Source organism: Streptomyces populi (assembly GCF_002911015.1).
Classification (GTDB): Bacteria; Actinomycetota; Actinomycetes; order Streptomycetales; family Streptomycetaceae; genus Streptomyces; species Streptomyces populi.
In genome coordinates, this window is sequence record NZ_KZ626915.1 from 1 (window position 1) to 40,493 (window position 40,493).

Here is a 40,493-nt window from a genome sequence, read left to right on the forward strand (position 1 = left end):
ACCGCTCGATCCACACGACCTCCCGCTCGCCGTCGGTGTCCAGCCGTACGCAGGCGGCGCCGAAACGGCCCGCGATCTCACCCTCCCCCTCGGGGAGCTCGATGCCGAAGCCGTCCCAGGCGTCGCGGGCGGTCGTCCAGTCCCGCAGGATCGTGGCGGCGATGCCGAGGTTCCAGTAGGCGGGATCGCCCTCGCCGCGCGGGGAGCGGGCCGCCGCCTCCCGGCCGAGGTCGAGGGCCTTGTCCCAGTTGCGCAGGAACTTGTGGGCGAGCGCGGCGTCGTACCACCACACCGCGCTCGGCTCCTCGTCGGGGAACCGCGCGAGCACCTGCTCGTAGAGGTCGGCGGAGCGCTGCCACTCCTCGGCCTCCCACGCCTTCACCGCTTCCCCGATCAGTTTCCTGGCCTCGGACTTCTGCACGCTTCCCGTCCCGGTCGATCCGTCGAAACGGCTGGAGGATATCCGGGGAGCGGGCCCTCCCCGGCCCGCGGCCTATTCCTCCGGCGGGAACACCGGCTCGCCGCCGGCCAGCAGTGAGATCATGACGGCCTCGACCGGACAGCCCTCGGCCGCCTCGAGGATCTTCTCGTTGGCGTCGGTCTCCGGCTCGACGGGGTGGGACTGCATGGCGGAGTCGAGGCGGAAGGCGTCCGGGGCGAGGTGGACGCACTGGGCCGAGCCGATGCAGACGGAACGGTCGACCCCGACCCGCCAGCGGTCGCCCATCCTCAGGCCTCCCAGCCGGCCGGGAGGTGGATCATCTTGTGCTCCAGGTACTCGCCGTACCCCTCGGGTCCGAACTCCCGCCCCAGGCCCGAGTTCTTGTAGCCGCCGAAGGGGCCCAGCATGTCGAGGCTGAAGGTGTTCACCGAGTAGGTGCCGGTACGGACCTGCCGGGCGATGTCGATGCCATGGGCGACGTCCGCCGTCCAGACGCTGCCGCTCAGCCCGTAGTCGGAGTCGTTGGCGATCCTCACGGCCTCGGCCTCGTCGCCGTAGGGGAGCAGACAGATCACCGGTCCGAAGATCTCCTCCCGGGCGATCCGCATCGAGTTGTCGACGTCCCCGAACAGGGTCGGCTCGACGTACCAGCCGCGGTCCAGCCCCCGCGGACGCCCGCCGCCGGCCAGGACCTTGGCCCCCTCCTCCTGGCCGATGCGGATGTAGTCGAGGTTGCGCCGCTGCTGCCGCTCGGCGACCAGCGGGCCGACCTGGGTGGCCGGGTCGAGCGGGTCGCCGACGACCAGCGCGTCCGCCGCCGCGGCGAAGGCGTCCGCGAACTCGTCGTAGCGCGAGCGGGGCACGAGGATGCGGGTCTGGGCCACGCAGGCCTGGCCGTTGTTCATCCAGGCCGCCGAGACGATCCCGGGCACCGAGGTGGCGAGGTCCGCGTCGGGCAGCACCACGGCCGCCGACTTGCCGCCCAACTCCAGTGTCACCCGCGTGAGATGGCGGGAGGCGACCTCCATGACCCGTTTGCCGGCGGCGACCGAGCCGGTGAAGGAGACCTTGTCGACGCCGGGGTGTCCGACCAGGTACTCGCTGACCTCGCGGTCGGCCGGGAGGATCGACAGCACACCCTCGGGCAGCCCGGCCTCCTTCGCGATCTCGCCGAGCAGATAGGCGTCCAGGGGCGATTCGGGCGACGGCTTCAGCACGACGGAGCAGCCGGTCAGCAGCGCGGGCGCGAGCTTGGCCGCCGCCACGAACTGCGGGACGTTCCACGGCGCCACGGCCGCCACCACACCCACCGGCTCACGGCGGACGAGGAGTTTGCCGAGGACTCCGTCGCGGGTCTCCTCGTACGTGTAGCCGCGCGCGACGGTGATCGCCGCGTCCCACACCATCATCGCGCCGAGGGCCTGCGCGAGGACGCTCCAGGAATAGGGGGAGCCGTTCTCGGAGGAGATGACACGGGCGATCTCCTCGTGCTGCACGGCGATGGCGTCCTTGATCCGGGTCACGACCGCGATCCGCTCGTCGAGGCTCATGCGCGGCCAGGGCCCCTCGTCGAAGGCCCGGCGCGCCGCGGCGACGGCCCGGTCGACGTCCGCCGCCGAGGCGTGCGGCACCCGTCCGATGACCTCCTCGGTGTGCGGGGAGATCACCTCGATGACGTCCTCGCCGAGCGGGTCGGTCAACTCCCCGCCGATGAACAGCTGTCCGTGTTCCACGAGCCCGGTCATGGCCGACTGCCTCCCAAGGACGCTCTCTGGCACCTTGTCTGACGGTTCATCAGATACGAGAACTGATACCAGTTCCCGCGAGATGAGTCCACGGCGCGGACACCGCCGCCCGTCCGGACGAAACGGTCGACCCGGGCTCCCATTGGAACCCGTTCTAGTTATAGTGGCGGGAATCGGCGACGGGTGGAAGCGCATGACGCAGGTGACCGATCACGGCGGGGGCGTACGGTCGATCAGGGTCCCCATCCCGGACAATCCGCTCGGCCACACGCTGGTGTACCTGGCCGACACCGACGCCGGACCCGTGCTCGTCGACACGGGCTGGGACGACCCCGCGTCCTGGGACACCCTCGTCCGGGGAATCACCGCCTGCGGAACGGCCGTCGAGGAGATCCACGGCGTCGTCGTCACCCACCACCACCCCGACCACCACGGCCTGTCGGGCCGGGTCCGCGAGGCGTCCGGCGCCTGGATCGCGATGCACGCCGCCGACGCGGCGATCGTCCGGCGCACCCGGGAGACCCGCCCCGAGGGCTGGTTCGGGTACATGGCCGCCAAACTGGAGGCCTCCGGCGCCCCCGAGGAACACATCGCCCCGCTCCGCGGGACACACCGGTCGGTCCGCCGCACCGGCACCCTGCCCGGCTTCTCCCCCGCGCTGCCCGACCGTGAGATCGTCCCCGGCGAACTCCTGCCCCTGCCCGGCCGCAGGCTGCGCGCGATCTGGACCCCCGGCCACACGCCCGGGCACGTGTGCCTGCACCTGGAGGAGACCCACCCGGACCGGCTGCCCGGCAACGGACGCCTGTTCTCCGGCGACCACCTGCTGCCGAGGATCACCCCGCACATCGGTCTCTACGAGGACCCGGACACCCACGGGCGCCCCGTCCACGCGAACGGGATCGAGGGCCTCGGCGAGATCGCCGACCCGCTCGGCGACTACCTCGACTCCCTGGAGCGCGTCGGCCGGCTCGGCCCCGCCGAGGTGCTCCCGGCCCACCAGCACGCGTTCACCGACGCGCCCTCCCGCGTGGCGGAGCTGCTCGCGCACCACGAGGAGCGGCTCACCGGCCTGCTCGCGCTCCTCTCCGTCCCGCTCACGCCCTGGCAGCTCGCCGAACGCATGGAATGGAACCGCCCGTGGGCCGACATCCCCCACGGATCGCGCAACATCGCGGTCTCCGAGGCGGAGGCCCACATACGACGGCTGGTGAAACTGGGCCGGGCGGAGGCGGTGACGGACAGCGATCCGGTGACGTACGTGGCGGTGTGAGCCCGCCGCACGACACCGGCCCGGCCGGGCCCGGACCACACCCGCCGCCCAGCCCGCCGGCACCCACGACCGACCGGTCGCGCACCTCTCCCGCACCCACGCCCACGACCGCCGACCGCCGACCGCTCAGCCCAGCAGCGCCCGTATCAAGCCGTCCGCTTCTCCCAGGAGTTCGACCTCCCGGGTACTCATCGTCGGATTGGCCGCCCGGCGCGCCCCCGCCTCCACGAGCCCCGCCTCGGTCACCTGGTCCTCGTTCCCGTCGAGCAGCGCCTCCAGCGTCTCCTCGGCCACGTCCCCGATCGCCTCGCCGCCGACGGCGACCTGGGCGAGGATCACGGCGGACATGGCCCAGTCGAGACCGGGCGCCCCCTCCTCGGCGTTGGACCAGTCGATGACCTTCGGCCCGTCCGGGGTGAGCATCACGTTGTCGGGGTGCAGGTCCAGGTGCAGAACGCGGACGGCGGGGTCGGCGGAGAGCCGGGCGGGCACGGCGTGCAGTTTGCGCAGCAGCCGGGCCAGGACGAGGCCCGCCTCCTGGGCGGAGAGCAGGCCCTGGCCGAAGGCCTCCAGCATGGTCGGCCCGGACAGCCGCTCCATCACCAGGTCCCCGCGGGTCGCGGCCCGCACACCCGGCACCGGATAACCGTGCGAGCGCACGTGCTGCATCACCGCCGCCTCGGCCGTCGCGTCGCCCCAGCCCGCGCGGTCCCGCCGCAGCACCCACGCCTCGTCGATCTCGTAGACATCCGCCGAACGCCCCGAGCCGAGCAGTCTCCCCGTACGCATGACCCGAACCTAGCGGATGTCGCCCAGGTCACTTCGGGACCGTGCCCCAGGCGACACCCGGCGGAATCCGGGCGGCCGGTAGAGTGTGCGCGTCGTCATCACACCCTTACGAGGAGAAGCCGGTGCAAATCCGGCGCTGACCCGCAACCGTGAGCCACTTCGGTGGTGAGCCGGATCGCCTCGCACGGGACGTGACCGGCTCGTGCCCTCGGCAGCCCGCCGACGGCCGGCACCGTCGAGGGATACGGAGCCGGAGCCGCCCGGATGCCTGAGCGTGCCCGGTGCTGCCCGGCTCCCCGCAGGGAGAGTCATGTCTGTTCGCCGCACCGCAGCGGTACTGGCCGCCACCGCCGTCATCGGGGCGGTCGCCGCACCGGCCGCGTCCGCCGCCGGTTCGTCCCCCTCGCCGTCCCCCTCGGTGGCGCGCCCCTCGGGCCTGTTCGGCTCCACCGACCCGACCTACGACGGCGTCTGGCGCCAGTCGCTCGCGCTGCTCGCCCAGCACACCGTCGGCCAGAGCCCGGCCTCCTCGGCCATCGGCTGGCTGACCGGCCAGCAGTGCGCGAACGGCGCCTTCGCCGCGTACCGCGCCGACGCGAGTGCCGCGTGCGACGCGAAGACCCAGGTCGACACCAACAGCACCGCCGCCGCCGTCCAGGCGCTCGGCGCGCTCGGCGGACACGACGACGCCACCGGCAAGGCCGTGACCTGGCTGAAGTCCGTGCAGAACAAGGACGGCGGCTGGGGCTACATGCCCGGCGGACCCAGCGACACCAACTCGACGTCCGTCGTGATCGGCGCGCTGAAGGCCCTCGGCACGAAGCCCGCGAGCGTCACCAAGGACGGCAAGTCCCCCTACGACGCCCTGCTGAAGCTGTCGACGGCCTGCGACTCCGAGGGCGAGGGCGCCTTCGCCTACCAGCCCGACAAGAAGGGCAAGCTGGCGGCGAACGCGGACGCGACCGCGGCCGGCGTGACCGCCGGCATGGGCCAGGGCTTCGTGGCGGAGCCCGGCAAGACGTTCGACCTCACGGGCTGCCACGTCGGCTACGAGCCCGACCTGGCGGACGCGGCGGGCAACGGCGCCAACTACCTCGCCAAGACCATGGCCAAGACCTCGTACCTGAAGTCCGCGCTCCCCGGCGCCAAGGACCAGCCCGACTACGGCAACACGGCCGACGCGGTCGTGGCCCTGGCGGCCATCGGCGCGACGAAGGACGCGCAGAAGCCGCTCGCCTGGCTGGAGAAGAACTCCGCCGACTGGGCGGCCAAGTCGGGCCCGGCCGCGTACGCGCAGCTCATCTTCGCCGCGCACGCCACCGGCACCGACCCGCGTGACTTCGGCGGCAAGGACCTGGTCGCCCAGCTCGCCGCCACGGGCCCGGGACCGGTCGCGGCCGGCGCCACGGCGAGCCCGAGCGAGAAGAAGAACGACGAGAAGAAGGACGACGGCGACGGCCTCGGCGTCTGGTGGATCATCGGCGTCGGCCTGGTCGCGGGCATCGGCATCGGCTTCCTGATCAGCGGCCGCAACAAGAAGCAGCAGCTGTGACCGGCCGTCGGACGGCCGCGCCCGCCCTGGCCCTCGCGCTGGCCCTCCTGCTCCTCGCCCTCGGCGGCGCGGGGCAGGCCCGGGCCGTCGGCTACCGCTACTGGTCCTTCTGGGACCTGACCGGCGGGAAGTGGACGTACGCCACCCAGGGCCCGTCGACCGCGCGTCCGTCCGACGGCGACGTCCAGGGCTTCCGCTTCGCGGTGAGCGAGGACTCCCAGCACGCCGTACAGCCGCGCGGGGAGCGGGAGTTCGCCGCGATATGCGCCAAGACGCCCGCCCGGCACGGCAAGAAGCGGGTGGCCCTGGTCATCGACCCGGGCACGGCCGCCGACGCGCCCTCCGGCGAGACGCCCCCGTCCGCGCGCACCGCCTGCGCCCGGGTCGCCCCCGACGCGACCACCGCGGAGGCCCTGGCGGCGGTCGCGAGTCCGCTGCGCTACGACACCAACGCCCTGCTGTGCGCCATCACGGGCTATCCGAGGACGGGCTGCGGCGACCCGGTCGCGGCCGGCGGCCCGACCCCGACCGCGAAACCGCACGCCTCCGCACCGGCCGGACACGGCCCCTCCGTGGGCCTGCTGGCGGGAGGGGCGGCGGTGGCCGCGCTGGGCGCGGCGGCCGTCTGGCAGGCCCGTCGGCGCAAGGGCTAGACAGGTCATGACCGACGCCGACCACCCCACCACCTCCATGGACGACCGCCCCGCGACGAGGCGGGACTCCCCCCTGCCCGAACAACCCCGGACACCCGGCAAACCGGACCCCCGGCACCCGGCCCCGGCCACGTCCGGGGCGACATCACGCCCGGGCACCGCCCCGGCCGGGCGATCGACGGACGCCGGTCCGACGGAGCCGTCGCCGAGCGGCAGCCGCACGGGACCGGCACGCCGCAGCCGCACGGGACCGGCGCCCCGTACCGGCAGAACGAGCCGCACCCTCCGCACCACCGCCCCCGCCGCCACCCGCGCGAACGCCCTGCACCCCGGCGCCTGGTGGATCTGGGCCCTGGGGCTCGGCACGGCGGCCTCCCGCACCACCAACCCCCTCCTGCTCGCCCTGCTCATGGCGGTGGCCGGCTTCGTCGTGGCCACCCACCGCACCGACGCCCCCTGGGCCCGCTCCTACACCGCGTTCGTGAGACTGGCCGCGGCCGTCCTCGTGGTCCGCCTGGCCTTCGCCGTCCTCCTCGGCTCCCCGATCCCCGGCACGCACGTGATCGTCACGCTCCCCGAGATCCCCCTCCCGCACTGGGCGCAGGGGGTGCGCATCGGCGGCCGGGTCACCGCCGAGGGCCTGCTCTTCGCGCTCTACGACGGCCTGAAGCTGGCCGCGCTCCTCGTCTGCGTCGGCGCGGCCAACGCGCTGGCGAACCCGGCGCGGCTGCTCAAATCGCTGCCGGGAGCGCTGTACGAGGCGGGCGTCGCGGTGGTCGTCGCGCTCACCTTCGCCCCGCACCTGATCGCCGACGTCCAGCGGCTGCGCGCCGCGCGCCGGCTCCGCGGCCGCCCCGACCGGGGGCTGCGCGGCCTGCTGCACGTCGGACTCCCGGTCCTGGAGGGCGCACTGGAACGCTCGGTCGCGCTGGCCGCGGCGATGGACGCGCGCGGGTACGGGCGCACGGCCGAGGTCCCGGCCGCCGTCCGCCGGACCACCGGGGCCCTCACCCTCGGCGGCCTGCTCGGCGTCTGCGCCGGCACCTACGGACTGCTGACCGCGGCGGGCGACAGCTACGGCCTTCCGGTCCTGCTGGCCGGACTCGGCGCGGCGCTCGGCGGCCTGTGGCTGGGCGGCCGCCGCTCGCCGCGGACGCGGTACCGCCCGGACCGCTGGGGCGTCCGGGCCTGGCTGGTCGCCGGATCGGGCATCGCGGTCGCGGCCCTGATGATCCTGGCCGCCTCCCAGGACCCCGCCGGGCTGCGCCCCGGCGTCGTCCCCCTGGTCGCCCCCGACCTCCCCCTCCGGCCGGCGGCGGCGATCCTGCTCGGCCTGCTCCCCGCCTTCACGGCCCCGGCCCCCCGGCGAACCCCCGCCCCTGCCCCCGAGGAGTCATCGTGATCCGCTTCGAGGATGTCTCCGTGACGTACGCCGGAGCGGCCGGACCCTCCGTCCGGGGCGTGGACCTCGAGGTCCCGGAGGGCGAACTGGTGCTGCTGGTCGGCCCGTCCGGCGTCGGCAAGTCGACGGTGCTGGGCGCGGTGAGCGGACTGGTCCCGCACTTCACGGGTGGAACACTGCGCGGCCGGGTCACCGTCGCGGGGCGCGACACCCGCACCCACAAGCCGCGCGAACTCGCGGACGTGGTCGGTACGGTGGGCCAGGACCCGCTGTCCCACTTCGTGACGGACACGGTGGAGGACGAACTCGCCTACGGCATGGAGTCGCTGGGCCTGCCGCCCGCCGTGATGCGCCGACGCGTCGAGGAGACCCTCGACCTCCTCTCGCTGGCCGAGCTCCGCGACCGCCCGATCGCCACCCTCTCCGGCGGCCAGCAGCAGCGGGTCGCGATCGGGTCGGTGCTCACCCCGCACCCGCGGGTCCTGGTCCTCGACGAACCCACCTCGGCCCTGGACCCCGGAGCCGCCGAGGAGGTCCTCGCCGTCCTGCAGCGCCTGGTCCACGACCTCGGCACCACGGTCCTGATGGCCGAGCACCGCCTGGAACGCGTCGTCCAGTACGCCGACCGGCTCGCCCTCCTCCCCGCGCCGGGCGCTCCCCTGACCGTCGGCACCCCGGCCGAGATCATGGCCGTCTCCCCGGTGTACCCGCCGGTGGTGGACCTCGGCCGGCTGGCCGGCTGGTCCCCGCTCCCCCTGACCGTGCGCGACGCGAGACGCCGGGCGGGCACCCTGCGCGAACGCCTCACCGCGGCACCTCCGCAACCGGCCGCCCCAACCGCTCCCCTCCCTCCGGCACCCGTACGCCCCGCCCCCTCCCCTTCCCCCCTCACCCGCCTCCTGCGCGGACGCGGTCCGGCGACCGCCCCGCCGTCGGCGGAGGCGGCCGTCGTGGAGTCGCTGGCCGTCCGACGCGGACGCGTCGAAGCACTGCGCCGGGTCGGCCTGACCACGTGGCCGGGCGAGACCATCGCGCTGATGGGCCGCAACGGCGCCGGGAAGTCGACGCTGCTCGCGGCGCTGGTCGGGCTGGTCGAACCGACGGCCGGTTCCGTACGCGTCGGCGGGGCGGCACCCCACCGGACGGCACCGCGCGACCTCGTACGCCGGGTGGGACTCGTACCGCAGGAGCCGCGGGACCTGCTGTACGCGGACACGGTGGCCGCCGAGTGCGCGGCGGCCGACGAGGACGCCGGGGCCGCCGCCGGAACCTGCCGGGCGCTGGTCTCCGAGCTGCTGCCGGACATCGCGGACGACACGCACCCCCGTGACCTGTCGGAGGGGCAGCGGCTGGCGCTGGCGCTGGCCGTCGTCCTCACCGCCCGCCCCCCGCTGCTGCTCCTCGACGAGCCGACCCGCGGCCTCGACTACGCGGCCAAGGCCCGGCTCGTCACCGTGCTGCGTGCTCTCGCGGCCGAGGGGCACGCCATCGTGCTGGCCACCCACGACGTGGAACTCGCCGCCGAGCTCGCCGACCGGGTGGTGATCCTCGCGGACGGCGAGGTCGTCGCCGACGGTCCCACCGCCGAGGTGGTCGTCGCGTCCCCGTCCTTCGCCCCGCAGGTCGCCAAGGTCCTGGCCCCCGAGCCGTGGCTCACCGTCGCCCAGGTCAGAAGGGCCCTCGCATGACCGCCGCCCGCCCCCAGCCCCAGGCCCGGGCCGTCCGTCTCGGCCCGCGTTCCACGGCCGCCCTGGCCCTGGTCAGTGCCACCGGAGCCGCCGGATTCGCCTGGCCGCTGTTCGCCGGGCCCGGCTCCCAGGTCAGCGCGCACGCCCAGGACGCCCCGTGGCTGTTCGCGGGGCTCCTGGTCCTGCTGGTCGCGGTGGTCGCGGCGACGATCTCCGAGTCGGGACTCGGCCCGAAGGCGGTGGCCATGCTCGGCGTGCTGGCCGCGACCGGCGCCGCGCTGCGCCCGATCGGAGCCGGGACCGCGGGCATCGAGCCGATGTTCTTCCTCATGGTGCTGAGCGGCCGGGTGCTCGGGCCGGGGTTCGGCTACGTCCTCGGGTCCGTGACGATGTTCGCCTCAGCCCTGCTGACCGGCGGGGTGGGGCCCTGGATGCCCTTCCAGATGCTGGCCATGGGCTGGTTCACGATGGGGGCGGGTCTCCTGCCGGGCCCCGACCGGCTGCGCGGCCGCGCGGAACTGCTGATGCTCGCCGGATACGGCTTCCTCGCCGCCTTCGCCTACGGCACCGTCATGAACCTGGCCGGCTGGCCCTTCATGGACGCGCTGGCCTCGAACATCGCCTTCGACCCGCACGCCGCCCTGCCCGCCAACCTCGCCCGCTTCGTCGCGTACTGCCTGGCCACGTCCCTCGGCTGGGACCTGGGACGGGCGGTCGTCACCGTCGTCCTGACCCTGACGGTCGGCACGACCCTGCTCAAGGCCCTGCGCCGGGCCACGCGCCGGGCGGCCTTCGAGAGCCCGGTCACGTTCGACCCCCGGTGATCCGGGACCCACGTCACACCACCCGGCAGCACCGCGTGGCCTCCCCCGTACCGTCCGTCGTACCCGGGGTGAAGAGGCCCACAGGACCCACGTCACATACGAAGCAGCCTCGTAGACCGAAAAGCATGTCATGCCCGCGCCATTAAGGCCTCTGACCTGCACTTTGAGAGCCACATCACACAACAGACTTCCACCCCGAATGCGACCACAACTAGTAAAAGGGGTCATTGCGGACGGGTTCGGATCCTGTTTGTCTTGAGGACGTCGCCAGGCGCCACGAGCCCCCACGGGCCGCGGCGCCGACGTACGCCGCTCCTTCCACACACCACGTGGACACGGCGCACGAGCGACCCCATGCCCCCGAAGAAACAGGTTCTCCGTGTCCGTCTCCGCTCTCCGCCGCATCGTCTCCTCCCCGAAGAAGGCCCTCGCCGGTACCGCCGTGGCCGCCGCCACCGCCGGCATGGTCCTGGCCGCGGCGCCCGCCCAGGCCGCCGCGCCGACCAGCGCCTCCGCCGCGAAGTCGATCGCCCACGAGATGATTCCGGACGCCTCGCAGTTCAACGCCTTCAGCAAGATCGTCGAGCACGAGAGCGGCTGGAACGTCAGCGCCACCAACGCCTCCTCCGGCGCGTACGGCCTGGTCCAGGCCCTGCCCGGTTCGAAGATGGCCTCCGCCGGCGCCGACTGGAAGACCAACCCCAAGACCCAGATCAAGTGGGGTCTGGACTACATGAACTCCCGCTACGGCAGCCCGGCCGGCGCCTGGAGCTTCTGGCAGGCCAACGGCTGGTACTGATCAGCCCGGCACACGCGAGGCGGCACCCCGTTCCGGGGCTGCCGCCTTTCCCGTACCCGCCCCGGGCAAGCCCGCCACCGTGCCGCAAGCCCCCTGCCCCGGCACACCCACGAGCGTCTCCCCGCCCCCGGACCCCCGCTCCTCGAACGCCGGAGGGGCTGGATCTCCACGCCCGCGAGGGACTGCACCCGAGCCACCGATCACCCGCAGCCAGGTACGCACGCGAGGGGCCGCGCCGGTACATCGATGCCCGTCGCCACCGACGCCCACCCCTCACCCGACGGCGACGGGCTGATGCACCGGCACGGCCCCGGCCCCCACCGGACCGACACCGCGAACGCCGACGCAAGCGAACCCGTGGTGGACTGGCGCCCATGACCACGCAGACGCACGACCCGGAGTCACGAGGCCTGCGACTCGTCCCCGCGCTGCTCTCGCTGACCGTGGTCAGCGGGCTCATCGACGCCGTGAGCTACCTGGGCCTCGGCCACGTCTTCACCGCGAACATGACCGGCAACGTGGTGGTGCTCGGCTTCGCGGCCGCCGGAGCGCCCGGTTTCTCCGTACCGCACACCCTCACCTCGCTGTGCTGCTTCCTCGCCGGAGCGGTGACCGGCGGACGAACGGCGGTACGGCTCGCCGACGGCTCCCGCCGCACCTGGGCCCGCGCCACGTTCACCGCCGAGGCCGTCCTGACGGCGGCGTGCGCGGCGGCCGCCTTCGCCGCCCCGCACGCCACCGCCACCACGTACACCGTGATCGCCGTCACGGCCTTCGCGATGGGCCTGCGCAACGCGACGGTCCGCAGGCTCGGCATCGCCGACCTGACGACCACCGTCCTGACCATGACCCTGACGGGCCTGGCCGCCGACTCCCGCCTCGGCGGCGGCGCGGGCCGTCACTCCCCGCGCCGGACCGCCTCCGTACTGGCGATGGCGGCAGGCGCCCTGCTCGGCGCGTGGCTGGTCCTGCACCAGGGCCTCGCCCTCCCCCTGCTGATCGCCGCGCTCGTACCGGCGACCCTGGCGGCAACGACCTCCGGCCGGGAGTGACCCCGCACGAACCCGGCACCGAACCCAGCACCCGCACCCGCAGCGCACCCGCACCCGCACCCGCACCCGCAGCGCACCCGCCGGCGCAGCGCACCTGCATCTCACAACCGCTGAATGATCGTCCCCGTAGCCAGCCCCCCACCCGCACACATCGTGATCAGCGCGAACTCCTTGTCCGCACGCTCCAGTTCATGCAACGCCGTGGTGATGAGCCGCGCCCCCGTCGCCCCCACCGGGTGCCCGAGCGCGATCGAGCCCCCGTTCACGTTCACCTTCTCCAGGTCCTGCCCGAAGACCTGCGCCCAGCTCAGCACGACGGACGCGAAGGCCTCGTTGATCTCGACGAGGTCGATGTCCTTCAGCGACATCCCGGCCTTGCCGAGCACGGCCCGGGTGGCGTCGATCGGGCCGTCCAGGTGGAAGTGCGGGTCGGAGCCCACCAGCGCCTGGGCCACGATCCGCGCCCGCGGCCGCAGCTTCAGCGCCCGCGCCATCCGCTTGGACGCCCACAGGATGGCGGCCGCGCCGTCGGAGATCTGCGAGGAGTTGCCGGCGGTGTGAACGGCCGTCGGCATCACGGGCTTCAGCTTCGCCAGCGCCTCCATGGACGTGTCGCGCAGCCCCTCGTCACGGTCGACGAGCCGCCACATGCCCTGCCCGGCCCGCTGCTCGTCCTCGGTGGTGGGCACCTGCACGGCGTACGTCTCGCGCTTGAACCGCTCCTCGGACCAGGCGACGGCCGCCCGCTCCTGCGAGATGAGCCCGAGCGAGTCGACGTTCTCGCGCGTCAGCCCGCGGTGACGCGCGATCCGTTCGGCCGCCTCGAACTGGTTCGGCAGGTCGACGTTCCACTCGTCGGGGAACGGCTTGCCGGGCCCGTGCTTGGACCCCGACCCCAGCGGCACCCGCGACATCGCCTCGACACCGCAGCTGATCCCGACGTCGATGACGCCCGCCGCGATCATGTTGGCGGTCATGTGCGAGGCCTGCTGCGAGGAGCCGCACTGGCAGTCGACCGTCGTCGCCGCCGTCTCGTAGGGCAGCCCCACCGTCAGCCAGGCCGTGCGCGCGGGGTTCATCGACTGCTCGCCGGCGTGGGTCACCGTGCCGCCGACGATCTGCTCGACGCAGTCGGCGGGGATGCCGGTGCGGCCGAGGAGTTCACGGTAGGTCTCGCCCAGGAGATAGGCGGGGTGCAGATTGGCGAGCGCGCCGCCGCGCTTGCCGATGGGGGTCCGTACGGCTTCGACGATCACGGGTTCCGCGGCCATGGGGGCTCGTCCTCTCCTCAGGCCTGTCCGGCGGCCAGGCCCAGCTGACCCGCGCAGCGCGGGGCGTCCCGGCCCACCCACCGCGCAGAACTAGAACGTGTACCAGTTCTTTGTGCAGTTTGCTGAGCGAACCCCCCGCGCCGCAAGGGTCGTGCAGCTCCCGAAGCCGCGATCCGCACGAACCCCGCACGTAATTGGGAGGCCCGCGCCTCTTGCCACTTGTAGAACCCGTTACTACCTTCACGGCGATTCCATGTTCCTGATGGACCGTCAGAAGCGCCCCTGGAGTTGCCGATGCCCTGTCCAGCGCTGCCAGACGGGTTCGATTTCACCGACCCCGACGTGCTGCACCACCGCGTGCCCCTCCCGGAGTTCGCCGAGCTGCGCCGGTCCGAACCGGTCCGCTGGATCCCGCAACAGCCCGGTGTCGCCGGCTTCGAGGACGACGGCTACTGGGCCGTCACCCGGCACGCGGACGTCAAGTACGTCTCGACGCACCCCGAGTTGTTCTCCTCGTTCCTCAACACCGCCGTCATCCGCTTCAACGAGCACATCCAGCGCGAACAGATCGAGGTCCAGCGGCTCATCATGCTCAACATGGACCCGCCCGAACACACCCGGGTCCGCCAGATCGTGCAGCGCGGCTTCACCCCGCGCGCCATCCGCTCCCTGGAGGACGCGCTCCGCGCCCGCGCCGCCTCGATCGTCGCGAACGCGCTCGCCGGGGCAGCCCCCGACGGCTCCTTCGACTTCGTCACCCAGGTCGCCTGCGAACTGCCGCTACAGGCGATAGCCGAGCTCATCGGCGTCCCGCAGGAGGACCGCGTCAAGATCTTCGACTGGTCCAACAAGATGGTGGCGTACGACGATCCGGAGTACGCGATCACCGAGGAGATCGGCGCCGAGTCGGCCACCGAGCTCATCTCGTACGCGATGAACATGGCGGCGGACCGCAAGCGGTGCCCCGCCAAGGACATCGTCAGCACACTGGTGGCGGCGGAGGACCAGGGGAACCTCGCCTCCGACGAGTTCGGCTTCTTCGTCCTGCTGCTGGCGGTCGCCGGCAACGAGACGACCCGCAACGCCATCACGCACGGGATGCACGCCCTGCTCACCCACCCCGACCAGTGGGACCTCTACAAGCGGGAACGGCCGAGGACCACCGCCGAGGAGATCGTCCGCTGGGCGACCCCCGTCGTCGCCTTCCAGCGCACCGCGACCCAGGACACCGAACTGGGCGGACGGCGGATCAGGAAGGGCGACCGGGTCGGCGTCTTCTACTCCTCCGCCAACAACGACCCCGAGGTGTTCGAGCGCCCCGAGGTCTTCGACATCACCCGTGACCCCAACCCGCACCTCGGCTTCGGCGGCGGCGGTCCGCACTTCTGCCTCGGCAAGTCCCTGGCCACGCTGGAGATCGACCTGATCTTCGACGCGATCGCCGACGCGATGCCGGACCTGCGGCTGGCGGGCGCCCCGCGCCGCCTCCGCTCCGCCTGGCTGAACGGCGTCAAGGAACTCCAGGTCGCTCACGCGTAGCGGGCGTCCCGCGCTCGGGCCGACGGCCTCCCGGCACCGTCGGCCCGTCCCGAGGGAGGCAGGGGCATCCCCCGCGCCCGCTCCTGCCTCCCCCGAGACCCACGGCCACGCACGGCGGCACGCACCACCCGCCCCGGAGACACGCCCGAATCAGCTACCGCCCGGATCAACACGACCGAATCAGCCTCCGCCCGAATCACCCCCCACCCGGATCAACTCCCGCCCGGATCAGCCAGATGTCCGGCCCACCGCCCCGACCGGCGGCTCCGCGCCGGACCCGACCGGTTCCACGGCCGTCCGGACACGCGGGCCCTGGACGAGACGGGTCAGCGCGAAGCCCGTGGCGACCACGGCCGCGCCGCCGACGGCGTCCAGGACCCAGTGGTTGCCGGTCGCCACGATCGCGGAGAACGTCAGGAGCGGGTGCAGCAGGCCGAGCGCCTTCATCCACCACCGGGGCGCCAGCACCGCGACGACGACCCCGCACCACAGGGACCAGCCGAAGTGCAGCGAGGGCATCGCCGCGTACTGGTTGGTCAGCGCGGTGAGCGTGCCGTAGTCCGGTTTGGAGAAGTCCTGCACACCGTGCACGGTGTCGATGATCCCGAGGCCCGGCATCAGGCGCGGCGGGGCGAGCGGGTAGAGCCAGAACCCGACGAGGGCGAGCAGGGTGGCGAGGGCGAGGCCGGAGCGGGCCCAGCGGAAGTCGGCGGGGCGGCGGACGTAGAGCACACCGAGGACGGCGAGCGGGACGCCGAAGTGGAACGACTCGTAGTAGAAGTCGAAGAAGTCCCGCAGGAAGGGTGTCCTCACCGCCGCGTGGTTGACCCAGTGCTCGATGTCCAGGCGCAGGAAGCCCTCGACGGCGGCGACCTGGCCGCCGTGGTGCTCGGCGGCGGCCCGGCCGCCCGAGATGGTGCCGCCCGTCGCGGCGAGCCTGACCTGCTGGTAGGCGGAGTACCCGACACGGATCAGGAGCAGTTCGAGCAGCAGGTTCGGGCGGGTGAGGACCCGGCCGGACGGCAGCAGCGGGATCCGTTTCCACCGGGTGGGGACGCGCGCCGCGCGGTCCGCCGGGACCGGGGTCCGGTAGTGCGCGGAGGTACGGGACAGGAACGGTACGACGGTGGCGGCGGCCAGCGCGGCGATCAGCACCACGTTGTCGCGCAGCGGGTCGAGCACCGGCATGTTCGGCAGCATCATCCGGGCGGGCAGCGTCATCACGAGGACGACCGCGACCGGCCACACATAACGGTCGGAGGCCTTCCGGCCGACCCGGCCGACGAGCGCGAGCAGTACCCACAGTGCCTGGTGCCGCCAGGTGGCGGGCGAGACCGCGACGGCGACGCAGCCGGTCACCGCGACGGCGAGCAGCAGCTGCCCGTCCCGGGCGCAGCGCACCGCGCGACGGAGTCCGACGACGGCGACGGCCGCGCCGAGCGCCAGGAAGAGCCCGGTCTCCGGCGGTCCGGTGAGGCCGAGCCGCAGCAGCGCGCCGTGCAGGGACTGGTTGGCGGCGTCGCCGGCGTTCTCGCCCAGGCCGGCGCCCGCCAGGTGGTGCACCCAGTACCTGTTCGAGTCGCGCGGCATCACGGCCCAGGCGAGCGCGGTGAGCGCGGCGAAGGCGGTCCCGGTGGAGACGGCGGCGCGGCGGCGCCCGGTGAACCAGAGCAGCGGCCCGAAGAGCAGCACGGTCGGCTGGAGGGCCGCCGCGAGCCCGATGAGCACCCCGCAGGCGCGCTCCCCGCGGACGGCGAAACAGCCGAGCAGGACGAGCAGCACCGGGATGATGCCGGTCTGGCCGAGGTGGAGGGCGTTGCGCACGGGGAGCGACAGCATCAGCAGGCTGACGGCCACGGGGGCGGCGAGCAGTGACGTACGGCGGCTCACGGGAGGCGGCAGGGCGCGGGCGGCGACCAGGCCGAGCGCCACGACCAGGAGCAGGGTGCCGAAGGTCCAGCCCCAGCCGAGGGTCTGTTCGGCCGCCCGGGTGAGGGGTTTGAGGACGAGGCCGCCGAACGGGGTGCCGGTGAACCGCGTCGACTCGTAGAGCGATCCCTTCACGTGCAGTACGCCGTTCGGGCCTACCCAGGTCTCCAGATCCGTCAGCCGGTCCGCCCTGGGCGCGCTGAAGACGGCGGCCGCCTGTCGTGCGGCCAGTACGACGGCGACGGCCCAGAGCCCGGCACGGAGCGCGCGCAGCCGTGCCCGCACCGTCTCCGGTGCTCCCACGAAGCCGTCGCCCGGCCGCCCGCCGCGCCCCACGTTCGCCACGCTCCGTCGACCCTCCCGACCCATTGACTGGCTCGTGTCTCACAGATCCCTTATGTCAACCCATATCAGGACCTTGCGAGACACGGCCACCCTCGCCGGGGACACGAGGAACCCCACCCCTCTCGAGCCATTCACCCCTTTTGCCCGGAAATCGACAGCCGACCGAGGGTCCGGTTCCCTCCGGAAGCCGCGACATGGATCACAGAGACCCCTTCGCGAAGGCGGCCCCGAGCGCCCCGTCGTGCCTGCGTACGCGGCCTTCATGTGCGCTGCGCGGCGGGCCGCACACCGCACGTGACGTGGACGAACAGTCCTAAGGTCACTTTTCGGCCCGCTTCCGGGCGGGCCGCCGGTCCGCCCCGTGGCGACCTCCGGATCCGCCCCGAGCGGACCGTCGGTCCGCTCCCGGCCGGGCCCGTCCCTGTCCCCGGCGAAAGGAAGGCCCTTGCCGACCGCCACCCCGGCGCTCCCCGCCGTACACGCCCCCGCCCCCGTGTCCCCCGCCCGCCCCGTCTCCCCCGAGGTCACCGTCACCGACCCCGCGCTGGTCAGGCGCGCCGTGAAGGCGGCGGCGCTCGGCAACGCGATGGAATGGTTCGACTTCGGCGTCTACAGCTACATCGCGGTGACCCTGGGCAAGGTCTTCTTCCCCTCGGGCAACCCGACCGCCCAGCTGCTGGCGACCTTCGGCGCCTTCGCCGCGGCCTTCCTCGTCCGCCCGCTCGGCGGCATGGTCTTCGGCCCGCTCGGCGACCGGATCGGCCGCCAGAAGGTCCTCGCGCTCACCATGATCATGATGGCGGCCGGCACGTTCGCGATCGGCCTGATCCCGTCGTACGCCACGATCGGCGTCGGCGCCCCGGTCCTGCTGCTCGCGGCCCGTCTGGTGCAGGGCTTCTCCACCGGCGGCGAGTACGCGGGCGCCACGACGTTCATCGCCGAGTACGCGCCGGACAGGAAGCGCGGCTTCCTCGGAAGCTGGCTGGAGTTCGGCACGCTGGCCGGATACATCGGCGGCGCGGGCCTGGTGACCCTCATGACCGCCCTGCTGTCCACCGACGACCTGCTGTCCTGGGGCTGGCGCGTCCCGTTCCTGATCGCGGGCCCGATGGGCATCGTCGGTCTCTACCTGCGGATGCGCCTCGAGGAGACCCCGGCGTTCGCCGCCGAGCTGGAGAAGTCCGAGGCCGGCCGCCCCAAGGTGCCGCTGCGCGAGATGGTCGTCGGCCAGTGGCGCACCCTGCTGCTCTGCGTGGGCCTGGTGCTGGTCTTCAACGTCACCGACTACATGCTGCTGTCGTACATGCCGAGCTACCTGACCAGCGAGCTGGGGTACGACGAGACGCACGGTCTGCTCGTAGTCCTCGGCGTGATGGCGCTGATGATGGTCGTGCAGCCGTTCGCGGGCGCCCTGACCGACCGGATCGGCCGCCGCCCGGTGATCGCCGCGGGCTGCGCCGGCTTCCTCGTCCTGTCCGTCCCGGCCCTGCTGCTGATCCGCCAGGGCAGTCTGCTCGCCGTCGCGCTCGGCATGGGCGCCCTCGGCCTGCTGCTGGTGTGCTTCACCGCCGCGATGCCCGCCGCGCTCCCGGCGCTCTTCCCGACCCGGGTCCGCTACGGCTCGCTCTCGATCGGCTTCAACGTCTCCGTCTCGCTCTTCGGCGGTACGACCCCGCTGGTCGTCACCGCCCTCATCGGGGCGACCGGGAACATGATGATGCCCGCGTACTACATGATGGCCGCGGCCGTGATCGGCGGCGCCGCCGTCTGGTTCATGACGGAGTCGGCGGGCCGGCCCCTGCCGGGCTCGGCACCCGCGGTGGAACCCGTGAAGCACTGACGGACCACTCCCCGGCACCCGCCCACGGCCCGTGCCACGACCGGCCGGGCCGGGCCGGGGCCCGCACCCCGTCGCCGAACAGGGCGGCCCGAATCCCGCTGGCACACGCGAGCACCGAGGACTAGGTTCGAACCCGGAAGTCCTTAGCGCATCTAACTAGGCATATGAAAGGCCCGGTGCATGAGCGAGTCGCAGCTCTGGAACGACGTCGACGACCACTTCACCACCCTCCTGGCCCCCGCCGACGAGATCCTCACCGCCGCGCTGCGCGACAGCGACGCGGCCGGACTGCCCCCCATCAACGTCGCACCGAACCAGGGCAAGCTGCTCCGGCTGCTCGCCGAGATCCAGGGCGCCCGCCGCATCCTGGAGATCGGCACGCTCGGCGGCTACAGCACGATCTGGCTGGGCCGCGCCCTGCCCGCCGACGGACGGCTGATCACCCTCGAGTACGACCCCCGGCACGCCGAGGTCGCCCGCGCCAACCTCGCGCGGGCCGGCCTCGACGGGATCACCGAGGTGCGGGTGGGCCCCGCCCTGGAGTCCCTGCCGAAGCTGGCGGACGAGAACCCGGAGCCGTTCGACCTCGTCTTCATCGACGCGGACAAGGTGAACAACCCCCACTACGTCGAGTGGGCGGTCCGGCTCACCCGGCCCGGCAGCGTGATCGTCCTCGACAACGTGGTGCGCGGCGGAGCGGTCACCGACGCGACGAGCACCGACCCGAGTGTGCGGGGCACCCGGGCCGCGCTCGAACTGATCGCCTCCCACCCGAAGTTGAGCGGCACGGCGGTGCAGACGGTGGGCACCAAGGGCTACGACGGTTTCGCACTGGCCCGCGTACAGGCCTGACCACCCGCTCCGCGGCCCTAGACCTCGTGGTAGAAGCCCACGTTCACGGTGTGGGGCCCGGTGCGGTCCTGGATGACGAGTTCACCGGAGCCGCCCACCGGGAGCCTGGCCGTCCCGCCGTACGGAAGCGGCTGCGGCTGCAACCCCGTCAGGATCAGCCGGACCTCGGAGGACGGCTCCGCGTGGGAGCCCCGGAGCCAGGTGACCTGCCAGGATCCGTCCGGGCCGCACAGGAACTCCAGGTGGACCCGGGAGACGAACAGCCAGTCGTCGGGGGTCGAGAGACGGCACACGGCCCGGTCCCTGCCCACCCGCAGCACGGCTCCCGGGTCGCTCGGCGCGTCGGCCATCTGCATCCCGGCCGTCGCTCCGGCATCCCCTCCGGACACCGAGGCCATGGTGAGTTCGAGCAACGCGCGCTCCTTCGTGAGGTGCTGATCCAATTGTCACGCCGGGGAACGTCGTTGCCCCGTCGCCGCCGCATGATAATTCGGCCTTCCCCCTCGCCGCGTGACCTCCGGCACAATGGACTCATGACCGAGCGCAAGCCACCCGGTGTCAGCTTCGAGTCGTGGGTCGACCGACAGATCCGCCAGGCGGAGGCACGCGGCGAGTTCACGGAACTCCCCGGCGCGGGCAAGCCGATGCCGGAGATCACCGACACCCCGTACGACGAGCTCTGGTGGATCAGACGGAAGATGGCCCGTGAGGGCCTGTCGGTCCTGCCGCCCACCCTGGCGCTGCGCAAGGAGGCGGAGGACGTGCTCGCGGCCGTTCCCGCGCTTCCCTCGGAACGGGCGGTCCGGCGGACGATCGAGGACATCAACGCCAAGATCCGCGAGGTCATGTTCAAGCCGCCGCCGGGACCTCCGCTCGGGCTCAAGCCGTACGACGTGGAGAAGATCGTCGAGGAGTGGCGCGCGGCCCGCAACCCGACCTGAGGGACCCGACGCCACCACGACGCACCCGCAGCCGGGTACGCACGGGAGGGGCCGTGCCGGTACATCGATGCCCGTCGCCACCGACGCCCACGCCTCACCCGACGGCGACGGGCTGATGCACCGGCACGGCCCCGCCCCACGACGCACCGCACCCGAACCGCGACCGCCGGCGCGGGGGACGCGAAGAGCGTGAGGCCGCGTCCCGGGGCATGGTCCGGGACGCGGCCTCACTTCGCCGGGGAAGCTGTCCGAACGGGTTCAGAGCCGCAGGAGGCGCTCGGTCATCTCGCGGTAGTCCCGCAGGGCGAGCCGGAGCCGCTCGGTGTCGGAACCCGTCGCCGTGCCCTCACCGCCGGACTGCCAGGACGTGCGCAGGGCGCGCCGCCGCCGGGTCACCGCTTCCGTGAACCGGCCCGCGAGCTCCTCCAGCACGTGGTCGGCCTCCTCCACGGAGGCCTGCGGCCCGTCGACGAACCCGCCGACCGCGTGCCGCATCCGCAGCGAGAACTTGTCGTGCTCGTCCAGCGGCAGCATCCGCTCACCGGTCCCCTCGGCGTCCGCCGCCCTACCGGTCCCGGCCGACCGATCCGCCCGTCCGTCGCCGTTCCTGTCCGGAGCACCGTTCCTGTCCGGGGCACCCGGGCCGGGCTCGGTGGACACGGGATCCACCCGGCCCTTCAGTGCCTCGCGGCGCGAGACCTCCTCGGTCTCGCCGTGGTTCTCGTCCATCCGGTCGTCCGGAGAACGCTCGGCCGGAACCGGGGTCACACGGCCCTTCACGGCGGCCTCCTGGGGTTCGGCGGGGCCCGGGGTCACCCGGCCCTTCATGGCTGCGGTCTCGCGCGACGGGGTCCGCTCGGGGTCCTGGTCCGGCTTCATGGCATTCACCTTCCTCAACTCCCCTTCGCCTGACGTCCGCTGAAGGACCAGGGCAGGTGGGAGCGAGTGTCGGGGGCGGAGGTCCTGTTGTCCTCGGCGTCCTGGGAGCCCTCCGTCGTCCCCGCGGGCTCGGTGCGCCGGGCGTCCTTGGTCATGGCGAACCGCCTGGTGCGCTCCGGGCGGGCGGCCGGGAGCTCGTTCGCGTCGTCCGTGCCGCGCGCGCGGCCGGGGGAGGTGTCCTGGCGGGTCGGGGTCATGAGGTCGTCGAAGAGGTCGCGGGCCTCCAGCATGGCCTCGCGCAACTGCTCGGTGTCGGCGCCGCCGTCCCGGCCCCCGCCGGTGGGGGCCAGCGCGGCCCGGTGCACCCGGCGGTATCCGTGGACGTGGTGCCCGTGGTGGACGGAGAGCGCGGAGACCTGCTCCTCGTAACGGTCCCCGTCGGGGAATCCGCGTGCTCCGGCCAGCTCGCCGAGCAGCCGGTCGGCCTCGGCCACCGCCTCCCGGGGCGAGTCGACGAAGCGTTCCTGGGCGGCCGTCCAGCCGGCCGCGTACCGCTCCCGGTCCGCGGGTTCGAGCGGCCGCGCCCGCAGGTCGCCGTGCTGCTTCACGCGCTCGTTGAGGTCGCGTTCGGCGGCCTGGGTGTCGCCGTCGTGCCGGGCGACGGTCCGGTCGTACTCCGGTCCGAAGCGCCGCCGCAGGGCGCGTCCGCCCGGCGGCCTCCGGGCGAGGAGGGTCAGGGTGGCCGCGACAACGACGACGGCCACCACGATGATCAGAGCGATGATCACGCCTGTGGACATGGGTGCCTTCCCGGGTTCTCGACCCAACGGGCCGGTTCCCGGACCGGGTTGCCCCGAACCCGCGCCTCAAACGGCCCCGGTGCCGGAGCGGGCGTCAACGTCCCTTCCCCGCCGCGCCGTTCGCCCTCCTTATCCAGTTGCGTGCCGGGGGCGGCGTCCGCCGACAATGGCCGGCATGACCCGATCGCCTTCCGGCGCGCAAGGCCCCTGGAGCGTGGCCCCCGAACCCTTCGACTCCCCTGTCGCGGCCGCGCTGTGGCGGGCGTACTACACGGAGGTCAGCGACCGGTGGTACCTGCTGCACGAGGGACGCGGGACGGATCCCGACGAGCTGGAGCGGGAGATCGCCGCGCGGACGGGAGCCGAGTTCGCGCCGCCCACGGGCGTGCTGCTCGTCGCACGCCACGACGGTGAACCCGGCGGCACGGCGGGAGTCCGGATGCTCGACGCCACGACGGGCGAGCTGAGCCGGGTCTTCGTCCGCGCGGATCTGCGCGGCAAGGGCGCGGCCCCGCTCCTGCTGGCGGCGGCCGAGTCGGCGGCCCGGGACCTGGGCGCCCGACGGCTGGTCCTCGACACCCGCGGCGACCTCGTCGAGGCGCGGGCCCTGTACGCCCGGCACGGCTACGAGGAGACCGCCGCGCACAACGACGACGTCTACGCCGAGCACTGGTTCCGGAAGGATCTGACCGGCTGACGGTCAGGTCACGCCGGTTCTCTCTGGGCGCGGGCGGCCGGGGTGCCCTCGTGCGGGCGCTCCGCGTCGGAACCGCACATCTCCTCGTTCAGTTCCGCGACCAGTCTGGTGAGGTCGGTCGGACGGTCCGGTGCCCACCAGTCCCCGAGGAGTTCGGCCAGGGACTCCTCGCGGGCCCTGGACAGGTTCCCGGCGACGAGGCGCCCCTCGTCGGTCAGGACCAGGTCCAGGCCCTCGCGGCGGGCGAGCCGGCGTTCCTCGATCTGGCGGGCCGCGGCCAGGACGACGTCCAGGGGCACCGCGCTGTGCTCGGCCAGCAGGGCGGGCTCCGCCCACCCGTACTTCTTGATCCGCAGCAGCAGCCAGCTCGCCGCCGGCAACAGGTCGTAGCCCGCCCGCGCGGTGATCTTCTCGTAGATCTCGCGGCGCCCCTCCCGGGTGCCGAGCAGGGACAGGGCCCGGCACACCTCGTCGTACGAGGACCGCTCGACCGGGTTGCTGGCGAGCGTCTCCGTGACGTCGGGGGCGGTGACGGAGCCGCGCAGCCTGTCCTCGCGCAGGAACCAGGCCAGCACGAAGCCGAGCAGGGCGACCGGGGCGGCGTACAGGAAGACGTCCGTGATCGAGGTCGCGAAGGCGTGCAGGACGGACGGCCGCAGGTCGGCCGGCAACCGGGCGACGCCCTTCGGGTCCGCCTTCAGGGAGTCCGTGGTGATGCCGGGCGGCAGCTGCTGCCCGGCCAGTGCCTTCGTCAGGTTGTCGCCGAGGCGGCCCGCGAAGACCGTGCCGAAGATCGCGACGCCGAACGAGGCGCCGATGGACCGGAAGAAGGTCGCCCCGGAGGTCGCGACGCCCAGGTCCTCGTACGACACGGCGTTCTGCACGATCAGGACCAGCACCTGCATGACCAGGCCGAGCCCGAGGCCGAAGACGAAGAAGTAGGTGCTCATGATCCCGGTGCCGCTGCTCTCGTCCAGCTGGTGCAGCAGGAGCAGACCGAGGGCGGTGATCCCGGTGCCGAGGATCGGGAACACCTTCCAGCGGCCGGTGCGGCTGACGATCTGCCCGGAGACCGTGGACGACAGCAGCAGCCCGAACACCATCGGCAGCATGTGCACGCCGGACATCGTGGGCGAGACGCCCTGCACGACCTGGAGGAACGTCGGCAGATAGGTCATCGCGCCGAACATCGCGAAACCCACGATGAAGCTGATGATCGCGGACAGCGTGAAGGTGTGGATCCGGAAGAGCTTGAGCGGCAGCACGGGTTCGGCCGCGCGCCGCTCCACCGCCACGAAGACGACGGCGAGGACCACACCGAGGATCACGAGCCCGACGATCTGCGGCGAGCCCCAGTCCCAGGTGGTGCCGCCCAGCGAGGCCACCAGGACCAGACAGGTGGCGACCGCCGCGATCAGGAACGTACCGGCGTAGTCGATGACGTGCCGTGCCGACTTCCTCGGGATGTGCAGGACCGCGGCGATCACCGCGAGCGCCACGACACCGACGGGCAGGTTGACGTAGAAGACCCAGCGCCAGCTGAGGTGTTCCGTGAACAGCCCGCCGAGCAGCGGCCCCAGCACGCTCGTCGCGCCGAACACCGCGCCGAACAGCCCCTGGTACTTGCCCCTCTCGCGCGGCGGGACGAGGTCGCCGACGATCGCCATCGACAGCACCATCAGCCCGCCGCCGCCGAGCCCTTGCAGCGCCCGGAAGGCGATCAGCTCGCCCATGTTCTGCGACATGCCGCACAGCGCCGACCCGATCAGGAAGATGACGATCGCCGTCTGGAAGAGCCTCTTGCGGCCGTACTGGTCGCCGAGCTTGCCCCACAGCGGGGTCGCCGCCGTCGACGCGAGCAGGTACGCCGTGACCACCCAGGACAGGTGCTCCAGGCCGCCGAGGTCGCTCACGATGGTCGGCAGCGCGGTGGACACGATCGTCTGGTCCAGCGCGGCGAGCAGCATGCCGAGCAGCAGGGCGCCGATGGACACGAAGACGCTGCCGTGGACGGTGTCCCGGGCGTCGGTCGCCGCCGCGCTGCGACGGCGCACCGCCGACTCGCTCACCTCGACCGAGTCGTGCGGTCCGGGCGGACCGGCCGTGCCGTCACCGGTCGGCGCCCCGGCCCCTTCCGGCCCGCGGCCGGACGATGTGCCCGAACCGTGCGCGTCCCCGGTCATGCGGCCTCCCTGAGCCCCGAGGGTCCCGGTCACCCTCCATCCTGATCGGTGTGTCCGGTTATGGCCTGTCGAAGCAAGCGGAATCCACGATTCAGAGGGGGGCTGCTTGAAGGTTGTATGAAGGTCGTCCGCATAATCACTGGAGTTTTCAGGGGGGAGGGACCCACACGTGACTGAACCGACCGGGCATGTCTGCCCCGAGTGCGCCGCGTACCGGGCGCAGGACGGCAGCCCGTCCTGCGCCTGCGCCCGCACGGCGTCCGACGCGCTGCGCAACAAGCGCACGGCACAGGCCGCCGCGGCGGCGGAGGACTTCAATCCGCTGCGCATACGGCCCTACGTGGAACTGGGTCCGGAGGATTCCGGGTACCCCGGAGAGGGCTGGGCGCCGGCCGGGGACACCGGTGTTCCGGTACCGGCCGGAACGGCCGCGGGGCCCTGGCACGCCGCCCCGACGCCCGGAGAGCCCTGGGCGCCCGCCGAGGCGGGCGTCTGGACGCCGGAGGGCACCTCGGCGTACGCGAGCGGCGGCGCGCCCGTAGGCGGCGTCGAGCCGTGGGGCGCCGTGGACGGCGTTCCGCCGGCCGGCGGAGTGCCGATGCCGCCCGCGAACGGAGCGGGCGCCGCGGCTTCCACCGTGCATCCGGGGACGATTCCCGCGGACGCGACCATGCAGCTGGGAGCGGTCCCGGCGGACGCGACCATGCAGCTGGGAGCGGTCCCGGCGGACGCGACCGCACGATCGGCGCCGCTGCCGGCGGAAGCGGTCACGCCGTCGGCACCGCTGCCGGCCGACGCGACCATGCGGCTGAAGGCGCTCCCCTCGGAGGCGCACGCCACCGACGTCCGTCTCTTCCCCGAGGGTTCGCGCCCGTCGGAGCACGGACGGGGGGACTCGTCCGGCGGCCGGCCCGGACGCCGTCGGCGTGCCGGGGTCCTCGCCGTCACCGGGGTCGTGGTGACGGTGGTGGCCGCGGCGGGGGCCGTGAGCGGGCTGCTCTCCTCCGACCCTCCCTCGCAGGAGGAGGCCCGGCCGAAGGGCGTCAGCGCGAGCGCGCCGGAGGTGCTGTCCGACACGGAGTCCGCGGTGCCGTCGGCGAGCGCGTCCGCGACGGCGTCGGCCTCGTCGTCCCCGTCCGCCTCGGTGAGCGCGAGCCCGTCGGCGTCCGAGTCGGAGACGTCGGCGACACCGTCCTCGTCGGCCACGGCGTCACCGACGTCCGCGCGGCCGAGCCCGACGGCGACCGCGACGGAATCCGCGGACCCCGCCGGGGGCGGCGGTTCGAACGCGGTGGCCGGGCCCACCCTGCAGATCGGCGACAGCGGGTCCGAGGTGACCGAGCTCCAGCTGCGGTTGGGTCAGCTGAGGATGTACAACACGCGGAGGGCCGGCGACCGGTTCGACCATCGCCTCGAGGACGCCGTGCGCTGGTACCAGTGGGCGCGGGGCATCACGGGGGACAGCCCCGGCGTGTACGGGCCGGCCACACGGGCGAGCCTGGAGGCGGAGACGTCCGAGCCGTAGCTCGCCCCTGGCGTTCCGCGGTGGCGGGTCCGGCTCCGGTGGGTGGGTCGGGGCCGTGCCGGTGCATCAGCCCGTCGCCGTCGGATGAGGCGTGGGCGTCGGTGGCGACGGGCATCGATGTACCGGCACGGCCCCTCGCGTGCGTACCCGACTGCGGGTGATCGGTGGCTCGGGTGCGCGCCTCACGTGCGTTTTTTCCATCCCCGGCCGGGGAAAGTTCAGCCGCTCCGGCGTTCGAGGAGCGGGGTCCGGGGCGGAACCCCAGGTACGGGAAGGGTAGGGGCGGAGGGGGCGAAAACCCCCGCCCAGCCCCACTCCCCTCCCGGAGGGATCCTGGCTCAGCCGATGTGAAGGCGGAGCGTCCCGTCACCCACGACCTCGACCCGGACCTCGGTCAGATCACGTACGGCCACGTCCGGGCCGTGGAACGGCGCTCGGGAGCCGATCCCGACGACCCGCATTCCGGCGGCCCGCCCCGCGACGATCCCCGCTTCGGAGTCCTCGAAGACGACACAGTCCTCGGGCGCGATGCCCAGCTCGGCCGCGCCCTTCAGGAAGCCTTCGGGATCGGGCTTGCTCGCGCCGACGGACTCGGCCGTGACCCGCACATCGGGAAGTCCGAGTCCGGCGGCGGCCATCCGCGCGGTGGACAGTGCCACGTCCGCCGAGGTGACGAGCGCGTGCGGCACTCCGGCGAGGGAGGCAAGGAACTCGGGCGCACCCGGAATCGCGACGACGCCGTCCACGTCGGCGGTCTCCTCGGCCAGCATCCGCGCGTTGTCCGCGTGGTTCTGCTCCATGGGACGGTCCGGCAGCAGCACCGCCATCGAGGCGTAGCCCTGCCTGCCGTGGACGACCTTCATGACCTCGTCCCCGTCCAGCCCGTGCCGGTCGGCCCAGCGGCGCCAGCAGCGCTCGACGACGACGTCCGAGTTGACGAGGGTGCCGTCCATGTCGAGCAGGAGGGCGCGGGCGGTCAGAACGGTGGTGGCCGCGGTCATCGGCATGCTCCAAAACGCAGAGAAGGGGGGCAAGTACACCCCCCGGAAAACAAGGCGGCCCCGCCCGCCGGTCAGGGAGGTGCGGACGGGAACCACTTTGTTCCTACAACATACAAAACAATTCGCCCCGGCGCCACCGCCCCGACCCGCCCTTCGGTCGTCACGACACGAAGCACAACCCCCCAGCCCCCATCGAGACACTCCCGAGACCTCCCTCACGCGCCGACGGCGCAAGAGAGAAGGCCCCCTCCCCGACCACGGCAAACCGGCAGCCGACCGCGACCGGATACGCGCGGAGGGGGCTCGGTGACCACCACGACGCACCCGCAGCCGGGTACGCACGGAAGGGGCCGTGCCGGTACATCGATGCCCGTCGCCACCGACGGCCACATCTCCGTCCGACGGCGACGGGCTGATGCACCGGCACGGCCCCGACCCCCCACCGGACCGCGACCGCCGGCGGGCGCAAGCGAACCCGCGAGCGACCTAGCCCGCCACGGCCTCGTACAGGCTCCAGACCCCCAGCCCCAGCATCAGCACGGCCGCCACCTTGGTGATCAGCGACAACGGCACCCGCTTCATCAGCGCCTTGCCGCCCACGATCCCCAGCCCCGCGACGGCCCACAGCCCCAGCACCGCGCCGAGCCCCACCGACAGCGGGTCGTCGTACCGGGCGGCGAGGTTCGCCGTCATGATCTGCGTGAGGTCGCCGAACTCGGCGACGAGGATGAGCATGAAGCCCGCCCCGGAGACCTTCCAGAAGGTCTGGTTCTCCGGCTTGCGGACCTCCTCCTCGTCCTCGTTCTTCTTCATCAGCAGCACCGCGGCACCGCCGAGGAACAGCACACCCGTGACGGCGTGCACGATCTGCTGCGGCAGCAGCGTCAGCACGCTGCCCGCCGCGACGGCGAGCGCCACATGGACGGCGAACGCGGCGGCGACACCGGCGAAGACGTACGAGGCGCGGTAGCGCGTGCCGAGGACGAGGCCGGCGAGCGCGGTCTTGTCGGGGAGCTCGGCAAGGAAGACGACACCGAAGACGAGCGCCATCACGCTGAAGCTGATCAAAATTCCTCAATCGGTCGGGCTGCCCCGCCGAGAGTTGCGACTACGCGTGCTGTGACTGCGCGAACCTCGGCACGGCAGCACACGGCGTCACCCGCACCGGTGGGTGCGGGCACGAGCGCCCGTACCGGAAAGGCCCGGCAGGGCAAGTGCACTGCTTGCCGAAGGTCTCACTGGCCGGTCTCGTGATCGAGGCCTGCCTCCGGGCGCCGGCTCAGACGAGCTGAGCAGTATGTCGACGGTCCGGCGAAGAGCTACTCCCCTTCTGCACCGCCCATGGTACGCGACCCGCGCGGCGGCCCACAGGGCCGGAAGTCCCCCGACCCGGGGTCCGCGACCGCGGAAAGTAGTTCTGTCATGAACCTTGTCATGTCATGAACGCGTCACTATTTTCTAACCGCGCACTTACCTCACGGCTACACGACGCCGCGAGCATTCGTTCGCCCGCACTCCAACACCCCCACAAATCAAGGGAGTTCGCATGCCCAAGGTCTACGCGCGTCGACGGCTGAGCATACTCGCAGCCTTCACGGGTCTGACAGCCCTGGCCGGTGTCTTCAACGGCCCGACCGCCTCCGCCGCCCTCCCCACCCCGGTCAGCGCGGCCACCGCCCGCACCTACCTCGCGTCCCTCACCGTCGCGACGGAGAGCCGCACCGGCTACTCCCGTGACCTGTTCCCCACCTGGATCACGATCAGCGGCACCTGCAACACCCGCGAGTACATCCTCAAGCGCGACGGCTCCAACGTGACCACCGACTCCGCGTGCGTGGCCACCAGCGGCAGCTGGTACTCCGTCTACGACGGTGCCACCTGGACCGCCGCCTCCGACGTCGACATCGACCACCTCGTGCCGCTCGCCGAGGCCTGGGACTCCGGCGCCGGCGCCTGGACCACGGCCCAGCGCCAGGCCTTCGCCAACGACGTGACCCGCCCGCAGCTGCTCGCGGTCACGGACAACGTCAACCAGTCCAAGGGCGACAAGGACCCGGCCGAGTGGATGCCCTCGCGCACCGCGTACGCCTGCACCTACGTCCGCGCCTGGGTGCAGGTGAAGTACTACTACAACCTGAAGGTCGACTCCGCGGAGAAGGCCAAGCTGACCTCGGTCCTCAGCGGCTGCTGACCCGCACGCCCGGCACGGACCGGCGGCCACGGGTCGCCCGGGTTCCGGACACCGCTCCCCCCACGGTGTTCCCGCGGCCTCCGGAACCTCCCCAGGGGCCTCCGTCGTTCCGTACCGTACGGGGCGACGGAGGAGGGGGACCACCATGGCCGAGCTGCTCCTGGGGCCGCTGCTGAGGTACGTGGACGGCTCGTCGGCGACCTTCTGGGTCGAGGCGAGCCGCCCGTGCACCGCCGAGGTGCGCTGCGCGGACGGCACCCGCGGACAGGCCCGCACCTTCCAGATCGCGGGCCACCACTACGCGCTGGTGCCGGTGGGCGGACTGACACCGGGCACCGTCACCCCGTACGAGGTCCTGCTGGACGGCGCGGCCGTGTGGCCGTCGCCCGACTCGCCCTTTCCCCCCTCGGTCGTCCGCACCCCCGGGAGCGACGACGCGGCCGTCCGCGTCACCTTCGGTTCCTGCCGCTGGGCGTCGCCGCCCGCGGACGAGAAGGACCCGGTGGGACCCGACGCCCTGGACACCCTCGCCGCCCGGATCGCCTCGGACCCGGACGGCGAACGCCCGGACGTACTGCTGCTGCTGGGCGACCAGGTGTACGCGGACGAGGTCTCCCGGGCGACCCGCGCGTGGATCGCGGCCCGGAGGGGCCTGGAGGACCCCCCGGGCCATCAGGTCGCGGACTACGAGGAATACACCCGCCTCTACCACGAGTCCTGGCTCGACCCCGAGATCCGCTGGCTGCTGTCGACCGTGCCCAGCTGCATGATCTTCGACGACCACGACATCGTCGACGACTGGAACACCAGCGCGGCCTGGCTCGCCGAGATCCGGGCGACCCCGTGGTGGCGCGAGCGGGTGCTGAGCGGTCTGATGTCGTACTGGGTCCACCAGCACCTCGGCAACCTCTCCCCCGCCGAACTCTCCGCGGACCTGCTGTACGCGGCCGTACGCGAGACACCCGACGGCACGGACGTGCTGCGCGCCTTCGCCGCCCAGGCCGACGCCGACCCGGCCTCGGTCCGCTGGAGCTACCGCCGCGACTTCGGCCGGACCCGTGTCCTGATGCTCGACACCCGCGCGGCCCGCGTCCTGGACGAGCGGCACCGCGCGATGCTCGACCCCGGGGAGGCCGCATGGCTGCGCGAGCAGGCCCTTCAGGCGCCGGACTCCCGTGACCACCTGCTGATAGGCACGTCCCTGCCCTGGCTGCTGCCCCCGCTGATCCATCACGCGGAGACGTGGGACGCCGCCCTGTGCCGGGGTGAGCGGGGCGGGCGCTGGGCGCGGTTCGGCGAGCGGCTGCGCCGCGCGGCCGACCTGGAGCACTGGGCGGCGTTCCCGGAGTCCTTCGGGGAACTGGCGGAGCTGATCGCCGAGGCCGGCTCGGGCGAGCACGCGCCGGCGACCGTGTGCGTGCTGTCGGGGGACGTGCACCACGCCTACGCCGCCGATCCGGTCTGGGCCGACCCCGCCCGGGAGCCCTCCGCCCGGGTCCTACAGCTGACCTGCTCCCCCGTCCACAACTCCATCCCGCTCTCCGTACGGCTCGGCTTCCGCTTCGGCTGGAGCCGCCCGGCCCGGCTGCTCGGCAACCTCCTCGCCCACCACGGCCGTTGCGGGCGGTCACCGGTCGACTGGCGGAAGACCGGCGGCCCTTGGTTCGGCAATCAGCTGATGACCCTTGCCCTGCGGGGCCGTTCGGCCTCCCTGCGCCTCGAACAGGCGCGGGGCGGCGGCGTCGGCCGTACGGCGGGCGGCGCCCGGCTGACGACCGTGGCGGAGTTCCGGATCACCCCGGAATAGACCCGTTCCGTGCGGTTGCCGCCGCCGTGCGGCGTACCGGAGCGTGCGGGTCCGTGAACGTGATGTGACCGACACATGCGTCCCCGGAGGATCTTCTGCACCATCCTCGGCGTACGCTGTATGGCTGTCACGGGTTGCCACGCCACTCCCCCGCGAGTAGCGGCGCGGCCGGGCTCACGGGGTGGTTCGGGGGAGAGTGTCGGTGCTGGAGAGTCTGGGGTCGCTGACGGGCAGCCCATGGATCTACGCGGTGATCGCCGTGTCCATCCTTCTCGACGTGTTCCTGCCCGTCCTGCCGAGTGGCGTCCTGGTCATCACGGCGGCGACGGCCGCGGCGGGCTCCGCCACGGCGACCGGCGCCGTCCCCCGTTCCGTGCCCGACATCCTGGCGCTCATCCTCTGCGCGGCGACGGCCTCGGTCCTCGGCGACCTGGTGGCGTACCGGCTCGCCTGGCGCGGTGGCGACCGCCTGGATCGCGTCATCGCCCGGTCCCGCCGCCTGACCAGGGCGCAGGAACGTCTCGGCGAGGTCCTGGCGCGCGGTGGCGGCGTGCTCGTGGTCGTCGCCCGTTTCGCGCCGGCCGGCCGCTCGGTCGTCTCGCTCGGCGCGGGCGCCGCGCACCGCCGGGTCCGCGACTTCCTGCCCTGGTCGGTCCTCGCCGGCCTGGCGTGGGCCGGCTACAGCGTGGCCCTCGGCTACTTCGGCGGCCAGTGGCTGGGCGCCACCTGGCTCGCGACGGCCGTCTCGGTCGGGGCGCTGTTCGTCGCGGGGGCGGGCGCGGCCTACCTCGTGCGCCGGCCCGCGATGCGGGGGCAGGAAACCGGCGCCTGAGCCACGGCGCACGGCACCCGGCGCCCCACGGGCACACGGGTGGCACCCGCAGGCCCACGGGCGCGGCGCGACGCGCTGGACACACCGACCGTGAGCCGCGGCTGAGGCCGTGGTCCGCGTGCCGCACAGACCGGCAGACCCGACAGACCGACAGACCGGCAGACCGGCAGACCGGCAGACCACCGGGGCACGGCCCCGGTCCGCGCGGGGCCGCGGACCGCGTTCCGTGCGGCGGGCGCGCTATCCGGCGCGCCGGGCCGCCCCGCGCACCTCCAGCTCGTCCAGCAACTCGGCCGTGGCCGCCGCGACCGCCGCGACGGCGCGGTCGAAGACCTCGCGGTTGTGGGCGGCCGGGGCACGGAACCCGGAGACCTTGCGGACGTACTGCAGGGCGGCGGCGCGGATCTCCTCCTCGGTCGCTTCCTCGGGGATCGCGGGCGGGCGGAGCGTCTTGATGCTGCGGCACATGGGTCCAGTCTCGCGCGCCGGACGCCGTCACGGCCGCCGCTCGCGGAAGGAGGCCCGCCGCGGCCGGGAATACCTCCGCCGGTCCCACGGATTGAGCAGAACATGACCTCAGTGGAGATCACTTACATCGGCGGCCCCACCGCCGTCATCGCGATCGGCGGCCTGCGGCTTCTGACCGATCCGACCTTCGACGCTCCCGGTGAGTACCCCGTGGGCGCGCGGAAGCTGGTGAAGACCGCCGGACCCGCGCTCCCGGCCGAGGAGCTCGGCCCGGTCGACGCGATCCTGCTCTCCCACGACCAGCACCCCGACAACCTGGACGCGTCCGGGCGCGGCTTCCTCCAGGGCGTCCCGGTGACCCTGTCGACGGCGTCCGCGTACGAGCGGATCGGCGCGCCCGTCCGGGCCCTCGGCCCCTGGGAGTCCACGGAACTGGCGCGTCCGGACGGCGGGGTGCTGCGCGTGACGGCCGTTCCGGCGCAGCACGGACCCGACGGTTCGCTTCCCCTCGTGGGAGAGGTGACCGGTTTCGTGCTCTCCGGGGAAGGGCTGCCCAAGGTGTACGTGAGCGGTGACAACGCGTCCCTGGACGTCGTACGGGAGATCGCGGACCGCCAGGGCCCCTTCGACGTGGCCGTGCTGTTCGCGGGCGCCGCGCGCACCCCGCTGGTGCCGGACGCCCCGCTCACCCTGACCGGCGAGGACGCGGCGCGGGCGGCACAGATCCTCGGCGCGGCCCGGGTGGTCCCGCTGCACTTCGAGCACTGGGGTCACTTCACCGAGGGCGGCCCGGCCCTGACGAAGGCGTTCGCGCAGGCCGGTCTCACGGACCGGCTGCGGCTGCCGGAGCCCGGGGGGGCGGTACGGGTGCCGTAGCGGCGCCCACGCTGCCGCTCGCCGCAAGTCCCCAGTGAAACCTTGGAGTTGGGCAAGTTCTTCCGAGGATTGACTCGGGTGACCGCGACTTGTGACCATCTCCGGGGCCCGTTCGGGGCCCCGGGGAGAGAAGCGAGGAGCCATGACGAACGACAGGCTGACGGTGGCGGTGCTGGGTCCGGGAGGGGTCGGCGGACTGCTCGCGGCGCTCCTGTCCCGCGCCGGCCACCGGGTCATCTGTCTCGCCGGGGACGAGACCGCGCGGAAGCTGGCGGCGGACGGCATCGAGGTGCGCAGCGGCCACTTCGGCGATTTCACGGCGCGGGTGGAGGCGGACACCGAACTGCGCGGGCCGGCCGACGTGTGCCTGATCGCGGTCAAGGCGACGGCCCTGGACGCCGCGCTGGAGCGCCTCCCGGCGAAGGCCCTGGGCGAGGAGGGCCTGATCGTCCCGCTCCTGAACGGTGTCGAGCACCCGGCACTGCTGCGTGAGCGCTACCGTTCCGAGCAGGTGGCCCCCGCGGTGATCCGCGTGGAGTCGACGCGGACCGCTCCGGGGGTGATCGAGCACGGCAGCCCGTTCGTCGAGGTCGACCTGACCGCCGACACGGCACCACGAGCGCGGGTCGAGTCGTTCGCCGGGGCCCTGGAGTGGGCCGGGGTACGCGCCCGGCTCCAGGAGGGCGAGTCGGCGACGCTCTGGGCGAAGATGTCGTTCCTCGCCCCGTTCGCGCTGCTGACGACACGTCACGGGGTGCCGGCGGGCGACGTACGCACCTCGCACCGCGAGGAGTTGGCCGCTCTCGTCGAGGAGACGGCCGCGGTGGGCCGCGCGTGCGGCGCCGCCACCGATCCGGCGACCGCCCTCGCCCGCTACGACGCCTTCCCGGCGGCCACCAAGTCCTCCATGCAGCGGGACGCCGAGGCGGGCCGGGTGCTCGAACTCGACGCGATCGGCGGCGCGTTGCTGCGGGCGGCGGAACGGACCGGGGTGCCGGCACCGGTGGCGGGCGAACTGGTCCGGCAGCTGACGCCGCTCGCGGGCCCCGACAACTGACGCCCCTGACGCTGGAACACCGGGACATGGAGCCGTGGGCGCCCGGTGACACCGGAGGTCCACGGGACCGGGCGCCGGCCGGAGGTCCATGGGCCCCGGGGCCCGGGGCCCGGGGGCCCGGGTGGTGCCGGCCGGAGGCGTCCGGGTGCCATGGGGCCGGCGCCGGCGTCAGTCCCCCGCCACCGTCCCGGTGCCCGGGCAGTGCCGGGCCACCGTGTCGGCGAAGGCGTGCGCCGCGGGCGACAGCGCGTCCCACCGGCGTACGGCCCAGCCGACCGCGAGGGGCGGCAGCGCCGGTACGGGGAGGAAGCGGAGACCGGGGTGGCCGGGTCCGGGAAGGCCCGGCAGGGCCGGGACGACGGCGTGCCCGAGGCCGAGTTCGGCGAGCAGGATCGCGGTGTCCCAGTCGGCGACGCTGGTGTCGGAGACACTCGTCGGTATCCCCAACTCGCGGTAGGCGGAGTCGAGGTGGGCGCGGGAGGTGGAGCGCTCGGGCAGTCCCACGATCCGCAGTCCGGCCAGCTCCCGCGCCTCGATCCTCTCCCGGCCCGCGAGTTCGTCGTCGGCGTGCACGGCGAGCACCCAGGGGAGTTCGGCGACGGTCCGCTGCTCGATGCCGCGCACGGGAGGGCCGAGGGTGACCCAGGCGAGGTCGAGTCCGTGGTCGGCGAGCGCCTCGAAGCAGCTCCGGCTGGAGTTCTCGGTCTGGAACTCCAGGTTCACCTTGGGGTACCGCCCCCGGAACTCGACCACGGCCTCGGCCATGAAGTGCCGCACGGTGGTGCCGCCGGTGGCGATCCGTACCGTGCCGCCGTCCCCGCGCACCAGCTCGTCGAGCCGGCGCAGCGCGAGGTCGAGTCCGGCGATGCCGTCGGCGGCGGCCCGCTCGAGGACCCGCCCGGCGCGGGTGGGCACCACGCCCCGGGCCTGCCGTTCGACGAGTCCGATCCCGACCTCGCGCTCCAGCCGGCGTACGTGCTGGCTCACCGCCGACTGCGTACAGCCCAGCTCCCGGGCCACGGCGCTCAGGCTCCCGGCCCGGCAGACGGCGACGAACACACGAAGATCATCCAGGGTCACGGCCCCAAGGTACCTTCGGACAAGCGGAGTTGACCGCTCAGTCCCTGGTCTTGTCGAGCAGCTCGACGATCTCCTCGGTCGTGCCGGTCTCCCCGAGGCGGGGGAAGATCCGCTCGACGCTGTTGCGGTGCGTCTCGGGGTCGAGGTCGGACATGGCGTCGGTGGCGAGGGTGACGTGGTAGCCGTGCTCGTGGGCGGCGCGCGCCGAGGACTCCACGCCGATGCTGGTGGCGATGCCGGCCAGCACGATCTGGGTGATCCCGCGGCGGCGGAGCTGCAGGTCGAGGTCGGTCCCGTAGAAGGCGCCCCAGTTCCGCTTGGTCACGACGATGTCCCCGGGGTGTCCGGCCAGTTCGTCGACGATGACGTCCCAGCCCTCCGGGAAGGAGCGGGCGCGGCTCGGGCCGTCGATGCGGCCGCGGACGGCGTCGGCGCCGTCGGCGGCGGCGGTGACCCGGACGAGGACGACCGGGAGGCCGTGGCCGCGGAAGGCGTCGGAGAGCCGGACGGCGCGCTCCACGACGTCGGCGGCGGGGTGCGGGGCGAGGCCCGGATTGCCGACGATGCCGTGCTGCAGGTCGATGACGACGAGCGCGGTGCGGGGGTCGAGCGCGGTGACTGCCATGGTCAGGCCTTTCGGGGGGTGAGATCGCGAAGGGATCGGTAGATGAGGGCCGGCGCCGGGAGCGGCACGGCCCCGGCGGGCGTGAGGCGGGCCGGTTGTCGCGGGGCGCCGGTGTCGGCGCCGTGGGCGAGGAAGACGGCGGAGGCGGCCGTCGCGCCGGGGCGGGTGAAGGCGCGGCGGTCCGGCCGCGGAGCCCGTGCGGGCGGGGCCGGTGCCGGCGCGGGGCGTTCCGACCCGCCAGGCCGTCGGGATCCGTCCCCCGGGACGTCGGAGCCGGTCCCGGAGGGCGGGTCTCACGACCGGGTGAGCCGTTCCAGCAGTGCCATCGCCTCGATGACGGTCTGCCGCTCGTCCTCCGTGCAGCGCTCCTCGAAGGCCCGGGCGAGCCACTCCGAACGGGCCTGCCGGGTGCCTTCGACGCGCTCGCGCCCGGCGTCCGTGAGCGTCACCAGCTGGCGCCGGCCGTCCCCGGGGTCGGGGTCGCGCCGGATGAGTCCGTACCGGTCGAGGGCCGCGAGCGTGGTGGCCATCGACTGGGGGCGCACTCCTTCGGCCACGGCCAGCGCGCTGGCGGTGGCGGCCCCGCTCTTGCTCACCAGGGTGAGCGCGGAGATCTGGGAGGGCGTGAGGTCCTGCGTCCGGTCCTGCGTCCCGGACACCTCCCGGATCCGCCGCCGGAGCAGGCTGAACGCGACCCGCAGCTCCTGTGCGGCACGCGCCGCGGATTCCGATACGGCCGTGTCGTCCGGCCGGTCGCCGCTCTGGTCCATGCCGTCACCGTAAATCGCGCAGCCCAAACTGTCCAGTTCAAACTGTGCAGTCCAGCCTGTCGAATCCGCTCACCTCCCGCCCCGCTCTCCATCCCGTCCGGAACGTTCGACTTGGAACACCCGTTCGGAACACCCGTTCGTGTGAAGTCCCGGAAGGAACTCGCACCACAAAATCGAACAGGCGTAGCATTGCCGTGTGGCTGCGACCTACGACTTTCCGAGTGATCTCCTCGCCGGTCAGGAGGAGTTGCGTCAGGTCCGGGCCGAGCTGCTGGACCTGCTGAAACGACTCCCCTGGTCGGTGGAGCCCCTGGACGGCTTCAGCGACACCGGCGGCTGGCGCAAGGTGGAACGCCCCGCCTCCCCCGGCTGGACCGACGACGAACAGGCCGAGGTGGAAAAGCTCCGCCGACGCGAGCGCGAGCTCGCCGTGTTCGTCTCCGGCCACCGCTTCTGGTCGGAGGTCTCGCCTCCGGACAAGGTCGACGCCCGGATGCGGCTGAAGCACACCCGCGACGCACCGTCGTGAGGCGGCACGGGCCGGGCCGGAGGCCGTGGTGCCGGAAACGGGGGCGCTTTCGGCGTCGTACGTCTTCACGTCCGGGGCGAGGCCGGTGCCCGTAGGCACGCAGCACCGTTGGATGCCCGCCGTTCGGGGCGAGATGCACGGTCCGTCCGCTCCTGTCGCGAGCCGCACGCCCCGAGAACCGTCGCCTTCCGGTATCAGGTCGAGACGACCACCGGGGTGTCACCCCCCGCCCCTTCCCTCGTACACTCCGTCAGGTGAAGTGGGGAAGAGCGGCAGGTGTCATGTCTCTCGCGCTCCTGCTGAGCGCTTGCGGCGCGGAGTTCAACCCGCTGTTCGTCGAGAGCGGGGGTTCCGGTCCGGTGATCGGCTGGCGCGTGTGTCCGGGCGCCAGGCCCGACGGCATCGCCGAGGTCGGCCTGTACCGGTGGGATCGCGACGGCACCGCCGACGACCCGGGTGAACTGCTGTGGCACATCGAGGCTTCCCACGGGATCACGACGCATCGCATACGCCTCGGAAGCTCCCCCCGGGGTTTCACGACGCGGCTCCCCCTGTCCGTCGCACTGGACCCCGCATCGACGTACGCGCTGCGCACCAACATGTCCTCGGACGATCTCGTCGAAGGGTTCCTCACCTTCCGGCCCCGCCAACTCCGCGCCGGAAGCCTGGTCTTCAGCGACGGCAGAACGGAGTCGCGGAGGGCGTACGACGGCCGGGACGACGAGGATTTCGGCTGCTTCAGCGACTGAGGGTGACGTGACGCCCGCTCTCGGCCCGAGTACCTCCGGGGCGGGCGACGTTCGCGCCACATGACCGGTCGAGCAGCCGGGCCTGCCGTCCGGTTCGCCCATCGGAGTGCGGCCGGCCCTCCCGGCCCCGACAGGTGTGCCGTCCGGCGCGCTCCCGCGGTGCCCGGCGGCCCGCAGGCCCTCGCCCTCCCGCGCGGAGAGGACGAGGGCCGGCGGACGTCACGGACCGTCGGCCACGCCCGGGGCAGACCGAGCCGCGAGCGGCCTCACGGGGTCATGACGCCCTGTCACGACCAGGACGGGGCAGGTGTCGCCCGCGCCGGCGTCACTTCTTGCCGCTGTCCACGATGACCGGCGTGCCGTTCGAGTCCGTACCGCACGGCACCGCGTACACCGGGTTCGCCTTCGCGGCTTCCTTGTACGCCTCGAGGCACTGGTTGTACAGCACCTTGTCGCTCAGCGACCGCTCGATGATCTTGTTGGCGCGGGCGATGCCCTCCGCCTCGATCCGCTTGCGCTCCGCCTCCGCCTTGGCCGTACGCGACGCCTCGGTGGCCCGTTCGGTGGCCTGCTCCTGCTGGATCTTCTTGTCGATCTGGTCCTGTAGCTTCTCCGACGGCCTCACATTGCGCAGGTTGACGGAAGTGACGTCGATGCCGCGCGGTGCCAGGCGCTCCTTGACGAGGCCGGCGATCTCCGAGCTGATCTGCTCACGGGCGGACGCGTAGCCTTCCTCGCTCGTGTGCTTCGCGAAGACGTTGCGGACGATCTCACGACTGTCCGGCAGCACCAGCCGCTCCTCGACGGCCTCCTCGCTGCCCGCCAGCCGGTACAGCGCGACCGCCTTGGCCGGCACCACGGCCCACTTGATGGTGACGTCCGCATAGAGCACACCGCCCTGAGAGGAGCGGACCTCGACCACGTCCTTGCCGTTGAGGTCGAGGTCCACCGGGCGGGTGGAGAAGGACGTGACATCGGTGAACGGTGACTTGAAGTGCATGCCCGAGACCAGCGGCGTGCCGATCTTGCCGAAGGTCACCGGAACACCGACCTCGTAGGCGCTCACGACGTGGACACAGGAGAAGACGCCCGCCAGCACGCCCGCCACGGCGCTGAGCACCGCCCCGAGCTTCCAGCCACCGGCCCCGGTGCGGCCGCGGCCCACGAGAAAGAGCACTGCCGCGGCTATGAGCAGCAGGATGGACAGCACGAACACGGACATCCCCCTCCGGAAAACGTTTCCGCGCCTCCTGGGACGCGGCCCCGGCGCATCGTAGCGATCTCCGGTGCCGGGCCACCTCCCCCTTCCCGCCGAACGGTGGGGCCGAGCGGCGGGAAGGGAGAGGAAGCGGGGAAAGTCCCACCGCGCCGCGACGAGACGGCTCCGTCGCGCACGCGGCACGGCGGTGGGACGTACCGGCCACGCGTGGCGGCCCGCTGACCGCCTGCCCTCGCCCTCCCCGGCGCGCCGAGGGCAGGCGGTCAGCG

38 protein-coding genes are annotated in these 40,493 nt (G+C 73.0%); 21 read left to right on the forward strand and 17 right to left on the reverse strand.

Annotation, left to right across the window (positions count from 1 at the left end):
* The 3 genes from CW362_RS29790 to CW362_RS29800 all read right to left on the reverse strand — a co-directional run.
* The coding region (locus tag CW362_RS29790; protein WP_420856884.1) for a tetratricopeptide repeat protein at positions 1 to 421 on the reverse strand (421 nt) is incomplete at its 3' end.
* 72 nt (positions 422 to 493) lie between these two features.
* Positions 494 to 727 carry a ferredoxin gene (locus tag CW362_RS29795; RefSeq protein ID WP_103552709.1) on the reverse strand — a complete coding sequence of 78 codons (234 nt, stop codon included), beginning with the start codon at positions 725 to 727 and terminating at the stop codon, positions 494 to 496.
* 2 nt (positions 728 to 729) lie between these two features.
* Positions 730 to 2,187, reverse strand: coding sequence for an aldehyde dehydrogenase (locus CW362_RS29800; RefSeq protein ID WP_103552710.1), 1,458 nt, complete (start codon positions 2,185 to 2,187; stop codon positions 730 to 732).
* Positions 2,188 to 2,380: 193 nt separating this feature from the next.
* Here CW362_RS29800 and CW362_RS29805 point away from each other — a divergent pair, with 193 nt between their 5' ends.
* Complete coding sequence (locus CW362_RS29805) at positions 2,381 to 3,460, forward strand: MBL fold metallo-hydrolase (protein WP_103552711.1); 1,080 nt, start codon at positions 2,381 to 2,383, stop codon at positions 3,458 to 3,460.
* Positions 3,461 to 3,586: 126 nt separating this feature from the next.
* On the opposite strand, the gene CW362_RS29810 is transcribed toward CW362_RS29805, so the two are convergent.
* Positions 3,587 to 4,249 (reverse strand): phosphotransferase, encoded by a 663-nt coding sequence (locus CW362_RS29810; protein WP_103552712.1) that lies wholly within the window; start codon positions 4,247 to 4,249, stop codon positions 3,587 to 3,589.
* 310 nt (positions 4,250 to 4,559) lie between these two features.
* Between CW362_RS29810 and CW362_RS29815 the strand changes: the two genes are divergently transcribed.
* The 7 genes from CW362_RS29815 (at position 4,560) to CW362_RS29845 (ending at position 12,219) form a co-directional block, all read left to right on the forward strand.
* Positions 4,560 to 5,801: a prenyltransferase/squalene oxidase repeat-containing protein gene (locus CW362_RS29815; RefSeq protein ID WP_103552713.1), complete on the forward strand. Its 1,242-nt coding sequence runs from the start codon at positions 4,560 to 4,562 to the stop codon at positions 5,799 to 5,801.
* A complete protein-coding gene (locus CW362_RS29820) occupies positions 5,798 to 6,454 on the forward strand; it encodes an SCO2322 family protein (protein ID WP_103552714.1) in 657 nt (218 codons plus the stop codon). Before CW362_RS29815 ends, CW362_RS29820 begins: the two co-directional genes overlap by 4 nt.
* Positions 6,455 to 6,461: 7 nt before the next feature.
* The gene (locus CW362_RS29825) at positions 6,462 to 7,856 is read left to right on the forward strand and encodes an energy-coupling factor transporter transmembrane component T (RefSeq protein ID WP_240658104.1); all 1,395 of its coding nucleotides are present in this window, start codon (positions 6,462 to 6,464) and stop codon (positions 7,854 to 7,856) included.
* Positions 7,853 to 9,544, forward strand: coding sequence for an ABC transporter ATP-binding protein (locus CW362_RS29830; protein ID WP_103552715.1), 1,692 nt, complete (start codon positions 7,853 to 7,855; stop codon positions 9,542 to 9,544). Before CW362_RS29825 ends, CW362_RS29830 begins: the two co-directional genes overlap by 4 nt.
* A complete protein-coding gene (locus CW362_RS29835; protein ID WP_103552716.1) occupies positions 9,541 to 10,368 on the forward strand; it encodes an ECF transporter S component in 828 nt (275 codons plus the stop codon). The genes CW362_RS29830 and CW362_RS29835 overlap by 4 nt, the downstream gene beginning before the upstream one ends.
* A gap of 379 nt (positions 10,369 to 10,747) precedes the next feature.
* Positions 10,748 to 11,167: an aggregation-promoting factor C-terminal-like domain-containing protein gene (locus CW362_RS29840; protein WP_103552717.1), complete on the forward strand. Its 420-nt coding sequence runs from the start codon at positions 10,748 to 10,750 to the stop codon at positions 11,165 to 11,167.
* 374 nt (positions 11,168 to 11,541) lie between these two features.
* Positions 11,542 to 12,219 carry a YoaK family protein gene (locus CW362_RS29845; RefSeq protein ID WP_103552718.1) on the forward strand — a complete coding sequence of 226 codons (678 nt, stop codon included), beginning with the start codon at positions 11,542 to 11,544 and terminating at the stop codon, positions 12,217 to 12,219.
* Positions 12,220 to 12,320: 101 nt separating this feature from the next.
* On the opposite strand, the gene CW362_RS29850 is transcribed toward CW362_RS29845, so the two are convergent.
* Positions 12,321 to 13,490, reverse strand: a complete 1,170-nt coding sequence (locus tag CW362_RS29850; RefSeq protein ID WP_103552719.1) for a steroid 3-ketoacyl-CoA thiolase — start codon at positions 13,488 to 13,490, stop codon at positions 12,321 to 12,323.
* 294 nt (positions 13,491 to 13,784) lie between these two features.
* Here CW362_RS29850 and CW362_RS29855 point away from each other — a divergent pair, with 294 nt between their 5' ends.
* The gene (locus CW362_RS29855) at positions 13,785 to 15,029 is read left to right on the forward strand and encodes a cytochrome P450 (RefSeq protein ID WP_103552720.1); all 1,245 of its coding nucleotides are present in this window, start codon (positions 13,785 to 13,787) and stop codon (positions 15,027 to 15,029) included.
* Between the two features lie 228 nt (positions 15,030 to 15,257).
* Here the strand turns inward: CW362_RS29855 and CW362_RS29860 are convergent, their stop codons facing one another.
* Positions 15,258 to 17,303: a bifunctional glycosyltransferase 87/phosphatase PAP2 family protein gene (locus tag CW362_RS29860; RefSeq protein ID WP_240658105.1), complete on the reverse strand. Its 2,046-nt coding sequence runs from the start codon at positions 17,301 to 17,303 to the stop codon at positions 15,258 to 15,260.
* A gap of 493 nt (positions 17,304 to 17,796) precedes the next feature.
* Between CW362_RS29860 and proP the strand changes: the two genes are divergently transcribed.
* Positions 17,797 to 19,143, forward strand: a complete 1,347-nt coding sequence (gene proP / locus CW362_RS29865) for a glycine betaine/L-proline transporter ProP (protein ID WP_103552744.1) — start codon at positions 17,797 to 17,799, stop codon at positions 19,141 to 19,143.
* Between the two features lie 180 nt (positions 19,144 to 19,323).
* Positions 19,324 to 19,995 carry an O-methyltransferase gene (locus tag CW362_RS29870; protein ID WP_103552722.1) on the forward strand — a complete coding sequence of 224 codons (672 nt, stop codon included), beginning with the start codon at positions 19,324 to 19,326 and terminating at the stop codon, positions 19,993 to 19,995.
* Positions 19,996 to 20,012: 17 nt separating this feature from the next.
* Here CW362_RS29870 and CW362_RS29875 read toward each other — a convergent pair whose 3' ends face one another.
* Positions 20,013 to 20,408, reverse strand: coding sequence for an FHA domain-containing protein (locus CW362_RS29875; RefSeq protein ID WP_103552723.1), 396 nt, complete (start codon positions 20,406 to 20,408; stop codon positions 20,013 to 20,015).
* 120 nt (positions 20,409 to 20,528) lie between these two features.
* On the opposite strand from CW362_RS29875, the gene CW362_RS29880 reads away from it, so the two are divergent.
* Entirely contained in the window at positions 20,529 to 20,936 is a 408-nt protein-coding gene (locus tag CW362_RS29880) for a DnaJ family domain-containing protein (RefSeq protein WP_103552724.1), read from the forward strand.
* A gap of 258 nt (positions 20,937 to 21,194) precedes the next feature.
* Here the strand turns inward: CW362_RS29880 and CW362_RS29885 are convergent, their stop codons facing one another.
* Positions 21,195 to 21,815: a hypothetical protein gene (locus tag CW362_RS29885; RefSeq protein ID WP_103552725.1), complete on the reverse strand. Its 621-nt coding sequence runs from the start codon at positions 21,813 to 21,815 to the stop codon at positions 21,195 to 21,197.
* A gap of 14 nt (positions 21,816 to 21,829) precedes the next feature.
* Positions 21,830 to 22,615: a hypothetical protein gene (locus CW362_RS29890; RefSeq protein ID WP_103552726.1), complete on the reverse strand. Its 786-nt coding sequence runs from the start codon at positions 22,613 to 22,615 to the stop codon at positions 21,830 to 21,832.
* A 166-nt stretch (positions 22,616 to 22,781) separates the two neighbouring features.
* Here CW362_RS29890 and CW362_RS29895 point away from each other — a divergent pair, with 166 nt between their 5' ends.
* A complete protein-coding gene (locus tag CW362_RS29895; protein WP_376451758.1) occupies positions 22,782 to 23,312 on the forward strand; it encodes a GNAT family N-acetyltransferase in 531 nt (176 codons plus the stop codon).
* 8 nt (positions 23,313 to 23,320) lie between these two features.
* Here the strand turns inward: CW362_RS29895 and CW362_RS29900 are convergent, their stop codons facing one another.
* Positions 23,321 to 25,495: an MDR family MFS transporter gene (locus tag CW362_RS29900; protein WP_103552727.1), complete on the reverse strand. Its 2,175-nt coding sequence runs from the start codon at positions 25,493 to 25,495 to the stop codon at positions 23,321 to 23,323.
* A gap of 169 nt (positions 25,496 to 25,664) precedes the next feature.
* Between CW362_RS29900 and CW362_RS29905 the strand changes: the two genes are divergently transcribed.
* Complete coding sequence (locus tag CW362_RS29905; protein ID WP_103552728.1) at positions 25,665 to 27,020, forward strand: peptidoglycan-binding domain-containing protein; 1,356 nt, start codon at positions 25,665 to 25,667, stop codon at positions 27,018 to 27,020.
* A gap of 338 nt (positions 27,021 to 27,358) precedes the next feature.
* Here CW362_RS29905 and CW362_RS29915 read toward each other — a convergent pair whose 3' ends face one another.
* Both CW362_RS29915 and CW362_RS29920 read right to left on the reverse strand, forming a co-directional pair.
* Positions 27,359 to 28,021, reverse strand: coding sequence for an HAD family hydrolase (locus tag CW362_RS29915; protein ID WP_103552730.1), 663 nt, complete (start codon positions 28,019 to 28,021; stop codon positions 27,359 to 27,361).
* A 486-nt stretch (positions 28,022 to 28,507) separates the two neighbouring features.
* Positions 28,508 to 29,089, reverse strand: a complete 582-nt coding sequence (locus tag CW362_RS29920; protein ID WP_103552731.1) for a TMEM165/GDT1 family protein — start codon at positions 29,087 to 29,089, stop codon at positions 28,508 to 28,510.
* 478 nt (positions 29,090 to 29,567) lie between these two features.
* On the opposite strand from CW362_RS29920, the gene CW362_RS29925 reads away from it, so the two are divergent.
* From CW362_RS29925 to CW362_RS29935, 3 genes are all read left to right on the forward strand, one after another.
* The gene (locus tag CW362_RS29925; RefSeq protein WP_103552732.1) at positions 29,568 to 30,212 is read left to right on the forward strand and encodes an HNH endonuclease family protein; all 645 of its coding nucleotides are present in this window, start codon (positions 29,568 to 29,570) and stop codon (positions 30,210 to 30,212) included.
* Between the two features lie 145 nt (positions 30,213 to 30,357).
* Positions 30,358 to 32,019 (forward strand): alkaline phosphatase D family protein, encoded by a 1,662-nt coding sequence (locus tag CW362_RS29930; protein WP_103552733.1) that lies wholly within the window; start codon positions 30,358 to 30,360, stop codon positions 32,017 to 32,019.
* A gap of 202 nt (positions 32,020 to 32,221) precedes the next feature.
* Positions 32,222 to 32,851 (forward strand): DedA family protein, encoded by a 630-nt coding sequence (locus tag CW362_RS29935; RefSeq protein ID WP_103552734.1) that lies wholly within the window; start codon positions 32,222 to 32,224, stop codon positions 32,849 to 32,851.
* Between the two features lie 240 nt (positions 32,852 to 33,091).
* Here the strand turns inward: CW362_RS29935 and CW362_RS29940 are convergent, their stop codons facing one another.
* Positions 33,092 to 33,319: a DUF2277 domain-containing protein gene (locus tag CW362_RS29940; RefSeq protein WP_103552735.1), complete on the reverse strand. Its 228-nt coding sequence runs from the start codon at positions 33,317 to 33,319 to the stop codon at positions 33,092 to 33,094.
* A gap of 102 nt (positions 33,320 to 33,421) precedes the next feature.
* On the opposite strand from CW362_RS29940, the gene CW362_RS29945 reads away from it, so the two are divergent.
* The gene (locus CW362_RS29945; protein WP_103552736.1) at positions 33,422 to 34,195 is read left to right on the forward strand and encodes an MBL fold metallo-hydrolase; all 774 of its coding nucleotides are present in this window, start codon (positions 33,422 to 33,424) and stop codon (positions 34,193 to 34,195) included.
* 142 nt (positions 34,196 to 34,337) lie between these two features.
* Positions 34,338 to 35,252: a ketopantoate reductase family protein gene (locus CW362_RS29950; RefSeq protein ID WP_103552737.1), complete on the forward strand. Its 915-nt coding sequence runs from the start codon at positions 34,338 to 34,340 to the stop codon at positions 35,250 to 35,252.
* 168 nt (positions 35,253 to 35,420) lie between these two features.
* Here CW362_RS29950 and CW362_RS29955 read toward each other — a convergent pair whose 3' ends face one another.
* The 3 genes from CW362_RS29955 to CW362_RS29965 all read right to left on the reverse strand — a co-directional run bounded on the left by CW362_RS29955 (position 35,421) and on the right by CW362_RS29965 (position 37,727).
* Positions 35,421 to 36,332, reverse strand: coding sequence for a LysR family transcriptional regulator (locus CW362_RS29955; protein WP_103552738.1), 912 nt, complete (start codon positions 36,330 to 36,332; stop codon positions 35,421 to 35,423).
* Positions 36,333 to 36,369: 37 nt separating this feature from the next.
* Complete coding sequence (locus tag CW362_RS29960) at positions 36,370 to 36,957, reverse strand: hydrolase (RefSeq protein ID WP_103552739.1); 588 nt, start codon at positions 36,955 to 36,957, stop codon at positions 36,370 to 36,372.
* Between the two features lie 293 nt (positions 36,958 to 37,250).
* The gene (locus CW362_RS29965; RefSeq protein WP_103552740.1) at positions 37,251 to 37,727 is read right to left on the reverse strand and encodes a MarR family winged helix-turn-helix transcriptional regulator; all 477 of its coding nucleotides are present in this window, start codon (positions 37,725 to 37,727) and stop codon (positions 37,251 to 37,253) included.
* Between the two features lie 196 nt (positions 37,728 to 37,923).
* Between CW362_RS29965 and CW362_RS29970 the strand changes: the two genes are divergently transcribed.
* Positions 37,924 to 38,256: a hypothetical protein gene (locus CW362_RS29970; RefSeq protein ID WP_103552741.1), complete on the forward strand. Its 333-nt coding sequence runs from the start codon at positions 37,924 to 37,926 to the stop codon at positions 38,254 to 38,256.
* 281 nt (positions 38,257 to 38,537) lie between these two features.
* Positions 38,538 to 39,005 carry a hypothetical protein gene (locus CW362_RS29975; RefSeq protein ID WP_103552742.1) on the forward strand — a complete coding sequence of 156 codons (468 nt, stop codon included), beginning with the start codon at positions 38,538 to 38,540 and terminating at the stop codon, positions 39,003 to 39,005.
* Between the two features lie 325 nt (positions 39,006 to 39,330).
* Here the strand turns inward: CW362_RS29975 and CW362_RS29980 are convergent, their stop codons facing one another.
* Positions 39,331 to 40,227, reverse strand: coding sequence for a prohibitin family protein (locus tag CW362_RS29980; RefSeq protein ID WP_240658106.1), 897 nt, complete (start codon positions 40,225 to 40,227; stop codon positions 39,331 to 39,333).
* Positions 40,228 to 40,493 lie beyond the last annotated feature (266 nt).

Coding starts and splice junctions, on each gene's coding strand:
- CW362_RS29890 (WP_103552726.1), bottom strand. CDS start 22,615: ATGTCCACAGGCGTGATCATCGCTCTGATCATCGTGGTGGCCGTCGTC.
- CW362_RS29870 (WP_103552722.1), top strand. CDS start 19,324: ATGAGCGAGTCGCAGCTCTGGAACGACGTCGACGACCACTTCACCACC.
- CW362_RS29795 (WP_103552709.1), bottom strand. CDS start 727: ATGGGCGACCGCTGGCGGGTCGGGGTCGACCGTTCCGTCTGCATCGGC.
- CW362_RS29940 (WP_103552735.1), bottom strand. CDS start 33,319: ATGTGCCGCAGCATCAAGACGCTCCGCCCGCCCGCGATCCCCGAGGAA.
- CW362_RS29915 (WP_103552730.1), bottom strand. CDS start 28,021: ATGACCGCGGCCACCACCGTTCTGACCGCCCGCGCCCTCCTGCTCGAC.
- CW362_RS29800 (WP_103552710.1), bottom strand. CDS start 2,187: ATGACCGGGCTCGTGGAACACGGACAGCTGTTCATCGGCGGGGAGTTG.
- CW362_RS29895 (WP_376451758.1), top strand. CDS start 22,782: ATGGCCGGCATGACCCGATCGCCTTCCGGCGCGCAAGGCCCCTGGAGC.
- CW362_RS29965 (WP_103552740.1), bottom strand. CDS start 37,727: ATGGACCAGAGCGGCGACCGGCCGGACGACACGGCCGTATCGGAATCC.
- CW362_RS29975 (WP_103552742.1), top strand. CDS start 38,538: ATGTCTCTCGCGCTCCTGCTGAGCGCTTGCGGCGCGGAGTTCAACCCG.
- CW362_RS29930 (WP_103552733.1), top strand. CDS start 30,358: ATGGCCGAGCTGCTCCTGGGGCCGCTGCTGAGGTACGTGGACGGCTCG.
- CW362_RS29805 (WP_103552711.1), top strand. CDS start 2,381: ATGACGCAGGTGACCGATCACGGCGGGGGCGTACGGTCGATCAGGGTC.
- CW362_RS29835 (WP_103552716.1), top strand. CDS start 9,541: ATGACCGCCGCCCGCCCCCAGCCCCAGGCCCGGGCCGTCCGTCTCGGC.
- CW362_RS29950 (WP_103552737.1), top strand. CDS start 34,338: ATGACGAACGACAGGCTGACGGTGGCGGTGCTGGGTCCGGGAGGGGTC.
- CW362_RS29880 (WP_103552724.1), top strand. CDS start 20,529: ATGACCGAGCGCAAGCCACCCGGTGTCAGCTTCGAGTCGTGGGTCGAC.
- CW362_RS29925 (WP_103552732.1), top strand. CDS start 29,568: ATGCCCAAGGTCTACGCGCGTCGACGGCTGAGCATACTCGCAGCCTTC.
- CW362_RS29810 (WP_103552712.1), bottom strand. CDS start 4,249: ATGCGTACGGGGAGACTGCTCGGCTCGGGGCGTTCGGCGGATGTCTAC.
- CW362_RS29980 (WP_240658106.1), bottom strand. CDS start 40,227: ATGTCCGTGTTCGTGCTGTCCATCCTGCTGCTCATAGCCGCGGCAGTG.
- CW362_RS29945 (WP_103552736.1), top strand. CDS start 33,422: ATGACCTCAGTGGAGATCACTTACATCGGCGGCCCCACCGCCGTCATC.
- CW362_RS29855 (WP_103552720.1), top strand. CDS start 13,785: ATGCCCTGTCCAGCGCTGCCAGACGGGTTCGATTTCACCGACCCCGAC.
- CW362_RS29850 (WP_103552719.1), bottom strand. CDS start 13,490: ATGGCCGCGGAACCCGTGATCGTCGAAGCCGTACGGACCCCCATCGGC.
- CW362_RS29900 (WP_103552727.1), bottom strand. CDS start 25,495: ATGACCGGGGACGCGCACGGTTCGGGCACATCGTCCGGCCGCGGGCCG.
- CW362_RS29960 (WP_103552739.1), bottom strand. CDS start 36,957: ATGGCAGTCACCGCGCTCGACCCCCGCACCGCGCTCGTCGTCATCGAC.
- CW362_RS29815 (WP_103552713.1), top strand. CDS start 4,560: ATGTCTGTTCGCCGCACCGCAGCGGTACTGGCCGCCACCGCCGTCATC.
- CW362_RS29825 (WP_240658104.1), top strand. CDS start 6,462: ATGACCGACGCCGACCACCCCACCACCTCCATGGACGACCGCCCCGCG.
- CW362_RS29845 (WP_103552718.1), top strand. CDS start 11,542: ATGACCACGCAGACGCACGACCCGGAGTCACGAGGCCTGCGACTCGTC.
- CW362_RS29885 (WP_103552725.1), bottom strand. CDS start 21,815: ATGAAGCCGGACCAGGACCCCGAGCGGACCCCGTCGCGCGAGACCGCA.